Annotated in this window: 55 protein-coding genes and 2 pseudogenes (2 of these 57 running past the window's edge); 33 read left to right on the top strand and 24 right to left on the bottom strand. The window is 72.5% G+C overall.

From position 1 onward, the window contains the following. A protein-coding gene (locus tag AB0K52_RS16585; protein ID WP_363532511.1) for a DUF4132 domain-containing protein crosses the window boundary here: on the bottom strand, positions 1–2147 show its 5' portion. 1174 nt of this gene lie to the left of the window's left edge; 2147 of the gene's 3321 nt are visible here — the first part of the coding sequence; the start codon lies at positions 2145–2147; its stop codon lies off the left edge, out of view. A gap of 143 nt (positions 2148–2290) precedes the next feature. Here AB0K52_RS16585 and AB0K52_RS16580 point away from each other — a divergent pair, with 143 nt between their 5' ends. The 4 genes from AB0K52_RS16580 (at position 2291) to AB0K52_RS16565 (ending at position 4832) form a co-directional block, all read left to right on the top strand. Next, complete coding sequence (locus tag AB0K52_RS16580; RefSeq protein WP_363532508.1) at positions 2291–2470, top strand: hypothetical protein; 180 nt, start codon at positions 2291–2293, stop codon at positions 2468–2470. 106 nt (positions 2471–2576) lie between these two features. After that, positions 2577–2915: a hypothetical protein gene (locus AB0K52_RS16575; RefSeq protein WP_363532505.1), complete on the top strand. Its 339-nt coding sequence runs from the start codon at positions 2577–2579 to the stop codon at positions 2913–2915. Positions 2916–2969: 54 nt separating this feature from the next. Further along, positions 2970–4235, top strand: coding sequence for an MFS transporter (locus AB0K52_RS16570; RefSeq protein ID WP_363532502.1), 1266 nt, complete (start codon positions 2970–2972; stop codon positions 4233–4235). Between the two features lie 9 nt (positions 4236–4244). Beyond that, on the top strand, positions 4245–4832 hold the full coding sequence (locus AB0K52_RS16565) for a putative glycolipid-binding domain-containing protein (RefSeq protein ID WP_363532499.1): 588 nt from the start codon (positions 4245–4247) through the stop codon (positions 4830–4832). On the opposite strand, the gene AB0K52_RS16560 is transcribed toward AB0K52_RS16565, so the two are convergent. Continuing rightward, on the bottom strand, positions 4777–5316 hold the full coding sequence (locus AB0K52_RS16560; protein WP_363532496.1) for a GNAT family N-acetyltransferase: 540 nt from the start codon (positions 5314–5316) through the stop codon (positions 4777–4779). The genes AB0K52_RS16565 and AB0K52_RS16560 overlap by 56 nt on opposite strands. 242 nt (positions 5317–5558) lie before the next feature. Here AB0K52_RS16560 and rocD point away from each other — a divergent pair, with 242 nt between their 5' ends. Both rocD and AB0K52_RS16550 read left to right on the top strand, forming a co-directional pair. After that, a complete protein-coding gene (gene rocD / locus AB0K52_RS16555) occupies positions 5559–6758 on the top strand; it encodes an ornithine--oxo-acid transaminase (protein WP_363532493.1) in 1200 nt (399 codons plus the stop codon). A gap of 60 nt (positions 6759–6818) precedes the next feature. Further along, positions 6819–7403, top strand: a complete 585-nt coding sequence (locus tag AB0K52_RS16550; protein WP_363532490.1) for a sugar O-acetyltransferase — start codon at positions 6819–6821, stop codon at positions 7401–7403. 5 nt (positions 7404–7408) lie between these two features. Here the strand turns inward: AB0K52_RS16550 and AB0K52_RS16545 are convergent, their stop codons facing one another. Then, entirely contained in the window at positions 7409–7747 is a 339-nt protein-coding gene (locus AB0K52_RS16545; protein ID WP_363532487.1) for a LuxR family transcriptional regulator, read from the bottom strand. A 146-nt stretch (positions 7748–7893) separates the two neighbouring features. Here AB0K52_RS16545 and AB0K52_RS16540 point away from each other — a divergent pair, with 146 nt between their 5' ends. The 3 genes from AB0K52_RS16540 to AB0K52_RS16530 all read left to right on the top strand — a co-directional run bounded on the left by AB0K52_RS16540 (position 7894) and on the right by AB0K52_RS16530 (position 11262). Beyond that, positions 7894–9483 (top strand): NAD(P)/FAD-dependent oxidoreductase, encoded by a 1590-nt coding sequence (locus tag AB0K52_RS16540; protein WP_363532484.1) that lies wholly within the window; start codon positions 7894–7896, stop codon positions 9481–9483. Between the two features lie 106 nt (positions 9484–9589). Continuing rightward, entirely contained in the window at positions 9590–10063 is a 474-nt protein-coding gene (locus tag AB0K52_RS16535; protein WP_363532481.1) for an SRPBCC family protein, read from the top strand. An 80-nt stretch (positions 10064–10143) separates the two neighbouring features. Then, the gene (locus AB0K52_RS16530) at positions 10144–11262 is read left to right on the top strand and encodes an FUSC family protein (protein WP_363532478.1); all 1119 of its coding nucleotides are present in this window, start codon (positions 10144–10146) and stop codon (positions 11260–11262) included. Positions 11263–11275: 13 nt separating this feature from the next. Here the strand turns inward: AB0K52_RS16530 and AB0K52_RS16525 are convergent, their stop codons facing one another. Together AB0K52_RS16525 and AB0K52_RS16520 are read right to left on the bottom strand one after the other, a co-directional pair. Beyond that, positions 11276–11482, bottom strand: coding sequence for a hypothetical protein (locus AB0K52_RS16525; RefSeq protein WP_363532475.1), 207 nt, complete (start codon positions 11480–11482; stop codon positions 11276–11278). A gap of 13 nt (positions 11483–11495) precedes the next feature. Beyond that, positions 11496–12401, bottom strand: coding sequence for a type II CAAX endopeptidase family protein (locus AB0K52_RS16520; RefSeq protein WP_363532472.1), 906 nt, complete (start codon positions 12399–12401; stop codon positions 11496–11498). A 148-nt stretch (positions 12402–12549) separates the two neighbouring features. Here AB0K52_RS16520 and AB0K52_RS16515 point away from each other — a divergent pair, with 148 nt between their 5' ends. Continuing rightward, the gene (locus tag AB0K52_RS16515; protein WP_363532470.1) at positions 12550–13704 is read left to right on the top strand and encodes a histidine kinase; all 1155 of its coding nucleotides are present in this window, start codon (positions 12550–12552) and stop codon (positions 13702–13704) included. Beyond that, positions 13701–14348 (top strand): response regulator transcription factor, encoded by a 648-nt coding sequence (locus AB0K52_RS16510; RefSeq protein WP_363532467.1) that lies wholly within the window; start codon positions 13701–13703, stop codon positions 14346–14348. The genes AB0K52_RS16515 and AB0K52_RS16510 overlap by 4 nt, the downstream gene beginning before the upstream one ends. Here the strand turns inward: AB0K52_RS16510 and AB0K52_RS16505 are convergent. After that, positions 14345–14896: a glyoxalase superfamily protein gene (locus tag AB0K52_RS16505; protein ID WP_363532464.1), complete on the bottom strand. Its 552-nt coding sequence runs from the start codon at positions 14894–14896 to the stop codon at positions 14345–14347. The genes AB0K52_RS16510 and AB0K52_RS16505 overlap by 4 nt on opposite strands. Before the next feature lie 241 nt (positions 14897–15137). On the opposite strand from AB0K52_RS16505, the gene AB0K52_RS16500 reads away from it, so the two are divergent. Continuing rightward, positions 15138–15317 carry a hypothetical protein gene (locus AB0K52_RS16500; protein ID WP_363532461.1) on the top strand — a complete coding sequence of 60 codons (180 nt, stop codon included), beginning with the start codon at positions 15138–15140 and terminating at the stop codon, positions 15315–15317. On the opposite strand, the gene AB0K52_RS16495 is transcribed toward AB0K52_RS16500, so the two are convergent. Together AB0K52_RS16495 and AB0K52_RS16490 are read right to left on the bottom strand one after the other, a co-directional pair. After that, entirely contained in the window at positions 15314–15628 is a 315-nt protein-coding gene (locus tag AB0K52_RS16495) for a DUF6355 family natural product biosynthesis protein (protein WP_363532458.1), read from the bottom strand. The genes AB0K52_RS16500 and AB0K52_RS16495 overlap by 4 nt on opposite strands. 129 nt (positions 15629–15757) lie before the next feature. Beyond that, positions 15758–16555: an SDR family oxidoreductase gene (locus AB0K52_RS16490; RefSeq protein ID WP_363532455.1), complete on the bottom strand. Its 798-nt coding sequence runs from the start codon at positions 16553–16555 to the stop codon at positions 15758–15760. A 59-nt stretch (positions 16556–16614) separates the two neighbouring features. Here AB0K52_RS16490 and AB0K52_RS16485 point away from each other — a divergent pair, with 59 nt between their 5' ends. Together AB0K52_RS16485 and AB0K52_RS16480 are read left to right on the top strand one after the other, a co-directional pair. Further along, positions 16615–16986: a MerR family transcriptional regulator gene (locus AB0K52_RS16485; protein ID WP_363532598.1), complete on the top strand. Its 372-nt coding sequence runs from the start codon at positions 16615–16617 to the stop codon at positions 16984–16986. A 60-nt stretch (positions 16987–17046) separates the two neighbouring features. Continuing rightward, on the top strand, positions 17047–17877 hold the full coding sequence (locus AB0K52_RS16480; RefSeq protein ID WP_363532452.1) for an aminoglycoside phosphotransferase family protein: 831 nt from the start codon (positions 17047–17049) through the stop codon (positions 17875–17877). A 209-nt stretch (positions 17878–18086) separates the two neighbouring features. Here the strand turns inward: AB0K52_RS16480 and AB0K52_RS16475 are convergent. Continuing rightward, a pseudogene (locus tag AB0K52_RS16475) lies at positions 18087–18718 on the bottom strand (HAD family phosphatase). Positions 18719–18948: 230 nt separating this feature from the next. On the opposite strand from AB0K52_RS16475, the gene manD reads away from it, so the two are divergent. The 5 genes and pseudogenes from manD (at position 18949) to AB0K52_RS16450 (ending at position 23900) form a co-directional block, all read left to right on the top strand. Further along, positions 18949–20187: a D-mannonate dehydratase ManD gene (manD, locus tag AB0K52_RS16470; protein WP_363532449.1), complete on the top strand. Its 1239-nt coding sequence runs from the start codon at positions 18949–18951 to the stop codon at positions 20185–20187. 26 nt (positions 20188–20213) lie between these two features. Further along, positions 20214–20720, top strand: a complete 507-nt coding sequence (locus AB0K52_RS16465) for a gluconokinase (protein ID WP_363532596.1) — start codon at positions 20214–20216, stop codon at positions 20718–20720. Positions 20721–20752: 32 nt separating this feature from the next. Further along, a pseudogene (locus AB0K52_RS16460) lies at positions 20753–20896 on the top strand (IMP dehydrogenase); the annotation flags it as partial. A 111-nt stretch (positions 20897–21007) separates the two neighbouring features. Then, positions 21008–21709 carry a hypothetical protein gene (locus AB0K52_RS16455; protein ID WP_363532446.1) on the top strand — a complete coding sequence of 234 codons (702 nt, stop codon included), beginning with the start codon at positions 21008–21010 and terminating at the stop codon, positions 21707–21709. Positions 21710–21935: 226 nt separating this feature from the next. Then, positions 21936–23900 carry an AarF/UbiB family protein gene (locus AB0K52_RS16450; protein WP_363532443.1) on the top strand — a complete coding sequence of 655 codons (1965 nt, stop codon included), beginning with the start codon at positions 21936–21938 and terminating at the stop codon, positions 23898–23900. Between the two features lie 23 nt (positions 23901–23923). Here the strand turns inward: AB0K52_RS16450 and AB0K52_RS16445 are convergent, their stop codons facing one another. After that, positions 23924–24076 carry a hypothetical protein gene (locus tag AB0K52_RS16445; protein ID WP_363532441.1) on the bottom strand — a complete coding sequence of 51 codons (153 nt, stop codon included), beginning with the start codon at positions 24074–24076 and terminating at the stop codon, positions 23924–23926. A gap of 150 nt (positions 24077–24226) precedes the next feature. Here AB0K52_RS16445 and AB0K52_RS16440 point away from each other — a divergent pair, with 150 nt between their 5' ends. Further along, entirely contained in the window at positions 24227–24691 is a 465-nt protein-coding gene (locus AB0K52_RS16440; RefSeq protein ID WP_363532439.1) for an SRPBCC family protein, read from the top strand. A gap of 174 nt (positions 24692–24865) precedes the next feature. On the opposite strand, the gene AB0K52_RS16435 is transcribed toward AB0K52_RS16440, so the two are convergent. The 3 genes from AB0K52_RS16435 to AB0K52_RS16425 all read right to left on the bottom strand — a co-directional run bounded on the left by AB0K52_RS16435 (position 24866) and on the right by AB0K52_RS16425 (position 27621). Beyond that, the gene (locus AB0K52_RS16435) at positions 24866–25627 is read right to left on the bottom strand and encodes a GNAT family N-acetyltransferase (RefSeq protein WP_363532437.1); all 762 of its coding nucleotides are present in this window, start codon (positions 25625–25627) and stop codon (positions 24866–24868) included. Between the two features lie 90 nt (positions 25628–25717). Further along, on the bottom strand, positions 25718–26623 hold the full coding sequence (locus AB0K52_RS16430; protein ID WP_363532434.1) for a hypothetical protein: 906 nt from the start codon (positions 26621–26623) through the stop codon (positions 25718–25720). Continuing rightward, positions 26620–27621 carry an SPFH domain-containing protein gene (locus tag AB0K52_RS16425; RefSeq protein WP_363532431.1) on the bottom strand — a complete coding sequence of 334 codons (1002 nt, stop codon included), beginning with the start codon at positions 27619–27621 and terminating at the stop codon, positions 26620–26622. Before AB0K52_RS16425 ends, AB0K52_RS16430 begins: the two co-directional genes overlap by 4 nt. A gap of 69 nt (positions 27622–27690) precedes the next feature. Here AB0K52_RS16425 and AB0K52_RS16420 point away from each other — a divergent pair, with 69 nt between their 5' ends. After that, a complete protein-coding gene (locus tag AB0K52_RS16420) occupies positions 27691–28356 on the top strand; it encodes an NUDIX domain-containing protein (RefSeq protein ID WP_363532429.1) in 666 nt (221 codons plus the stop codon). Here the strand turns inward: AB0K52_RS16420 and AB0K52_RS16415 are convergent, their stop codons facing one another. Beyond that, positions 28357–29559 carry a sulfotransferase gene (locus AB0K52_RS16415; protein ID WP_363532427.1) on the bottom strand — a complete coding sequence of 401 codons (1203 nt, stop codon included), beginning with the start codon at positions 29557–29559 and terminating at the stop codon, positions 28357–28359. A gap of 100 nt (positions 29560–29659) precedes the next feature. On the opposite strand from AB0K52_RS16415, the gene AB0K52_RS16410 reads away from it, so the two are divergent. Then, the gene (locus tag AB0K52_RS16410) at positions 29660–30427 is read left to right on the top strand and encodes an NAD-dependent protein deacylase (RefSeq protein ID WP_363532424.1); all 768 of its coding nucleotides are present in this window, start codon (positions 29660–29662) and stop codon (positions 30425–30427) included. On the opposite strand, the gene AB0K52_RS16405 is transcribed toward AB0K52_RS16410, so the two are convergent. The 5 genes from AB0K52_RS16405 to AB0K52_RS16385 all read right to left on the bottom strand — a co-directional run bounded on the left by AB0K52_RS16405 (position 30419) and on the right by AB0K52_RS16385 (position 34469). Further along, positions 30419–30928 (bottom strand): DinB family protein, encoded by a 510-nt coding sequence (locus AB0K52_RS16405; RefSeq protein ID WP_363532593.1) that lies wholly within the window; start codon positions 30926–30928, stop codon positions 30419–30421. The genes AB0K52_RS16410 and AB0K52_RS16405 overlap by 9 nt on opposite strands. Before the next feature lie 50 nt (positions 30929–30978). Beyond that, positions 30979–31524 (bottom strand): hypothetical protein, encoded by a 546-nt coding sequence (locus tag AB0K52_RS16400; protein WP_363532422.1) that lies wholly within the window; start codon positions 31522–31524, stop codon positions 30979–30981. Positions 31525–31528: 4 nt separating this feature from the next. Further along, positions 31529–32416 carry an alpha/beta hydrolase gene (locus AB0K52_RS16395; protein ID WP_363532419.1) on the bottom strand — a complete coding sequence of 296 codons (888 nt, stop codon included), beginning with the start codon at positions 32414–32416 and terminating at the stop codon, positions 31529–31531. 14 nt (positions 32417–32430) lie between these two features. Next, on the bottom strand, positions 32431–33000 hold the full coding sequence (locus tag AB0K52_RS16390; RefSeq protein ID WP_363532416.1) for a TetR-like C-terminal domain-containing protein: 570 nt from the start codon (positions 32998–33000) through the stop codon (positions 32431–32433). A gap of 65 nt (positions 33001–33065) precedes the next feature. Further along, the gene (locus AB0K52_RS16385) at positions 33066–34469 is read right to left on the bottom strand and encodes a PLP-dependent aminotransferase family protein (protein WP_363532413.1); all 1404 of its coding nucleotides are present in this window, start codon (positions 34467–34469) and stop codon (positions 33066–33068) included. Here AB0K52_RS16385 and AB0K52_RS16380 point away from each other — a divergent pair. Next, a complete protein-coding gene (locus AB0K52_RS16380; protein ID WP_363532410.1) occupies positions 34468–35400 on the top strand; it encodes a DMT family transporter in 933 nt (310 codons plus the stop codon). The two genes, AB0K52_RS16385 and AB0K52_RS16380, sit on opposite strands and share 2 nt — an antisense overlap. A 133-nt stretch (positions 35401–35533) precedes the next feature. Here the strand turns inward: AB0K52_RS16380 and AB0K52_RS16375 are convergent, their stop codons facing one another. The 5 genes from AB0K52_RS16375 to AB0K52_RS16355 form a co-directional block, all read right to left on the bottom strand. After that, a complete protein-coding gene (locus AB0K52_RS16375; protein WP_363532407.1) occupies positions 35534–36952 on the bottom strand; it encodes an NAD(P)/FAD-dependent oxidoreductase in 1419 nt (472 codons plus the stop codon). Positions 36953–37198: 246 nt separating this feature from the next. Beyond that, the gene (locus AB0K52_RS16370; protein WP_363532404.1) at positions 37199–38776 is read right to left on the bottom strand and encodes a ricin-type beta-trefoil lectin domain protein; all 1578 of its coding nucleotides are present in this window, start codon (positions 38774–38776) and stop codon (positions 37199–37201) included. A gap of 102 nt (positions 38777–38878) precedes the next feature. After that, positions 38879–39973 carry a Gfo/Idh/MocA family oxidoreductase gene (locus tag AB0K52_RS16365; RefSeq protein WP_363532401.1) on the bottom strand — a complete coding sequence of 365 codons (1095 nt, stop codon included), beginning with the start codon at positions 39971–39973 and terminating at the stop codon, positions 38879–38881. Next, on the bottom strand, positions 39952–40653 hold the full coding sequence (locus AB0K52_RS16360; protein WP_363532398.1) for a ThuA domain-containing protein: 702 nt from the start codon (positions 40651–40653) through the stop codon (positions 39952–39954). The genes AB0K52_RS16365 and AB0K52_RS16360 overlap by 22 nt, the downstream gene beginning before the upstream one ends. Before the next feature lie 263 nt (positions 40654–40916). Beyond that, positions 40917–43067, bottom strand: a complete 2151-nt coding sequence (locus tag AB0K52_RS16355; RefSeq protein WP_363532395.1) for an alpha-galactosidase — start codon at positions 43065–43067, stop codon at positions 40917–40919. Positions 43068–43358: 291 nt separating this feature from the next. Here AB0K52_RS16355 and AB0K52_RS16350 point away from each other — a divergent pair, with 291 nt between their 5' ends. The 10 genes from AB0K52_RS16350 to AB0K52_RS16305 all read left to right on the top strand — a co-directional run. After that, on the top strand, positions 43359–45047 hold the full coding sequence (locus AB0K52_RS16350; RefSeq protein WP_363532392.1) for an ABC transporter substrate-binding protein: 1689 nt from the start codon (positions 43359–43361) through the stop codon (positions 45045–45047). 6 nt (positions 45048–45053) lie between these two features. After that, positions 45054–46019 (top strand): ABC transporter permease, encoded by a 966-nt coding sequence (locus tag AB0K52_RS16345; protein ID WP_363532389.1) that lies wholly within the window; start codon positions 45054–45056, stop codon positions 46017–46019. Further along, on the top strand, positions 46016–47014 hold the full coding sequence (locus AB0K52_RS16340) for an ABC transporter permease (RefSeq protein WP_363532386.1): 999 nt from the start codon (positions 46016–46018) through the stop codon (positions 47012–47014). Before AB0K52_RS16345 ends, AB0K52_RS16340 begins: the two co-directional genes overlap by 4 nt. Beyond that, positions 47011–47844 carry an ABC transporter ATP-binding protein gene (locus AB0K52_RS16335; RefSeq protein WP_363532384.1) on the top strand — a complete coding sequence of 278 codons (834 nt, stop codon included), beginning with the start codon at positions 47011–47013 and terminating at the stop codon, positions 47842–47844. The genes AB0K52_RS16340 and AB0K52_RS16335 overlap by 4 nt, the downstream gene beginning before the upstream one ends. Further along, a complete protein-coding gene (locus AB0K52_RS16330; RefSeq protein ID WP_363532381.1) occupies positions 47841–48698 on the top strand; it encodes an ATP-binding cassette domain-containing protein in 858 nt (285 codons plus the stop codon). The genes AB0K52_RS16335 and AB0K52_RS16330 overlap by 4 nt, the downstream gene beginning before the upstream one ends. Next, positions 48695–49987, top strand: coding sequence for an alpha/beta fold hydrolase (locus AB0K52_RS16325; protein ID WP_363532378.1), 1293 nt, complete (start codon positions 48695–48697; stop codon positions 49985–49987). The genes AB0K52_RS16330 and AB0K52_RS16325 overlap by 4 nt, the downstream gene beginning before the upstream one ends. Then, positions 49984–51414 (top strand): aminopeptidase P family protein, encoded by a 1431-nt coding sequence (locus AB0K52_RS16320; RefSeq protein ID WP_363532376.1) that lies wholly within the window; start codon positions 49984–49986, stop codon positions 51412–51414. The genes AB0K52_RS16325 and AB0K52_RS16320 overlap by 4 nt, the downstream gene beginning before the upstream one ends. After that, entirely contained in the window at positions 51411–53804 is a 2394-nt protein-coding gene (locus AB0K52_RS16315) for a beta-L-arabinofuranosidase domain-containing protein (protein WP_363532374.1), read from the top strand. Before AB0K52_RS16320 ends, AB0K52_RS16315 begins: the two co-directional genes overlap by 4 nt. Next, positions 53801–54466 (top strand): GntR family transcriptional regulator, encoded by a 666-nt coding sequence (locus AB0K52_RS16310; RefSeq protein ID WP_363532371.1) that lies wholly within the window; start codon positions 53801–53803, stop codon positions 54464–54466. The genes AB0K52_RS16315 and AB0K52_RS16310 overlap by 4 nt, the downstream gene beginning before the upstream one ends. 103 nt (positions 54467–54569) lie before the next feature. Continuing rightward, positions 54570–54925: the start of an NAD(P)H-binding protein gene (locus AB0K52_RS16305; RefSeq protein ID WP_363532368.1), read on the top strand. The gene runs 379 nt beyond the window's last position; only the first 356 of its 735 coding nucleotides appear in the window; its start codon is at positions 54570–54572; its stop codon lies beyond the right edge, outside the window.

Below are 54925 nucleotides of genomic sequence, written 5' to 3'. Positions count from 1 at the left end.
AAGTGGACGAGCTGCCGGAGCGCCCAGCCGTCCTTCGCGGGCGAACCGGACGCCAGCCACCGCTCGAACAGGGCGAGGCTGAAGCGGGTGAGGGATTCGGGATCGCAGGCCTCGGCCGCGACCTCGAGCCCCGGGTAGTGATAGTCGGGACTGGTCAGCGCGAGCACCGTGACCAGGTGCGGTACCGAGTCGGCGGGCAGCGCCCGGTCGCGTCCCTTGAGGAGGACCTGCGGCAGCGCGGACGGCACGGCCCACTTGCCGGGCTTGACCACCTTGACGCTCGGGGTCAGCGGATCGTCGCTGAGCTGCGCGCCGACGGCCCGGGCCGCTTCGGTTCCGAACGGTTCGGCAGCGGCCGTCACCGCCGCCTTGCCGTGCCGCACCGCCAGGTGGTCCAAGGCGGCCTCGGCGTACCGGCGGCGGTCCTTGTCCGTGTCGAGCGCGTCGGGCACCAGGTACGGGACCGCGGCCAGGCCGTGCTGGTCGAGCCAGCGCAGCGCATGCGGCCGGGCCGCCTTGACCCGCACGAGGCGTTGGGCGGTGATGCGCGCGGCTTCGAGGTTGAGGATGGGGCCCGGCAGCTCGTAGCAGAGGTCGTACTTCAGGTGCAGGCCCTGCACGCGGTCGAGGACGCGTTCGCCGAACCGGGCGAGGAGGCGCTGCAGGTCGGAGGGGTGGTCGGGCGCTCCGGTGCCGTCCCATTGCTCCAGGCGGGGTTCGGCGAGCGAGAGGTCGCCGTTCGCCAGGAACGTGGTCAGGCGCCAGCCGTACGCGTCGAGGTCGGGCAGGGTGCCGAAGTGCTCGAGCCAGAACTCGTTGTGGCGGTCCGGGTCGGGGATCGCGTTCCAGGTGTCCTGTTCGCCTGCGGCCCAGACCAGGTGCGTCTCCGTCGGGGGTTTCAGGCCTGGAACGGCGACGGTCTTGGGGCGCCTCCGCGTCCACGGCGGGGCGACGAGCAGCGGCGGCAGGTCCTCCGGCGCCGCCTCGGGGACGAACCCGGTGGTCGCGAACAGGTCGTCGAGGGCGGCCCGCTCGGTCGCGTCGAGATGGGCGCGGAGCGAGTGGTCGGGGAGGGCCGCGATGGGGACGAGGGCGGCGCGTTCCTTTGCGGACATCGCCGGCGCGAGGCGGGCCGCGGTGCGCAAGGTCCGCAACGGGAAGTTCGCGGCGGCCTTGGTGGCGAAGTCGAACGCGGACGAGCCCTTGAGGCGGGACAGGAGGTACGCCATCGCCTCGTCGCTGGGCAGCAGCGAGACCGCCTCCAGCACCTGCTCCTGGAACCTGGTGCGGAACATGCTCGTGCGGGTCATGCCGGTGAGGATGCCGAAGGCGTCCACGCCGAGGCCGGCGACCAGGGACACGAGGGCGTTGTACCCGATGGAGTGCTCGTCGGTCTCGAGGATGCCCACCGCCGCGATCTGCTCGGGGCTGCTCATCGAGAGCCACACGATGTCGTCGTTGTAGCTGTGCTCGCGCGCCTTCATGAAGTCCGCGCAGCCTTCGAGCACCCATTCGTGCTCGTCGGGGAGCAGGACCATGGCGGCGATCCGCGCGGCGGCGGTCGCACGGCGACCGGCGACGGCCGCGACGACCTCCGCGTACTCGTCGTCGCCCGCCCTGGCCAGCAGGGAGCGCACCGCGGCGATCCCGTCGTGGTCGAGTTCGCGGTCGAGCACCTCGACCTCCTCCGCGGAGCTCTCGACGAGGACTCGCCCCGCGATCGGCGGACGGTCCATATAGGTCTCGGTCTGCTCCTGGGCGGCGAGGAACTCCACCGCCGCGGCCACGGCGAACGCCAGGCCGTGGTCGGTGAACCAGGCGTCGAACGCGGGCCGCATCCACGACTTCCCGTACAGCTCCTTCGGCTCGACCAAGAGCGCCGCGACGGCGGCCGCCCCGCGCGGATCGGCGGCGCCGTCGAGGTACGCCCTGCCCGCGGCGGCCCAGGCCTCGTTCCCGACGAGGGCCAGCGCGGCCCGCAGGTCGTCGGCCTTTTCGGCCTGTTGCCGGGCGAACGCGGTGACGGCCTCCGGGCCGGCCAGCGCGATCGGCCTCTTGAACGGCGTGCCGCGACGCGGCAGCACGCGGTTCTTCCAAGACGCCGGAAGTTTGAGCTTGTCCTCTTGGGGCGCAACGGCTTTGGTCATCATCGTCCTTCGTGCGGCCGGGAATGTCGTCGCCGAGCATAGGAAGTCGGTGCGACATTCCCGTTCTGTCACAGGTTGCGCACTATGGGAGAGCGAGTCGAAATCCCTTCGGCGCGGGGCGGCGCGGCCGCTACCCTGGCCGCATGCTTGGAGAGTCGCCGGTCGCCCGCTTCTGCGACCAGCTCGCGGCCGACTACCACCTGTTCTACGCGGATTGGGACGTGAGCATGGGGCGGCAGGGTCGCGCTCTGGACGCGGTGATCCGGGCCGAGTCCAGCGAGGACACCGGTTTCTTCCAGCCCGTCCTCACCGCGCGGGCCTGACCGCATCGGCGCGCGAAGCGGCTTTCGGGCCACCGCCCGAGCGGACGGCCTTCACACTGGGGTGAGCGCCGATCGCCGGCGCGCCGGGGGAGCAGAGGAGCGAGGAATGATCGTCAATGTGGACCGTTCGAGCGTCGCGATGGGGGACGACACCTACCCGCATGCGCAGCAGGTGGAGATGTCGGAGGGGAGCACCATCGCCGAGGCCGTCGCGTACCTGCGAATCCACAAGTTCCTCGCGTACATCGCGGGCGGGCGCGCGACCTGGCTCCTCGAAGTGAACGGCCGGCCGGCGGCCGTGGTCGCGCAGCAGTGGGCCGAGCCGAAGTTCGCGATCGACCCTTCCACAGAACTCGGCTCGTTCGGTCCCGAAGTCTCGCTCATGTTCAGGTACCGGGCGCAGATCGACCCCGACGACCTCTACGACACCCTCGCCGGCGACTGAATGACTCGGCAATCGCGTTGAACTCCCGCCGCAAAATCGGATAGACCTGACACCATGCGCGCCAACGAGTCCGACACCGAACCGCTCGAGCGGGCGGCTCGTCCGCGAGTGCCGGGCCGCGTGCTCGTCGCGCTCTGCGCCACCCAGATCACGAGCTGGGGCGTCCTGTTCTACGCGCTCCCGGTGCTGCTCGCGGACATCACCGCGGACACGGGATGGTCGACCGCCGCTGTCATGGGCGCCTTCTCGCTCGGGCTCGCCACCTCGGCGCTCGCCGGGATCGGGGTCGGCCACCTCCTCGACCGGCGCGGCCCGCGACTCGTCATGACCGCGGGATCGGTCACCGCAGTGGTGGCGGTGGCCGGCGTCGCGACCGCGCCGAACCTGTGGTGGTTCACCGCCGCCTGGGTCCTCTCCGGGATCGCGCAGGCGGCGGTCCTCTACAAGCCCGCCTTCGCCGCGATCACCGTCTGGTACGGGCCCCGACGGGTCCGGGCGTTGACGATCCTGACCCTCGCCGGAGGCCTCGCCTCCACGGTCTACGCGCCGTTCACCGCGTTCCTGGCGGGACGCTTCGACTGGCGCGGCAGCTACCTCGTGCTCGCGGCGATCCTCGCCGTCCTGACGATCCCCGCCCATGCCGTCGCCCTGGACCCGCCCTGGCCCGGCCACCGGCCGCCCGACGCAACGGGGAAGGAGCGAACGACCCCGCTGGACCGCCGGGCGGTCATCGCCTCACCGGCGTTCATCGCGCTCGCCGCCGCCATCGCCCTGGGCGCGTTCGCGATGGGCACGTCGAACCTCTACCTCGTGCCGCTCATGACCGGCCGCGGCATGGACACGACCACGGCCGCCTGGGCACTGGGGCTCTGCGGCGCCGGTCAGCTCCTCGGCCGCGTCGCGTACGCCCCGATCGCCGCCCGGACCGGGCCGACCGCCCGCGCGGTCGCGATCATCGGCGCCGGGGCGGCGATGCTGCTCGCGACCGCGCTCATCGCGGGTCCCGTCGCGCTCGTCTTCGCCACGGTCATCGTCCTCGGCGCCACGCGCGGCGCGTTCACCCTCCTGGACGCCACCGTCATCACCGACCGGTGGGGACCGCACGGCTACGGCACCCTCCACGGGATCCTCACCGCCCCGGCCACCATCGCGGTCGCCCTGAGCCCCTGGGCCGGAGCCCAGCTCGCCGCCTTGACCGGCGGCAACGCCCCGATGTTCGCCCTCCTCGCCGGCCTCACCGCGGTCGCCGCCGTCATCGTCCTGGCAGAAGGGTCCGGCGCCCGCCGCAGACCGACGCCGCCAGTTGACCCGACCGCCTAACCTGTGACGATGACCGACGGTTTCCGAGTCCCAGATCAGCGCCCGCACCGGCGGATCATGTGGCAGGCACTGGAATGGCCCGGCTGCGAAGACCTCGACCTCGCGTTCGACGGCACCGGCGTCGTCGCCGACGGTCTCGTCATCGCCAGGGTCGACGGCCAGGCGGTCCGCATGGCCTACCGCGTCGAATGCGACGAGCACTGGCGCGCCCGCGAGGTGACCGTCGCACTCCACGGCGAGGCGGCCCGGACCTTCGCCGGCGACGGGGCGGGCACCTGGTTCGAGGACGGCCGCGAACGCACGGACCTGGCCGGCTGCATCGACGTCGACATCGCCTTGACGCCCTTCACCAACACGCTCCCGATCCGCCGCCTCGCCCTCGCCGAGGGGGCCGCCGCGGACCTGGACGTCGTCTACTTCCTGCCCGTCCCGCGGCTCGAGGTCAGCCGGGCCGCGCAGCGGTACCGCCGCACCGGCTCGGGCTACCGGTACGAATCGGGGGCTTTCGGCGCCGACCTGACCGTGGACGACGACGGCCTCGTCACCGACTATCCGGGCCTGTGGGCCATGGTCGACCGCGGCGAAGCTCGCGCGTGAGCCACACGATCTCACCGCGATCGTCGGTGGTGACGTGGTCGCGTTCGAAGCCGATCTTCTCGAGGACCCGGAACGACGCCGTGTTCCAGGTGCGCACGGTCGACCACAGCCGCTCGCGCCCGGTCATGGCCGCGGCTTCGAGGACGGCGGCGGCCGCTTCGGTGGCGTAGCCGTTGCCGTGCACGCGTTTGAAGAGCTCGTAGGCGATCTCGGGCTCGTCGAGCGTGGCCCGGCCGACGGTCAGTCCGCAGTAGCCGATGAAGTCGCCCTCCTCCCGGCGGCGGATCGGCAGCAGGGCGATCCCCGTCTCGGCGGCGGAGGCGAGTCCGCCCGCGATGATGTCGCGGGTCTCCTCCACCGTCGGCGTCCACCCGCCGCGTTCGGCGTGGAGGTCGCGGAGCGCTCCGGCATCCCCTTCGGCCCAGGGCTGCATGGTCAACCGGGCGGTCGCCAGGTGGAATGACATCGGCTCGTATCCAGGCATGGCCCAACTGTGCCCCACGCGCCCCCGCACTCGCAGCGCGCCCTCGCCGACCGCTGCGCGGCGCTGCCCCGCAAGCTCGGGCGAGCACGCTCGGCTGCGCCTGAGGTCACCGATCAGCCGGTGCCGCCGGGCCGACAGCGGATATCCGCTCCGCGAGGTCGGAATGCGCTTCAGCGCTGCGGCCGGGATGGTGTGGTGGACTTGGATCCGCATTGCAGCACCCGCCCACCGAGGGGAAGTCCATGAACCGCGCGAGCGACCTGACCGCACTCGAGCACCGCTACGGGGCGCACAACTATCACCCGCTGCCGGTGGTGCTGGCCGAGGGGGAGGGCGCGTGGGTCACCGACACCGAGGGCAACCGGTACCTCGACTGGCTCGCGGCGTTCTCGGCGGTGAACTTCGGGCACCGGCATCCGCGCCTGGTCGCGGCGGCGAAGGCGCAGCTCGACCGGCTCACGCTCGCCTCCCGGGCCTTTCACACGGACGCGCTCGGCCCGTTCCTGTCAGGGCTCGCCGAGCTGTGCGGCAAGGACGCCGTCCTGCCGATGAACACCGGCGCCGAGGCGGTGGAGACGGCGATCAAGGCCGCCCGCAAATGGGGGTACACGCGCAAGGGCGTCGCCGCCGGGAAGGCGCGGATCGTCGTGTTCGACGGGAACTTCCACGGGCGCACCACGACCATCGTCGGCTTCTCGTCCGATCCGGACGCCCGCGAGGGCTTCGGCCCCTTCGACGGCGGTTTCGACTCGGTCCCGTACGGCGACATCGACGCCCTGCGCGCGGCGATCGGCCCCGACACGGTCGCCGTCCTCATCGAACCCGTCCAAGGCGAGGCCGGCGTGGTCGTCCCGCCCCAGGGCTACCTGCGCGCGGTCCGCGAGGCCTGCGACCAGGGCGGCGTGCTCATGATCGCCGACGAGATCCAGTCCGGGCTCGCGCGCACCGGCCGCACCTTTGCCTGCGACCGCGAGGAGGTCGTGCCCGACGTCTACCTGCTCGGCAAGGCCTTGGGCGGCGGCATCGTCCCGCTCTCGGCGGTCGTCGCCGACCGCGAGGTCATGGACGTCTTCACTCCCGGCACCCACGGCTCCACGTTCGGCGGCAACCCCCTCGCGGCCGCCGTCGGCACCGAGGTCGTCGCCATGCTCGCCACCGGCGAGTGGCAGCGCCGCGCCGCCGCGCTCGGCGAGCACCTCGAAACCGCGCTCGCCGGGCTCGGCGGCGTCGACGCGGTGCGGGTCTGCGGCCTCTGGGCCGGCGTCGACCTCGCCGCCGGCGGCCCGACCGCCCGTGAGGTGTGCGAGCGCGCCGCCCGACTCGGGCTGCTGTGCAAGGAGACCCAGCGCAGGACCGTCCGCATCGCCCCGCCGCTGGTCATCGAACCCGCCGAGATCGACCGCGGCATCGCGATCCTCGCCAGCGCCATCGCCGGCGGCTGATCCGGAGCCGCGGGCCGCTGAGCGGTTGCGGCAGTTCACCGTTCGTGTACGGTCGTGCGCATGACCGACCACTTCTCGGGAGACGACCGGACGATGCGCGAGCGCATGCTCGCCGGTGACTTCTACCTCGCGGACGACCCCGAACTCGCGGGGATGATGCAGCGCGCCGCCGTGCTCTCGGAGCGGTACCGCGCCGCGTTCGCCGACGACTACGAGACCGCCCGCGCCCACCTCGTCGAACTGCTCGGCGAGGTCGGCGAGGGCGCGTTCGTCCGGCCGCCGCTCTATGTGGACTACGGGTCGAACCTGCGCATCGGCGCGCGCTCGTTCGCGAACTTCGGACTCGTGGCGCTCGACGTGGCCCCGATCGTGATCGGCGAGGACTGCCAGATCGGCCCGAACGTGCAACTGCTGACCCCCACCCACCCGCTCGAACCCGGCCCTCGACGCGACAAGCTCGAAGCCGCGCGGCCGATCACGTTGGGCGACAACGTGTGGCTCGGCGGCGGCGTCATCGTCTGCCCCGGTGTCACGATCGGCGACAACACCGTCGTCGGCGCGGGCGCGGTCGTCACCCGCGACCTCCCCGCGAACGTCCTCGCCGTCGGCAACCCCGCCAAGGTGGTCCGCACCCTGGAGCCGTGACCGGCTCAGTCGGACAGTCGGGCCACGGTGATGAGGACGACCGCGTCCTCGAGGACCTCGAGGTCGTAGTCGCCGACGTCGGGGACGGCGATGAGGTCGAAGGGGACGCCCGTGGTGGACTCGCCGTTCGCGGAGAGGCGGACGCGGCCGCGGATGACCAGGAAGGTCGTCTCGGCCGGATTGGGGTTGTCCTCGAGGGACGCCCCGCGGTTGAGGGCGATGAGGGTCTGGCCGAGAATCCGGCCGCTGCCGCCGTGCACGGTCCGCCCCGCCCGGCCCGAGGGCGAGGCCGAAGCGGCCTGCACGAGTTCTTCGACCACGGTTCCTGCTGCGCTTATCTGCATAGGCCGATGCTAAATCGCTAGCACGTTTCACGTTGCCGTAAGCGCAAATCGGCGACGGCAGTGCGCGAAACCCGCATGTCCGGCCCCCCGGCGGTACATCATCGAGGTCCGCCCGGGTACCCGAGCACGGACAGGAGGTGCCGAGGATGACGGAGACGTTCGACGCGGTGGTGGTCGGGGCGGGCCCCAACGGCCTGGTCGCCGCGAACCTGCTCGCCGACGCGGGCTGGGAGGTGCTCGTCCTCGAAGCCGCCCCCGAACCCGGCGGGGCCGTGCGCACCACCGAGATCGCCCCCGGGTTCCGCTCCGACCGGTGCAGCGCCTTCTACCCGCTCGCCGCCGTCTCACCGGTCGTGCGCGGCCTCGACCTCGAACGCCACGGCCTGCGCTGGCGGCGCGCACCGGAAGTCCTCGCGCACGTGCTCCCCGACGGCCGCGCCGCCGTGCTCTCCCGGGACCTCGACCGCACCGCCCGCTCCCTCGACGGCTTCGCGCCCGGCGACGGCGGCGCGTGGCGGAACGAGTTCGAACGCTGGCAACGGGTCCGCGAGCCCTTGATCGAGGCGATGCTTCGCCCCTTCCCGCCCGTCCGCGCCGGCGCCCGGCTCCTGCGGGCACTCGGCGCCGCCGGCGCGCTCCGCTTCGCCCGCGACCTCATGCTCCCCGCCCGCCGCTTCGGCGACGTGAGCTTCACCGGCGAAGGCGCGAAGCTCCTCATCGCGGGCAATGCCATGCACAGCGGCCTCGGCCCCGACCAGGCCGGGAGCGGCCTGTTCGGGTGGCTGCTCTCGATGGTCGGCCAAGACGTGGGCTTCCCCGTGCCCGAAGGCGGCGCGGGCCGGCTCACCGCGGCCCTGGTCGCCCGCCTCCACTCGCTCGGCGGCCGTCTCGACTGCGGCAGGCCCGCCGCGAAGATCCTGCACACCAGGGGCATCGCCGTCGGCGTCCGCGACGCCGAGGGCACCGACATCCGGGCCCGGCGGGCGGTGCTCGCCGACGTCGCCGCCCCGCACCTCTACCTCGACCTCGTCGGCGGCGACCACCTCCCCGCCCGCCTCTCGGCCGACCTCAAGGCGTTCGAATGGGACCCTGCCACGATCAAAGTGGACTGGGCGCTGAACGGCCCGGTCCCCTGGACCGCCGCCGGCGCCGCGAGCGCGGGCACCGTCCACTTGGGCGCCGACCTCGACGGCCTCTCCACGATGAGCGCCGACCTCGCCTCCGGCCGCGACCCGCAGGAACCCTTCCTGCTCATGGGCCAGATGACCACCACCGACCCGACGCGCTCGCCCGCCGGGACCGAGACCCTCTGGGCGTACACGCGGCTGCCCCGCGGCGGCTGGAACGCCGACCGCGTCCGCCGAAGCGTCGAACGCATCGAAGCGGCCATCGAGCGCCACGCCCCCGGCTTCAGAGACCGCGTCACCGCCCGGCTCGTCAGCGGCCCCCGCGACCTCGAAGGCCTCGATCGCAACCTCGACGAAGGCGCCATCAACGGCGGCACCGCGGCCGTGCACCAGCAGCTGTTCTTCCGGCCCGTGCCCGGCCTCGCCCGCGCCGACACCGTCCTGGACCGCCTCTTCCTCGCCAGCGCCTCCGCCCACCCCGGCGGCGCGGTCCACGGGGCCGCGGGCGCGAACGCCGCCCGCGCGGCCCTCGCCCGGAACGGCGCCGCGGGCGAGGCCTACCGCGCCGCGATCGCCTGCGCGCATCGCGTGCTCTATCGCGACGACTGACCGGCCCCACGCCCGTGACCAGGTTTTACGGACCGCCGCGGCGGGTACCTGCCATGCGCGGAGCACGCGGAGCCGCGTCCTCCGCACCAGACGAAGGCGGTGCACGATGAACCGTAAGACGGCGTCAGACGCGATGAGGCGAGGCGTCACCGCGCGCGTCTCGGCCACCCCGGAAGCCGTCTTCGCGGTGCTCGCGGACGGCTGGAACTACGCGTCCTGGGTCGTGGGCGCCTCCAACATCCGCGACGCCGACGATCGCTGGCCCGCCAAGGGCACCCGCATCCGCCACAGCATCGGACCCTGGCCGCTGGTCATCAAGGACTACACGACCGTCGCCGCCGCCGACCCGCCCCACCTGCTCGTCCTCGAGGCCCGCATGTGGCCGTTCGGGAAAGCCCGCGTGCGCTTCGACATCGCCGCCGACGACGAGGGCGCCACGATCAGGATGACCGAACTCGTCGTCAAGGGACCCGTCGCCGCCCTCCCGGACCCGTTCCAGGCCAAGCTGCTCGCGCCCCGGAACCGCGAGACCCTGCGCCGCCTCGCGCGCCTGGCCGAGGCCAAGGCGAAGTCCGGCTGACACGGCCTCCGGGCGGGGCCGGCCGTGACCGGCGCCGCAGAGGAGGCATAGCGGCCGCCGTTTCGGGGAAGGCGTGCCGGATGGAGCCGAACGCCATCCGCAGTGGCCTCAGGGGCGACCTGCGCGGCGCGTGGCGGTTCGCGAGGGCGACCGCGCGGCGCGACACGTGGGCGCGGGAGACGGCGCTGCAGGCGCTCAAGGCCGCGGTCGCCGCCGTGCTCGCGTGGTTCATCGCCTCGCAGGTGCTCGCGCTGCCGCAGCCGTACCTCGCGCCGTGGGCGGCGCTCATCGCGGTCAGGCCGACCGTGCACTGGTCGGCGCTCACCGGCCTGCGCCAGATGGCCGCGGTCGCCATGGGGGTCGTCGTGGCGGTCGCGGCCGTCGCCGTCACGCCCGGCAGGGAGCTGGCGCTCGCGGTCTGCGTGCCGGTCGCGCTGCTGCTGAGCCATTGGCCGCGCCTGGACGACCAGGGCCTCTACGTGCCGTTCACGGCGCTCTTCATGGTCGCCTTGGACAATGTTGACGGTCCGTACGTGCTGGCCCGCCTGGTGGAGACCGCGCTCGGCGCCGGGGTCGGGATCGGGTTGAACCTGCTGCTCGTGCCCCCGGGCCGGGTGCGCGCGGTCGGCACCCGCCTCCACCGCGAGGCCGCCGCGACCGCCGGCCTCCTGCGGGAGGTCGCCGCCGCGCTCCGCTCAGGCCGCGACCGCACCGAGGACGGCGACTGGTCGGCGCGCGCGAAGGCGCTCGAGACGCGCGGGGCCGACACGGCGGCGGCCCTCGACCGGGCTCGCAACAGCCTCCGGCTCAATCCGCAGTCCACCGCCGACGAGTACGCCGTCCTCGACCGCTGCCGGGCCGCGCTCGAACACCACCGGCGGGTCGGCAACGCCGCCAAGGCGCTCGCCGACCTCCTCGACGGCAGGACCCGCCGCGCGATGCCCGACACCGCACTCGACCCCGCCTGCCGGCGGGCCTGCGCGGCAGCCCTCGAAGCCGCCGCTGACGCCCACGAGCGGCAGGTCGCGCACCTGATCCAGCACCGCGGCGACGACGCGCCCCCTGCCCCCGCCGACGCCTCGCCACTGGAGGCGCTGGAATCACGGGCGCACGACGGGGCCGCCGGACCCGCGGTGAGCGAGCTCCGAGCGACCGTCCTCGCCGCCGTGCGCCGCCTCTTCCACGAACTCGCGGCCTGACCCGCGGCGGGCGCTACCGCCCGAGCGGCGGCGCCGGCTCGCCCGGGACCGGCTGATTCGGATCAGGGTCGGTCGGCTCCGGGTAAGGCGGTGTCGGGCTGGGATCGTTCGGGTCCGGATACGGCTGGATCGGGTCGGGCTGCGTCGGCCCGTCCGGCACCGGATCGCCCGGCCCGGGCTCCCGCCGCTCGTCGGTCTCGGTCGCGCGCCGTTCGGTCATGGCTCCCCCTTCGCTAGGACCCGTGGGGGTACCCGGCCGAGGAGCGCCCACGCATGCGCGGCGCCGCGACCGCCTCGGGCCGCCGGCCGAGGCGGCCGCGGGTCGCCGCGAGCAGGACGACGGCGAGGACCGTGAAGCCCGCGAGCTGCACGACCTCGTAGCGGAGGCTGTTGCCGATCCCGGGGAAGAGCACGGGCAGCAGCGTCACGTTGAAGAACGCGTGGGCCACGACCGCGATCGGGCCGCTGCCCTCGGTGCGGTTGTACAACCACGTGAACGGGTAGGCGATGGCGATCGTGAACCCGAGGAACACCAGGTACGGGACGACCGTGGCGGAGAGGTCGCGCCCCGCGTGGTTGTAGCCCTCGATCAGGAACAGCGGCAGGTGCCACAGCCCCCACATCACGCCGAGCACGAACGTGCCGAGCACCGGCCCGAACCGCTCCTGCAGGCGCGGGGTGGCGAAGTTGCGCCAACCGGGCTCCTCGCCGAGCGGGCCGCCGACGACGAGGACGATGACGAAGCCGACCATCCACTCGGGCACCGCGGCAGGGTCCGGCCGGAAGGCCGCCAGCGCGCCCGGCAGAGGAAGCACGCACAGCATGAGGAAGGCGGGCAGGCCGAGCGCGACGAGGACGTACCAGCGCGCGCCGACCCGCCAGTGCACGAGGTCGCGCAGCAGCGCCCGGGTGCCCGCGCGGCCGTCAGCGGCCGCCGTGACGACGAAGGCCGCCAGGAACGGCCCGATGAACGGCGCGGCGAACATCCACGGCACCAGAGGCAGCCGCAGCACGAGGATGCACACGAACTCGTACGCGAACGACGGCGCGAACGAGAGGACGAAGAAGCTCAGCAGGGGCCGGGCCGCGATCAGGCGGGCGAGCGGGCCGCGGCGCGGCGGGGACAGGGTCGGGTTCATGTCGATCTCCTCGGGGGAACAGCGGAACCCGTCCAGACTGCGTTTTCGGGGGCCCCGTCGTGCATCCGTCGTCGGAGGGATCGCGCGGACGGAAGATCCGTCTTTCGGCAGAGGTCGCGGCTCGCCGCCGCTGGGTACGGTTCCCGGCATGGTCAACAGGTCAGCAATGCGCCGCGCGCTCGGCGCCGGCGTCTCGGCAGCCGCGGCGGTCGGCGGCGCCGTCGCGTCGGCGCCGTGGACCGCGGTGCTCCCCGCGGTCGCCTCGACGGTCCTCCTCGCCGCCCCCGGCGCGCAAGCGAGCCGGTACCGGCGCACCGGCGTCGCCGCCGGCGCGGCCGCCGTGGTCTCGCTGCTGTGCACGGCCCTGCACCGCGGACCGGTCTCAGGGACGGCCGGTGCCTGGGTGCTGCTCGAACTCGCCGCGCTCGCCGCCTTGGCGGCGCTCGGGGTGCGGCACGCGCCCGCTTGGCCCGCGACCGGTGCCGCCGTGCTGGTCACGGCCGCACTCGCAGTGCAGCCGCTGCGGATGCTGCGCGACACCGACGCGACCTGGACCGAACACGTCTTCTTCACCGCCGCAGGGACTTGCACCGCCCTGGCCGCGATCGGGGCGGGCGCGGCCCGGCGGTTCGCGGTCCGGCGGCGGGAGCGGTCGCGCGCCGAGACGCGGCGGCGCGAGCGCCTGGCCCTGGCCGGGGACCTGCACGACCTGGTCGCGCACGACGTCACCGGGATCGTGCTCGAAGCGCAGGCGACGCGCGCCGAAGGCGACCCCGCGCAGGCCCCCGAAGCGCTCGAACGCATCGAACGCGCCGGCCTCGAAGCACTCGCCGCGATGGACCGGACCGTCGGGATGCTCAGGGGCGGCGAGGCGCCCGACGCCCGCACCTACGGCGTCGCCGACGTCCCCGAACTCGTCGACCGGTTCGCCGCCACCGCAAGGACGCCGGTCCGCTTCGACTTCGACCCGGACCTGGCCGAACGGGTCCCGCGCGAGGCCGCCGACGCGGTGTACCGGCTGGTCGCCGAGGCGCTGACGAACGTGCGCCGGCACGCCCCGCACGCGGGCGCGATCGAGGTCGCCCTCACCGCCGATCCGGCGGCGCTGGCGGTCCGCGTCGCCGATGCCGGTGCCCGCGAAGGGGTCCGGCACCGGCTCCCGCGCTTGAAGGGCCACGGTGGCACGGGCCTGGTCGCCCTCACCGCCCGGTTCGAAGCGCTCGGCGGCGAGCTGCGGGCCGGACCCCACAGTGGAGGGTGGCGCGTCGAGGCGACGCTGCCGCTGGCGCGGGAGGCCGTGTGACGATCCGGGTGCTCATCGCCGACGACCAGGACACGGTCCGCCGCGGCCTGCGCCGCCTCATCGACGCCCAGTCCGACATGGGCGTCGTCGCGGAGGCCGCGGACGGCGTCCAGGCGCTCGCCCTCGCCCGCTCCGTGCGCCCCGACGTGGCCCTGGTCGACATCCGGATGCCCCGTCTCGACGGACTGGACGTGACGCGCCTGCTGGCCGCCGACACCGGGCCGGCGGCGGTGCGGGTCGTCGTCGTCACGACCTTCGACCACGACGAGTACGTCCACGCCGCGTTGGAGGCCGGCGCGTGCGGGTTCATCCTCAAGCGCTCCGGTCCGGCGCTGCTCGCCGAGGCCGTCCGGGCCGCCGTGGCGGGCGAGTCCCTGATCAGCCCCGCCGTGACGGTCCGCCTGCTCAAGCACCTTGCCCCGCGCAGGACCGAAGGCGTGGAGTCGAACCCGCTCACGCCGCGGGAGACCGAGCTGGCCCGGCTCGTCTCGCGCGGGTTCTCGAACGCCGACATCGCCGCCGAGCTGTTCATCTCGGTCGGCACCGTGAAGACCCATGTGGCGAGCATCCAGGCCAAGCTCGGCACCGCGAACCGGGTCGGGATCGCGGCCTGGTGCTGGCGCACCGGCCGCGCCGACCCCTAGCGGTCCTGGTCGTACTCGTTGAACCGCAAGGTGTTCCCGAACGGGTCGACGAGGGTCATCTCCCGCGCGCCCCACGGCACCTCCTCGACGCCCGGGTTCAGGTACGGGTAGTCCTTGGCCGCGAGTTCCCGGTGGAAGGCGTCCAGCCCGGTCAGCGGCACGAAGACGGCGGCGCCGGGGGTGCCGTCGCCGTGGTGCTCGCTCAGGTGGAGCACGGTCCGGCCGCGTTCGACCTGCAGGTACAGCGGCGTGCCCGGCTCGAACCGGTGCTCCCAGGCGACCCGGAAGCCGAGGTAGTCGAGGTAGAACTCGCGGGCCTTCGCCTCGGAGAAGATCCGCAGGATCGGCACGGGCGAACCGAGGGCCGCCCCGCCGGGGCGGGCCGGTTCGGCGGAAAGCTTGGCGGCCAGGGTGTTCCAGTCGTCGAACCCGAACTGGCGGGCCACGATCTCGAGGCTGCGGCTGTGGGTGAGCCCGGTCGGCCCGTCCCGCTCCAGCTCGGCGCGCAGGGTCTTGGCCATGGTCTTGGCGTCGCGGAAATCGCGCATGAGGTCGTCCTTCTCGCAGCGAAGGTCATGTCCAGTGCCTGCGTTGCCGTCATGTTCGCCGCTGGGAAGGAGTGGAGGCCGAAGCGGATCGCGATGCGTTCACCATCCCCGGAGGGGTGCAGGCGGCCGGCCGCATCAGCCGCGGCCAGCATAGCGACGGCGGTCGGACCCGGTCAACCGCCGCGGGCGTCACTCGCCCAAGACGTGTTCCCCGCGACTGAAGGAGCGGGGCTGGGAGCCGGTGGGCGCCTGGACCACGATCATCAAGACCCGCCCGCCGGTCGAGACCCGGTCCTTCGGGGTGATCATGCCGTACCGGGACGTGGTCCAGGTGCGGCGGATCGCGGAGCCCGGCGAGGCCGCCGGCGGCTCGGAAGCCCGGGAGCGACCGACCGCGCCTCGCCGGATCCGCGACTGCTAGCGGTACCAGCCGTAGAAGCAGTTGGTGGGCCCGCCGGCGTAGTAGGCGTACGTGGTCCGCCAGGTGTTGTACGGCGAGTTGCCGGCGTTGATGTTGTTCATGCCGGGCTTGGCGCAGAAGTGGTCGTCGTCGCCGAAGACGTGCTCGACGGTCAGCATGACGTTGGTGTCGCCGCAGTGGTTGTAGTCCTGCGTGCCGTCGCCCTGCCAGCCGCAGGGCGCGGCGGACGCCGGGGCGGCCAGCGCCAGGCTGCCGGCGGTCGCCAGAGCGGCGGCGGCGAGCATGGTCGCGGCGGTCCGGTTGAACCTCATCGAGTTCCCCCTCGAGTCAATGTGGATGGTCGCGAGCAGGCTAGCACTGGGCGAATCAGGACGAGCGAGCACCAATGGGGCGTAACGACAAGGCGGCCCCGCGCACGCGAGGGGCCGCCGTCCGGTGCGTCAGTGGCCGAGGCCCTTGCCGAAGCCGCCGTCCACGGGCAGCTCGACGCCGGTGGTGAAGGTGGCGTCGACCGCGAGGTAGAGCGCGGCGGCGGCGATCTCCTCGACCGTGCCGCCCCGGCCCATCGGGGTGAAGGCGTTGCCCTGCTCGACGAAGTCGGCCCGTTCCTCGTCGGTCAGTTCGGCCACGCCCATGGTCGGGGTCAGGATGAACCCGGGGGCGACGGCGTTGACGCGGATGCGGCGGGGGAGGAGCTCGGCCGCGAGGACTTTGGCGAAGGCGGCGACGGCCTCCTTCGCACCGGAGTAGACGCTCAGGCCGGGGAAGATCTCGTCGTTCGAGACGGTGGTGAAGACGATCGACCCGCCTTCGGCGAGCAGCGGGGACAGGCGCTGGACGGTGAAGAACGCGCCCTTGGCGTTGACGTCGAAGAGGTGGTCCCAGGACTCCTCGGTGACCTCCTCGAGCGTCTGGAACTCCGCGATGCCCTGGTTGACGAAGAGGTGGTCGACGCCGCCGAGGATCGCCCGGGCCTGCGCCGCGAGGTCGGCGCGGTCGGCTTCGACGGTGGCGTCGGAGCGCACCGGGTGCGCGAGCGGCGTGCCCAGTGCCGCCTGCGCTGCGGTGAGCCGGGCTTCGCTGCGTCCGGTGTAGACGACTTCGGCGCCGCGGTCGGTGAGCGCCCGGACGATGGCCAGGCCCATGCCGGAGGTGGCGCCGGTGACGACGGCTCGCTTGCCGCGCAAGGCGTTCGGGTCGACGGAGGAGGCGGTCGGAAGGTGTTGCGTGGTTGTCATGCGGGCTACGCTAAACCTTGACGTTGACGTCAGAGTCAAACTTCTATGCGGGGAGTCACATGTTCATCGGCGAGCTGTCGCGCCGCACCGGTGTGAGCACCAGGGGCCTGCGCTACTACGAGGAGCAGGGCCTGCTGAGCCCGGTACGGCGCTCCAGCGGCTACCGCGAATACGACGAATCCGATGTGGACAAGGTGCGTCGCATCAGGCTGCTGCTGGCCGCGGGCCTGAACACCGAGCTGATCCGCAAGGTGGTCCCGTGCATGGCCGACGACGGCGAGATCCTGGCCCCGACCTGTGACGAGATGGCGCAGGGCCTCGAACGCGAACGCGAGCGCATGGCCCGCTCGATCGAAGAGCTCAAAGCCGCGCACGCCATGCTCGAGTCCATCATCCGCGCCGGCGAACCGACTGCGGCGCAAGCGGACTGAAAAACGGTGGGCCGCCGGGGCCGCAGCCGCTACCGTGTGAGGGGATCCTGGGGAGGCACCATGCGGACGCCAGAGCGGTTGCGCGCGATGCGAGCGGCGGCCTCGACCGCGGCCGGGCTCGGCCTCGCCGCCGACGACGCGGTCGTCCTGCACGACTCGAACAAGCTCGCGCTGCGGCTGCTGCCCGGCGACGTCCTCGCCCGGGTCGCACCCGCCTCCTACGGCGACGCGGCCTTCGAACTCGACATCGCCCAGCGCCTCGCCGCGGCCGACTGCCCGGTGGCGGTCCCGGACCCGCGCGTGCCCGCGCGCGTCTACGCGGGGGACGGCCTCGACATCACCTTCTGGCAGTACTACGAGGCCGCGGGACCCGGGGCGATGCCGTCGGCCGAGTACGCCGGGGCGCTGGCGCGGCTCCACGCGGGCATGCGCGAGGTCGACGTCCCGACACCGCACTTCACCGACCGGGTCGAGGAGGCGCAGCGGCTCGTCGCCGACCCCGAGCGGTCGCCCGGACTGGGAGCGGCCGACCGCCGCCTCCTTTCGGACACCTTGCGGGACATGCGGGACGCCGTCGCCGGGCGCGGCGCCGACCAGCTCCTGCACGGCGAGCCCCACCCGGGCAACCTCATCGCCGCCGCGGGCGGCCCGCGGTTCATCGACTTCGAGACCTGCTGCCGGGGTCCCGTCGAGTTCGACCTCGCCCACGCCCCCGACGCGGTCGGCGACCACTACCCCGGCGCCGACCAGGAGCTGCTGCGCCACTGCCGCCTGCTCATGCTCGCGATGATCACGGCCTGGCGGTGGGACCGCACCGACGAGTTCCCCGACGGCCGCCGCCTCGGCATCGAATGGCTCGACCAGATCCGCGCCGCGAGAGCCCGCGACTAGGCGGGACCGGCTGCGCTGCAAGTGTCCGGCGCGGCGCATCGCCCGGTGCAGCGCCGCGTCCGTGGGCAGGTCGGGGAGTGAGTCCGGGCCGGGCCTCGAGCGACTGCAGGATCGGCGCGACGACGCACCGCCGCGCGTCCGGCGCGCTACCCCAGTGGCGTTGGCGACCCCGCGTTCGCCGTGAAGACGAGCGAGGGCACCCGCCGGACTTATAGGACGATGGCCTCCAGCTCGGCCAGCGAGCCGATGCGGTGGCTCGCCCCCGAGAAGTCCTGGCCGCCGGTGAAGGCGTTGTGGACCACGGCGCAGTCGATGCCGGCCGCCACGGCCGAGCGCAGGCCCCGGGCCGAGTCCTCGACGACGAGGGCGTCCGCTTTCGCGGCGCCGAAGCGCCCCAAGGCGGTCAGGTAGGGCTCGGGTGCGGTTTGGAGCGCTCGTAGTCGTCGCGGACGAGCACGAACTCCATGAAGTCCCTGATGCGGCGGTGCTCGTGGATGAGGTCGAAGTCCGCGCGCTTCGCCGTCGTCACGATCGCCATGCGCACGTGCTTCGACAGCGCCGCGAGGGCTTCCATGACCCCTTCGATCTCGATGGCCTCGGTCCGCAGGTACTCCTGGTAGTACCGGTCGCGGACGCGGCGCAGCCGGTCGACGGTCGCCTCGTCGACGCCCGCCGCCCTGGCCTGGGCCCAGATGCCGACGCCCTGGCCCATGTCGCGCAGGTACTGATCGCGGTCCGGGGCGAACCCGACCTCGGCCAGCGCGCGCTCCCCGGCCCGGAAGTACCAGCCCTCGGTGTCCACCAGGACGCCGTCGTGGTCGAAGAGGACGAACTGCTTCACCCGCTGCCTCGCTTCGGTCGGCCTGCGCGGGAAGTCTATCCGGGCATCGGCGGCGGCCCCGCCGCCGATGCCCGGCGGGGTTCGCCAGCGGCTCCGGCGCTACCGGGTTGACGGGGAAGGGAAGGACGTGTTCACTCGCGGAAGGCCGAAGTCGGCGGGGGTGCGCGCTGCGCCGTCGCCGGACCGGCCTCGACGGGCGCGCGCCCGGCCGACCCGCTTAGGAGCACGCTTTGATCATCGACAGAGCCGAAGTCATCGTCACCAGCCCCGACCGGAACTTCGTCACCCTCAAGCTCACCACGGACGAGGGCCATACGGGCCTGGGCGACGCGACGCTGAACGGCCGCGAACTCGCGGTCGTCGCCTATCTGCAGGACCATGTGGTGCCCCTGCTGCTGGGCCGGGACGCCCACCGCGTCGAGGACACCTGGCAGTTCCTGTACCGCTCCGCGTACTGGCGGCGCGGCCCCGTCACCATGGCCGCGATAGCCGCGGTCGACACGGCGCTGTGGGACATCAAGGGCAAGGCCGCCGGGATGCCCGTCTACCAGCTGCTCGGCGGCGCCTGCCGCAGCGGACTCCTCGCGTACGGCCACGCCTCGGGCAAGGACAACGAGGAGCTGTTCGACTCCATCCGCTCCCACCAGGAGCAGGGCTACAAGGCGATCCGCGTCCAGACCGGCGTCCCGGGCCTGAAGTCCATCTACGGGATCGCCTCCAACGCCACGTATGAAGCGATGGAAGGCGTCCGGTACGACCACGAGCCCGCCCAGCGCGGCGCGCTGCCCAATGAGGAGGACTGGGACACCCGCTCCTACCTGCGGCACGTGCCCACCGTGTTCGAGGCGGTCAGGAACGAGTTCGGGCCCGAGCTGCCGCTGCTGCACGACGCCCACCACCGGCTCACCCCGATCCAGGCCGCGAAGCTCGGCAAGTCCCTGGAGCCGTTCGACCTGTTCTGGCTCGAGGACGTCTCCCCGGCCGAGAACCAGGAGGCCCTGCGGCTGGTCCGACAGCACACGACCACGCCGCTCGCGATCGGCGAGATCTTCAACACCGTCTGGGACTACCAGCAGATCATCCGCGAGCAGCTCATCGACTACGTCCGCTCGGCGGTGACGCACACCGGCGGCATCTCGCACTTGAAGAAGGTCCTCGACTACGCCTCGCAGTACCAGATCAAGTCGGGCATGCACGGCCCCACGGACATCTCGCCGGTCGGCATGGCCGCCGCGATGCACCTCGGCCTGAGCATCCACAACTTCGGCATCCAGGAGTACATGCAGCACGGCGCGAAGACCGACCAGGTCTTCCAGCAGTCCTTCACCTGGGAAGGCGGGTACCTCCACCCCGGCGACCGGCCGGGCCTGGGCGTCGAGCTCGACACCGACGAGGCGGGGAAGTACCCGTACGTGCAGGCCTACCTGCCGTACAACCGCCTCGCCGACGGAACGGTCCACGACTGGTGAGCGGGAACGGGATCGCGGTGGTGGTCATGGGCGTGGCCGGCTCCGGGAAGACCACGGTCGCGAACCTCCTCGCCGAACGCCTCGGGGCCGACATGGTCGACGCCGACGACCTGCACCCCGCCGCGAACGTCGCGAAGATGGCCTCGGGCACGCCGCTCACCGACGAGGACCGCTGGCCCTGGCTCGAAGCGGTCGGCCGGGCCGTCCGCGATCGCCTCGCCGCCGGGCGGTCCGTCGTGGTCGCCTGCTCGGCGCTGCGCCGCGCCTACCGCGAGGCCATCGCCGCGAGTGCCGAAGCGCCCGTGCGGTTCGCGCACCTCGACGGCTCTCGCGAGCTCATCGCCGCGCGCATGGCCGCCCGTGCCGGGCACTTCATGCCCACCGGGCTCCTCGACTCGCAGTTCGCCGTCCTCGAACCGCTCGAGGCCGACGAGCCGGGCTTCACCGTCGCCATCGACGGCACGCCCGGGCAGGTCGCGGACGCCATCGCACTCCGCCTGCGCCGCAACGGCGCTCCTGCGACCCGCGCGTGACCCCGGCCAGTGGCGGCCGGCCGGCGCCGGACCTGCCCGAGCCCATCCGGCTCATCTGGGACCGCGAGGTCGAGCCCGGCAAGGCCGTCGACCCGACCCTGCCCGTCGCCGACCACGCCGAGGGCCGCAAGGCCATGGAGGAGCGCCGCGCGATCAAGGTCCTCCGCCGGCCGTAGGTCGGCAGTCGCGGTTTCGCCCCGCCCGACTCGCGTTCGCGCCATCGCGGATTGACGCCACTCCACGGACGGGGAGTCGCGGTGCGGCTCGATTTCGGGTTGGATGCCTTCATGGGCTTGCACTCCTTCCACCTCGCGCGGGTACCGCTGGGCCGCGCGCTCGGGGCGCTGCTGCGCGCGCCCGCCGCACCCGGGCTCGTCCATGTCGAAGTGCTCGCGGGGATGCAGCTGGGCGCACCGGTGGTGTCCCCGCGCCGGATGCAGGCGCGCAACCTCGCCGTGTTCGCCGAATGGGCCGACGAGGCCGCGCTCGAAGCGTTCCTCGCCGAACACCCGCTCGGGCGGGCGCTCGGCAGCGGCTGGCATGCGCGCCTCGCCTACCTGCGCCGCTGGGGCGAGGTCCGCGAACTCGCGCACCTCCCCGCCGAGACCGGCCGCACCGACCCCGCCGAACCGGTCGTCGCCGTCACCCTCGCCCGGGTGCGGCTGCCCGAACTGCCGCGGTTCATCCGCTGGGGGCGGCCCGTCGAACGCCAAGTGCGCGACCACCCCGAGACGACCCTCGCGCTCGCCGCCATGCGGCCGCCGCGGACTGTCGCCACGTTCTCGGTCTGGACCAGCTCCCGCGCCATGACCGGCATGGTCTTCGGCCGCGACCGCGGCGACACCGCCCGCCGCCACCACGAGGCCATGGCCGAGCGGGACCGGCGCGACTTCCACCGCGAGTTCACCACCCTGCGGTTCCGTCCCCTCTCCGAACACGGCTCGTGGCAAGGGAAGTCGCACTTCATCCCGCGCCGCCCGGACGCGTAGCCCCGGACCGGGGCGGCCGCGCGTCGGCTCCGCACCTGATCGGCCGCCGCGATGCAACGAGATCCCATGTGCGGGACCCACAGTCAGACGCATCTTCACGCTCGCACGACGAGCTCGGCCGGTTCGGCGCGGACTGCGCGGCGGCACGGGCCACAGTGCGGTGCCGATGGTCCGGTCGGCGTAGCGTGTGCGGGCGAGCGCAGTCCCGTCCCCTGAGAGGCCTTCCATGACCGAGCTGATCCTGTCGGTGTTCGGCATCGCCGTGAACACGGCCGCCGTCGCGTACGTGGCGACGAAGCTGCTCGACGTGCGGTACACGGTGTGGCGGCTGATCGTGGTGAGCGTGTGCGGCTACAGCGTCATGCAGTACGGACTGCTCGCGGCCCTCATGGAGCCGTTCCGGTACCGGGAGCCCACCTCGGAGGAGATGCCGGGCGCGTTCGCCTTGTGGGGCCTGGTCTTCGTGACCGCGCCGGTGATCGCGATGATCATGCTGGTGGTGTGGGAGGCGGTGGTCCCGACCGGGGCGGTGCCGCCGGTCCGCACCTGGTTCAAAGGCCTGCGGACGCGGTCGCGGCGCACCCGCCGGTACGTGCAGATCCTCGGGATCGCGGCGCGGCACGGCCTCACCGGGCTGCTGCGCGGCCGCCGCCAGGCCGAGCAGGACGCCGAGATGGCGCGGGCACTGCGCCGGGCGCTCGACGACGCCGGGGTGACGTTCGTGAAGCTCGGGCAGATCCTGTCCACGCGCCGCGATCTCCTTCCCGCCGTGTACATCGCGGAGCTCGCGAAGCTGCAGGACCAGGCCGCTCCGGTCCCGGGCGCGGGCATGGTGCCGCTGGTCGAGGCCGCGGCGGGCGCGCCGATCGGCGAGGTGTTCGCGAGCTTCGACCTCGAACCCGTGGCGGCCGCGTCGATCGCGCAGGTCCACACCGCCGTCCTCCGCGGCGGCGAGGCCGTTGTCGTGAAGGTGCGCCGCCCCGGCGCCGAGCAGGCGGTCGAGCGCGACCTCGACATCATCCGCCGCCTCGCGCGCAGCCTCGACCGCCACACCTCCTGGGGCCGTTCGATGAACGTCCTCGGACTGGCGGACGGCTTCGCCGAGGCGCTGCGGGAGGAGGTCGACTTCACCGTGGAGGCGCGGAACCTCGCGCAGGTCGCGGCGGCGCACGACCGCCGCAGCGCCGAGGTCCGGGTGCCTCGGCCGCACGCGGACCTCTCGGACGAGCAGGTGCTGGTGATGGAGCGGCTGCCGGGCGTCCCGCTCGGCTCGGCCCGCCTCGCCGACCGCGGCGTCGACGGCCGCGAACTCGCCGCGGCGCTGCTGCGCGAGATGTTCGACGAGATCATGGTCGACGGCATCTTCCACGCCGACCCGCACCCGGGGAACCTCATGCTCCTCGACGACGGCCGCGTCGGCCTCATCGACTACGGCTCGGTCGGCAGGCTCGACCGCGAGCTGCGGTCCTCGTTCGAGGCGATCCTCCAGGCGGTCGACCGGCAGGACGGCCCGGCGCTCGCGGACGCGCTGATCAGCGTCTCGAGCCGCCCGGACGAGCTCGACCAGACGGGGTTCGAGCGCGCGCTGGGCTCGTTCATGGCCCGCCACCTCGTGCCGGGCGCGAACCCGGGACTGCGGATGTTCACCGAGCTGTTCCGCATCATCGCCAAGTACCGCATCGTGATCCCGCCCGAGCTCGCGGCCGTGTTCCGCAGCCTCGCCACGCTCGAGGGCTGCCTCACCGCGATCGACCCGGGCTTCGACCTCATCGCCGAGGCCCGCGACATCGGCCAGCGCTACGCCGAGCGGCGGCTGCGCCCGGCGGCCGTGCAGGACCTGGTGGTCGAGGAGGTCCACGACCTGCTGCCGGTGCTGCGCAAGCTGCCGCGCCGGCTCGAGCGCCTCCTCGCCTCGGTCGAGGCGGGCCAGGTCTCGGTGAACTTCCGGCTCTTCGCGAAGGCGGAGGACCGGCGCACGGTGACCGCGTGGCTGCACCAGACGCTGCTGACGGTGCTGGCCGCCGCGGCGGGCGTGATGGCGGTGATGCTGCTGGGCAACGACAACGGCCCGGCGCTGACCGCGGACTTCACGCTCTACCAGTTCTTCGGGCTGTCGCTGCTGCTGATCGCCTCGGTGATGGCCCTGCGGGTGCTCGCGGACATCTTCACGAGGCGCTCGCGCCAGGACTGATCAGTCGCCGAGACCGACCTGCATCAGCCCGTCCGCGGGGCGTCCTCTCCGGCGAGCGCACCGGCCGGTGCCGCGTCGGCGGCGACCAGCTGCTGGTCCGGGCGGACGGCACGAGTGACATCAGCCTCGAAGACCTGGCCGTGGCCGCCGTCGACGAGGCCGAGACCGCCCGCCACGTGCAGCGACGCTTCACGGTGGGCTGCTGAAGGCGGCGCGGGCGGCCCTCCACCCGCGCCGTCCCATGTGTCAGGTCCGGGCCGAAGGGGTAGCCGACCGGCTGCAGGCGATGCGGTTCCCGCACGCCGCGACCGAAGGAGGAAGACGCCTTGAGCACGATCACCGAATCAGTGGACGTCGAGGTCCCGCTCTCGCGGGCCTACAACCAGTGGACGCAGTTCGAGACGTTCCCCGCGTTCATGGACGGGGTCGAGCTGGTCCGCCAGCTCGACGACACCCACACGCACTGGGTGACGAAGTTCGGCGGGGCCACCCGCGAGTTCGACGCGACCATCACCGAGCAGCGCCCTGACGAGCGGATCGCCTGGCGCTCCATCAACGGCCCGACGCACGCCGGCGTGGTCACCTTCCACCGGCTCGACGAGGCCACGACCAGGGTCACCGCCCAGATGGACATCGACCCCGAGGGGTTCGCGGAGGAGACCGCCGACAAGTTCGGCCTCCTCGACCGCCGGGTGAAGGGCGACATGCGCCGCTTCAAGGAGTTCATCGAGGAGCGCGGTGTGGAGACCGGCGGCTGGCGCGGCGACGTCGACCCGCCCGGCATGCCCTGACCTCAACGCGCACGTCACGGTCGCCCGGCACCGCCGGGCGACCGCGCTCGCAAGGGCCAGCCCGCATCCCCAGCGCGGCCGCTGAGGCCGCCGCGAAAGGTGCTTCCATGAAGGGGCGCAAGGTGATCGCCGATCCGGACCCGATGCCCTGGCGACCCGGCCGAAGACCGCGCCTCACGCCCGGTTCGAGGACCACCAGGTGGCCGGGGCGGCCGCGGCGAAGCCCAGCTTCTCGTAGAGCGGGACGCCGAGCTTCGAGGCGGTGAGGGTGACCGGGACCTGCGCGAGGGGCGCGAGCGAGCCGAGCATGACGGCGCGGCCGATGCCCTTGGAGCGCGCGGCTGCGGTGGTGCCGACCCAATAGTGGCTCGCGAAGCCGTTGGCCGCCACCGTGACACAGGCCCCGGCGACTTCGCCGTCCACACGGGCGGTGAAGAGCGCCACGCCCGGTTCGTCCAAGAGCGCCTGGGGGAACAGCTCGCCGGGCCGGTACGGCTCGAAGCGCCCCAGGCCGAAGCTCTCGATGACGGCCCGCTCGGCCCCGCGGAGGTCCGCGTCGTCCGCCACCGGTGCGACCGCGATCGCGGGGGCCTCGACCGGCGCGGGGAGGCGCAGCATCACCGGCATCTGCCACGAGCCCATGCGCAGATGCGCGAGGTCCGTGGCGCTGAACGGGTCCTCCATGTCGACCGGCCCGGCCGCCGCGGCGGCGAGGCCGGCGATCTCGGCCAGCTCCTCGGCGGTGAGCTCCGGCTCCTGGATGAGGACCCGCAGGCCCGCGCGCTCGTCACCGGCGACGGCGAGGAAGCCGCGCCGCCGGATCACCTCGTGGCCGCGCGAGCGGCCGGTCGCGGCCCAGAACGCGGCCGAGTTGCGGGCCTGGAGGCGCGGCGTGTTCGCCAGCGTCGCATCGAGCGCGGGGAGCGGGATCGTCATGCCCGCAACGATTCCCTATCCGCCGCGAAACCGCCACCCCGGGCACGACCCGCCGCTCCGCAGGACGCTCCTGCGGCGCGGCGGCCCGCGCTACCCCGGCACGACCAGCCGCAGGCGGTGGTCCGCCAGCCCGATCGTGATCTGCTGACCCCACGTCACGGTCAGGTGGTCCGACTCGACACCGTCCGCGAACACGACGAGCCGCTCGCTCTCGCACACCAGCCGCAGCTCCTCGCCGCGCTGCAGCATGCCCGCCGTCAAGGTCGCGCCCGTCGCCGGCGACGGCCACGCCTCCCGCACGAACCACGACAGCGACGGCGACTCCGGCTCCGGCAGCGCCGCCTTCCAGCCCCGGTCGGCCGCGATCGACGCCGTCCACCCCGTCGCGCCCGTGCCCGTGCCGACCAGCACCCCGGACGAGGACTGGCGCTCGCCCCGCCCGTCCGCCCCGATCAGCCGGTACCGCGCCGACTGGTGCGTGCCGTGCCCCGCGTACACCTCGTTGAGCCCGGCCAGCACCTGACCGTCGTCGAGCCGCGCGGCCACCATCGTCAACGGCCGCACCGCCGCCGACCGCGCCGCCACCGCCCGCAGCGCCGCGCCGACCGCGCTCGCGCCGAACCGGACCAGCACCCCCGCGTTGAGCCCCGGCTCCGGATCCACCCCGAGGACCGGCTGGCCCGCAAGGTACTTCGCGAGATTCGCCACGAGCCCGTCCTGCCCGACCGCGACCACGATGTCCTCGGGCCCGAACAGGAAGCGCGGCAGGTCGTCCCGGTCCACCCGGCCCCGCCGCCAGTCGGCCGGGACCGCCGCGTCCACTGCGGTCAATGCCGCTTCCAGCGCCTCGTGCCGCGCCGCCACCTCGTCGAGGTCGCGGCCTCGCCGGCGCAGGAAGTGGTCGGCCGCCGCGCGGGTGCCGTGCCGGACGAGGAGTTCGTCCAGCTCGCTGCGGCGGCTGACGACCACCACGCGCGGCGCGAGCGTCGCGCTCATCGCGGACCCTCGGCGAGCCGCGAGAGCGTGCCGGTCAGCAGGTCGGGCGTGATCGTGATCTGCCCGATCTCCGGTAGCTGACCCGCGAGTTCGCGCAGCGCCAGCGCCTGCAGGACCGAGGGCGGCAGGTCGCGGTAGGCGGACAGGCGGGCGGCCTCCGACTCGGCCTCGGCCGCGCCCACGGCCCGCACCTTGTCCGCCTGCGCCGCCGCGAGCGTCCGTTCGCGCTCGGCCTCGCCTTGGGCCGCAGCGAGACTCGCGGCCGCCGTGAGTTCGGCCTGCCGCTGCGCGTTGGCGCCGCGCTGCTCCACCAGCTGCTGTTCGCGCCGGGCCAGCTCGATCTTGTTCTGCAGCTCGTTCTCGGCGATGGCCCGCTCCTGCTCGACGGCCTGGGCCCGCCGCGAGTACGTGGCCTTGTCCGCGTCCTGCTGCACCGCTTCGCGGGTCGGGGTCTGGAGCGAGCGCTCCAGCTCCGGCTCGGGCCGGACGGCGACGACGCGGGCGCTGACGACGGCGACGCCGATGTCGGCCAGGCGGGCGTCCTCGGCGAGGGCGGCGGCCACGTCCTCGCGCAGCTGCGGGACGGCGCTGGTGAGCGCCTCGGCGAGGGGGAGGCGGGCGAGGAGGTCGATCGCGGGCTGCTGCGCGAGCTCGGTGAGCAGGGTGGCGACCTGGTCGAGCGGGCGGGCGCGCGCCTGTCCCTTGTAGGGGTCGACGGAGAAATCGAGGCGGGTGGCGGCGAGGGCGGGGTCGGCGATCCGGTAGGTGACGGTGGCCTGCACGGTGACGTCGGCGAAGTCGGCGGTGCGGGCGTGGAACATCAGGGGCAGTTCGCGGTCGTCGACGGGCACTTCGGAGAGCACGGCGACGAGCGGGCGGTACCAGAACGACTGGCTGGTGCCCTCGCGGGCGGTGCGGCCGCGCTTCTGGCACCGGACCCAGACGGTGGGGGTGCCGCGCAGGTGGCGCAGGAACAGCAGCTTGGTGACATCGGCCATGGGGAGGGCCTCCTTTTCTCGTCAATCTGACGATAATCGATGTGCTAGGTTATCGTCAAGGTGGTGATAATGAGTTATCCGGTGTTCGCCGTCACGGTCGACCTCGTGGTCCTGACCGTCCGCGACGGAGCATTGCACGTGCTGCTGGTGCAGCGCGGCTGCGAGCCTTACCTCGGCCAGTGGGCGCTGCCGGGCGGCTTCGTGCACGAGGACGAGGACCTGACGACCGCGGCCCGCCGCGAACTGGGGGAGGAGACCGGGCTCGACGGCCCGGCCGGCCATCTCGAGCAGCTCGGCAGCTACGGCGACCCGGACCGCGACCCGCGCGGCCGCGTCGTCACCGTCGCCTACCTGGCGCTCCTGCCCGACCTGCCTTCGCCCACGGCCGGCACGGACGCGGCGGCCGCCGAATGGGCGCCGATCGGCCGGCGCGGCCTCGCGTTCGACCACGACCGCATCCTCGCCGACGGCGTCGAACGGGCCCGGTCCAAACTGGAGTACACGCCGCTCGCGGCCGCGTTCTGCCCGCCCGAGTTCACCATCGGCGCGCTGCGCGGCGTATACGAGGCGGTCTGGGGCGGGCCGCTCGACCCGCGCAACTTCCACCGCAAGGCGACGACCACGCCGGGCTTCGTGGAGCCGACGGGCCGCTCGACCGAGGGGGAGCCGGGCCGCCCCGCGCGCCTCTACAAGCGCGGCAAGGCGACCCGTCTCAATCCGCCGATGTCGCGGTAGCTACTCCATGCGCAGCTTCTCGACCATGCGCGGGTAGTCGCCGAACGCCTCCTCGACCTGCTGCGGGTTGAGGCCGTAGCGGGCGAGCTCGTACTCGTGCTGCCGCCCGATGCCGGGGCGGGCGAGCACGGAGTCGAGGGTGCGCGCGTCGGCGTCGGTCCACTCGGCGCCGAGGCGCTCGTAGAGCAGCGGCACCTTCTGGTGCGGCTCGGCCGCGAGCCACGGGTAGGGGACGTCGATGAACGCGGCGCGGGGCCAGTCGACGCGGGCCTTGCGGGCGCGGTCGATCGCGGTCGACTGGATTCGCAGCCAGGTCGCCCCGATCGCGTGCAGATCCGGGTTGCGCTCGTGCATGACCTGCGAGGACTCCACGAGCGAGCACAGGGAGCCGAGCACCGTGATCGGGTCGCGGTGCGTCCACACGATCTGGGCGTCGGGGAACACCTTCCGGATCTCGGGCAGGTGGTCGAGGTGCATGGGGGACTTGAGGATCCACCGCTTGCGCTCGCGCCCGTACTGGAGCACCTGGAGGGCGAGCCTCAGGTACTCGTAGTCGGGCAGCACGTCGTGCTGCTCGATCCACTGGTAGTACTTCGGCATGTGGACGCGCGCGAGGTGCTGGTGCCCGTGCGGCAGCAGGTAGTTGCACTCGTCGGGCTTCCGCGCGTCGAGCGGGTGGATGACCTTGAACGCCGGGGCCAGCCGCATGAAGGTGCCGACCAGGCGTTCGGTCTGCCGGATGCGGCGGTGCCGGGCTTCCTCGCCCCGGTCGATGTCGGTGAACATCCACTCCCACAGGGCCGGGCCGCGGTGGGCGGGGGACTTGGCGATGATGTTGTGCGCCAACGTGGTCGCGGTGCGGGGCAGGCCCACGATGAACACGGGCCGCTCGATCGGCTCGGCCGCGATCTCGGGGTGCTCGGCGACGAGGCGCTCCACCCGCAGGCGGTTCTCGATGCGCAGGCGCAGGTCGCCCTGCACGCTCTGCCAGCCCATCGGGCTCAGGCGCGGGCTCGCGGCGAAGCATCGCGTCAGGTACCGCATGCCGTCGAGGAAGTCGGGCACCGCGGCGCGGTCGCCGCCGGTGGCGCGCTTGGCCTTCGCGACGATGCCGTCGAAGATCTTGTCGGGGTCGCGGCGGCCGCCCATCGTCGGCTGCAGCAGCACGTTGAGGACGCTGGTGGTCATGGACTTGCGGCGCATAGGGGTTGCTTCCCGTCCGTAGGGGTCTGCACGGGCGCCATTCTCGCAGGGCCGCCGTGCCGTGTCCAGTGTCGAGCCGGGCTGCGGTACGTTCGCTCAGATGAGCACGACTTCCGTCGCCGAGGCGGCCGACTGGTTCGCCGAGGCCGCCTCGATCACCGTCCTCACCGGCGCGGGCGTCTCCACGGACTCGGGCATCCCCGACTTCCGCGGTCCCCAAGGGGTCTGGACCAAGAACCCCGCCGCCGAGAAGCTGTTCACCATCGACAACTACCTCGCCGACCCCGAGGTCCGCCGCCAGGCCTGGGCCGCGCGCCGCACCAGTCCCCTCTGGACGGCGGAACCGAACGCCGCGCACCGCGCCCTCGCCGACTTCGAGCGCACCGGGCGGCTGCGCGCCGTCGTCACCCAGAACACCGACGGGCTCCACCAGGCCGCCGGGTCCGGGCGCGTCATCGAACTCCACGGCACCGCCCGCGACGCCGCGTGCCTTGACTGCGGCGCCCGGATGCCGATGACCGAGGTGCTGCCGAGACTCGAGGCGGGCGAAGCGGATCCGCCGTGCCCCGAATGCGGCGGCATCCTCAAGTCGGCCACGGTCTCCTTCGGCCAGCAGCTCGACGGCGACGTCCTCGACGCGGCCGCCGAGGCCGCGCGCGACGCCGACCTGTTCGCCGCCATCGGCACCTCGCTCGGCGTCTACCCGGCCGCGGGCCTGTGCGACTACGCGGTGGCGCACGGCGCGCGCCTGGTCGTGGTCAACGCCGAGCCGACGCCTTACGACGACGTCGCGGACGCGGTACTGCGCGAGCCGATCGGCGACGTGCTCCCGCGCCTCCTCGGCGTGGAGCAGCGGGGCTCAGAATGATTCGAACAGCCCGCGGATGTACGCGGCTTGACCGGTGTGCTGCTGGTTGTCGTTCGCGACGCTGACGAGGCGCACCCCGAGGGTGACGGCCGGGTCCCAGTTCGTGTCCACGATCCGGTCGAGGTCGGCGGGGACGAGGGTCGCGACGTACGCGAGCGTGGCGCGGTGCACGGCGTCGTAGTACCCCTGCAGGTCGGTCGCCGTGACGCCCTTGACCTCAGCCGCCTGATCGCTCGTGTGCCCGTACCCGGTCGCGTCCGCCGCGAGCGGCAGCCCGAAGCGCTCGTGCCACCCTTCGGCGGTCCAGGTCTGCTCGCGCCCCGCCACCTCCGCGACATGGTCGTCCTGCACCCGCGCGATGTGCCACACGAGCCACGCGATCGAGTTCGCCCCCGGACCGGGCCGCGCGTCCAGGTGCACCTGCGAGATGCCGTCGAGCACCGCGTGCACCTCCTCCTGCACCCGCGAGAACGCATCCGCGAAAACGGCGCTCACTTCCATCGCCACTCCTGACTCGGTCATCCGCCATCGATGTCAGCCCCATCCTCGCATCAGCCCCGCCGGAGCACCGCGTATCCGGTGACCCACAACGCGAGCGCGGAACCGAACCCGGCCACCGCCCCCGCGGTCACGACGCCGCCCATGCCGGCGGCGACGCCCGCGGCGCCCGCGAGGATCATCGCGTACCCCGTCCACCGGTACTTCGGCTCGTCGAACGCCGGTGCCAGCGGGATGAAGTGCGCGCCGACGATCGCCGCGATCGTGCCCGGCAGGAACGCCGTGAGGTCGAGGCCATTCAGCGCGAGGACGGCGGCGGCGATGAGCACGACCTCGAACCCGATCCAGATCCCGTACCGCCGCGCCCAGTCCTTCGGCAGCTCGCGCGGCCGTTCCCGCCGCGAGGCGACGCGCGGCACCGCGGCGACGAGCCCCACGCTCACGGCGGCCGCGAGCGCGAGCCCGATCCAGTACGCGGCGCCGTCACCGAGCAGCCCGGCGCCGCCGATGAACCAGCCGAGTCCGAAGAACGCGCAGATCGTGACGCCGTTGCGGCGCATGTTGCGGCTCATGGTGTCAGGGGCGGTAAAGGTTTCCACAGTCCTATTGTGGCGGAACGAGACCAGCGCTCGCATCGAGGAGCGCCTTGAGCGCTCCGGCGAACCGGGTCGGGCGCTCGACCGGCCCGAGGTGGCCGCCGGGGAACTCGGTGAGCGGCAGGCCGAGCCGGGCGGCGAGGGCCGCCGCGGTCTGGAACGGGAGGTCGCGGCCGGAGTCGGCGCCCACCGCGAGGACCAGCCGTTCGGCGTGCGCCGCAAGGGCGGTCAGGTCCGGGTCGTAACCGGTGAACTGCACGAGCATGTGCTCCAGGAACAGCGGTTGCAGGTCGCCGAGGCGGCCGAAGAGCTCCAGCAGCTCCGGGGTCGGCGGTTCGGGTGCGGTGTCGGCGTACCCCTCGGGCCAGTCGCCGAAGCGCCGCAGCGCGGGGACCGGGAACCTGATGTCGGTGTCGATCATCGACTCGGTCATCAGTTTCCCGGCGGCCGCGAACTCCCCGGCGCGCGCCGACTCCCGCACCTCGGCGAGGACCGACCGCAGCTGCGCCGCCTCCGGCAACAGGTTCACCAGCGGCGGTTCGTGGACCACGGCGAGGCGCACCCGCTCGGGGTGGCGGGCGAGCAGGTCCAGGGCGGTGATCGCGCCGGCGCTGAACCCGAGCACCACTGGCGCTTCGTCGAAGAGCGCGTCGATCACGGCGGCCGCGTCGTCCGAGTGGACCTTCGGATGCTGGTCGCCCAATGCGGTGCCGGGCCGCCGCGTCGAGGCGACGCGGGTGCTCACGACCGCGACGCCGTAGTCCGTGGCGAGCCGGTCGGCGAGGCGTTCGAGGACGCCGCCGTGGCCCGATCCGCCGGGGACGAGCAGCAGCGGTGGACCCTCGCCGCGGCGGTAGTAGTCCACTGTGGTTTCTTCGAGGTCGAGGTGCGGCATGTGGTCTGCTCCTGTCAGCGATGCGGCCAGTCGGTGAGGGTGTGGTGGAGCGCGTCGACCGCGCGCCGCCATGACGCGTCCAGGGAGCGCTCGGCGGTGAACCCGCCGGTCGCCTCCAGGTCGCTGAACCCGTGGAAGGTGCTGCGCAGCAACCGGACCGCGTCGGTGGCGTCCGGTTCGGGCAGGTCGTAGCCGCGCAGCAGCGCGTAGCAAGCCTCGATGATGCGGGCGACGCCCTGGGACGCCGCGAGCCGGTCCGGCGCGATCGGGTACCGGGTCGCGGCGTACCGGCCCGGATGGCCGGTCGCGAAGGCACGGTACGCGTCGGCGAACGCGGTGAGAGCGGCATGCCCGGAGCGCCCCGCCACGGCCCGGCCCAGCACCTCGGCCCACTCCTCGTGCGCGAGCAGCGCCACGCCTTCCATGAGGTCCGAAAGCCCCCGCACGTGGGCGTACAGGCTCGCGTCGCGCACGCCGAACCGCTTGGCCAGCAACGCGAGCGTCAAGTGCTCGAACCCGATCTCGTCGGCGGCGTCCGCGGCGGCGGCGACCAAAGCATCACGGGTCAGTCCCACACGGGGCATGGTTTCCTAACCTCCCTAGGTTTCAACCTAAGATACCTAGGAAAGCTCGCGGCGCCAACCGCGTTTCAGCGCTGCTCGTCCAAGGCCGCCTGGAAGAGGCGGGCCGCTTCGGGGAAGCGGTCCGGGGCCGGGCCGGCGAAGTTGACGCGGGCGTAGGGTCCGGGCGGCTCGGCCGGGAACCATTCGGTGCCCGGGGCGATGAGGAGGCCCCGGGACTCGCAGTCGCGCACCAGCCGCTCGGCGTCGACGCCGTCGGGCAGGCGCAGCCACAGGTTCAGGCCGCCCGCCGGGACGCGCTCGAGCTGCGCGTCCGGCGCGTGCTCGCGAAGCGCGTCCACGAGGAGGTCGCGGCGGATCCGCACCTGGTTCCGGAAGGCGCGCAAGTGGTGCCGCCAGCCCGGCTGCGTCACCACGTCGAACGCCGCCGCCTGCAGGACCCCGCTGACGTACATCGCCTCGGCCCCCTGGTCGGCCGCGATCCGGTCGCGCACCGGCCCGCGCGCCACCACCGCCCCCACGCGCAGCGCGGGGGACACGCTCTTCGTCAGCGACCGCAGGTACACCACGTGCCCGCCGTCGTCCTGCGCCGCAAGGGGAGCGGGATCGGCGTCGATCGCCAGGTCGTGCGCCCAGTCGTCCTCGATGAGGAACGCCCCGTGCGCGCGCACCACCTCCAGCAGCTCCCGCCCGCGGCGCGGCGACCACTGCACGCCCGTCGGGTTCGCGAACGTCGGCTGCGCGTAGAACGCCCGCGCTCCCGTCCGCCGGAACGCCCGGTCCACCTCCTCCGGGTCGGGACCCTCAGGGCCGCTGGGGACCGGCACCAGCGCGAGCCCGGCCTGCTCCGCGCCGAGGATCGCGCCCCAGTACGTCGGCGACTCGATCAGGAGTGGCCGGCCGGAGCCGACGACCGAGCGGAAGACCGAGCCGAGGCCGCTCTGGCTGCCCGACACGATCATCACGTCACGGGCCGTCGGCGGCGCCACTCCGGCGGACCCGCCCAGCTCGGCCGCGAACCACGCCTGCAGTTCAGGCAGGCCCCGCACCGGCGAACGCGTCAGCGCCGCTTCGGACTTCGCCGCCCGCGCAAGAGCGGCCCGCACCATCCGCTCCGGCAGCAGCTCCCGGTCCGGATAGCCCGAGTGCAGGCTGATGGCGTCCGGAGCGGCCGAGCGCTGGGTTGAGGAGACCTTCGGCAACCGCGAATGCGGCGAGCCGAGCGCGGCCGTCTGCCAGCCGAAGTCCACCGCCCGAGGCGCCCGCACCGCGCGCGTGAACGTCCCCACCCCGGGCCGGGTCTCGATGAGCCCCAAGGCGTTCAGGGCGTGCATGGCCTTCTGGACGGTGACCGGGCTCGCCCCGTGCTCGGCCATCAGTTCGCGGTTCGTCGGGAGCTTCGCGCCCGGCGGGGCGGCCGCGATCCACGCGCGCAGGCCGTCCACGATCCGCTGAGTGCTACCATTCGACATGAGTATAGAGAGTAGCACTATCGTCGCTGCGCCCCCGGCGCTATCGCAGCGGTCGGGCCTGTGGTGGGGCTTCCTCGGCGTCCTGGCCTTCTCGTTCACCCTCCCGCTCACCCGCATCGCGGTCGAAGGGCTCTCGCCCCTGTTCATCGGCTCCGGCCGCGCCGTCATCGCCGCCGCGCTCGCGGGGCTCGCGCTGGCCGCCACCCGCCAGCGTCCTCCCACGGCGGCCCAATGGGGTCGGCTCGCGCTCGTCGCGGGCGGCGTCGTGGTCGGGTTCCCGTTCCTCACCTCCTACGCGCTCACCACGTCCTCCGCCGGACACGGCGCGGTCGTGGTGGCGCTGCTCCCGGCGGCGACGGCGATCATGGCCGTGCTGCGGGTGAAGGAGCGCCCGGCGGCCTCGTTCTGGGCGTTCGCCGGGCTCGGCGCGGCCGCCGCGGTGTGCTTCGCGGCCCTGCGGGGCGGCGGGATCGGGTCGCTCGGCGGCGCGGACCTGCTGTTCTTCGGCGCGGTGCTGGCCGCCGCCGTTGGGTACGCCGAGGGCGGCCTGCTGGCGCGCGAACTCGGTTCCTGGCAGACGGTCTCGTGGGCGCTCGTGCTCGCCGCCCCGGCCATGCTCGCCCTGACCGCCGTCGCGGTCGCGCAGGAGCCGCCGACGGCGACGCCGGTGCAGTGGCTCGCGTTCGCCTACCTCGCGGCCGTGAGCATGTACCTCGGCTTCTTCGCCTGGTACCGCGGGCTCGCGATCGGGCCGATGGCGCAGGTGAGCCAAGTGCAGCTGACCCAGCCGGTCATGACGATCGCATGGGCGGCGCTCCTCCTGGGCGAACCGCTCACCTGGACCACGGTGGGCGGCGGGCTGGCGGTGATCGCCTGCGCGGGCCTCGCCGTGCGCGCCCGCCTCGGGGGCGTCGCGCTCAGGGGCCACTGAGCATTCAGGGCGGCCGTTTTCGGGCCCGTCTGCCCGATCGCCGCGTTGTCGGCCCCCCGATACCGCCCTGGTATCGGGAGGGCCTTCAGCCTTGCGAGGGGCGAACGGACTCGCCCGGGATGCGCAGGCACCCCTAGTCCGGTCGCCCGTACCCTTCGAGGAGCCGCAGCCAGATCTCACTGACCGTGGGGTAGGCCGGGACGGCGTGCCAGAGTCGGTCGAGCGGCACTTCGCCGACGATCGCCGTGGTCGCGGCCTGCACGAGCTCGGCCACCTCGGGGCCGACGAAGGTCGCCCCGATCATGACGCCGCGGTCCTCGTCCACGATCATCCGGGCCGCGCCCCGGTAGTCGTCGCGGGCGATGCTCGATCCGGCGACCCAGCCGAGGTCGTAGTCGACGACGCGGATCCGCTTCCCTTGCGCCCGTGCCTGGTCGGCGGTCGGGCCGACGGCCGCCACCTCCGGATCGGTGAAGACGACCTGCGGGACCGCACCGTGGTCGGCGGTGGCGACGTGCGCGCCCCACGGCGCGTCGTCGACCGGCCGGCCCTTCGCGCGGGCGGCGATCACGTCGCCCGCCGCGCGCGCCTGGTACTTGCCCTGGTGTGTCAGCAGTGCCCGCCCGTTGACGTCGCCCACCGCGTACAGCCAGTCGAAGCCGTCGACGAGCAGCGTGTCGTCGACGGCGAGCCGGTCGGCCGGGTCGAGGCCGATCGACTCGAGGCCGAGGTCGGCGGTGTTGGGGCGGCGGCCGGTGGCCACGAGGAGTTCGGTGGCGGCGACCGTGCCTTTGTCGGTCTCGAGCAGGACGTCGCCTTCGGTGCGTTCGACGCGCGTCGTCGTTGCGTGCGTGAGGATCTCGACGCCGTGTGCCCGCAGCGACGCGGTGACCCGCTCGGCCGCGAACGGTTCGACGGTGCCGAGGAGGCCCTCTTTGGCGATGACGGTGACCGCGGCGCCGAGCGTCCGGAACGCGGTCGCCATCTCCACGGCGATCACGCCGCCGCCGAGGATCGCGAGGGATTTCGGCACCGACTTCGCGCTGGTGGCCTCGCGGCTGGTCCACGGTTTCGCTTCGCGCAGACCGGGAATGTCCGGGATGACCGGGGTCGACCCGGTGACCAGGGCGACGGCGTGGCGGGCGCGCAGGACCGAGGTGCCGCCGTCCGCGGCGGTCACGGTGACCTCCCGTTCGCCGCTCAGCCGCCCGTGCCCGCGCACGAGGCCGATCCCGGCGCTGTCGAGCCAGTCGACCTGGCTCTGGTCGTTCCAGTCGTGGGTGATCGCGTCCCGCCTGCGCAGGACCGCGGGCACGTCGAGGCCGCCGCCGACGCTCACGCCGGGGAGCGCCTGTGCGGCGCTGAGGACCTGGACCGGGCGCAGGAGCGCCTTGGACGGCATGCACGCCCAGTACGAGCATTCGCCGCCGACGAGTTCGCCTTCGACGATCACGGTCTCGAGCCCGCCTTGGACGGCCCGGTCGGCGACGTTCTCGCCCACCGCTCCGGCCCCGATCACGACCAGGTCGACCTCGCGTACTTCGGCTGTCATCCGCCTGCCCCTTCCGATGCGTCCCAGAGAGGAAGCCTACGCGCGTCGCGAGGCGGCCGTCAGCGTTCGGGGTGTTGCGTTGCGGCGCACAGGGAACCGGGCCGGGGACGCCCCGGCCCGGTCAGGGCCGCCAGGCCGCGTTCAAGAATGCGGGGTGCGGTAAAACCGGATCCCGCACGGAGATCAACCCGCGGAAACGGACGTGTGCAGGGGGAGGCAGGGGAAATCCGACTTCGCAAACGCTGCCTAGTAGACGCTCGCTCCGATCCAGTCGTCGTGGCCGTAGCCGGCCGGGTCGGCATAGTCGCGGTCGGCGAGACCGAACGCGCTGCCGGTGGTGCCGCACTGGGCGAGCACCAGCGGAGCGCCGGTGCCGGTCCCGTTGAGGTCCAGGCAGAGGTTCGAGTGCCCGGCAGGGTGGATGCCGGTGCCGTCCACCGTGAACCGCTGGTTGAGGCCGCCGTGGCAGTCCCACAGGAGCAGCGCGGACCCGGCCTGCACGCGGCCGCCCTGGACGTCGACGCAGCGGTCGTGGCTGAGCTCGACGTGCAGCGAGCCGCGCTCAGGGTCGAGCCAGAAGCCCTGGTTGCGGGCGCCGTTGCAGGTCCAGGCGATGAGGTCGGTGCCATTGCGGGAGTCGTAGCCCTCCGCGTCGGCGCACAGGCCGGTCGTCCGGTGCTTGAGGTCCTGGAACTCGAGGAGTCCTTCGTAGAGGACCGCGCCGCCGGTGCTGGCGGGGTCGACGCAGGTCGAGGTCGCCCAGTCGGGGTGGTCGTAGAACGCGGTGATGCACTGCGCGAAGGCGCCGTGCCCGAGGAAGTTGGGGTGCAGGGACTGCCGGAACGCATGCTCGGAGGGCAGTTCGCCCACTTCGACGTAGACGCCCCTCGCCCACGGCTGCTGCTCGCACACGCCGTGGCCGTCGAAGAGGCGCTGCGCGTCGAGGTAGCGGGCGCCTTTGCCCAGGGCCGCTTCGCGGATGCCGGCCTCGAACAGGGGCACGGCCTTGTTGCGGGCGAAGGCCGCGTCGGCGAGGTAGAGGAGGCAGCCGCCGGCGTACCAGCCGGGGAAGTCGGGGTTGTCCTCGACGTCGGGGCCGCCGGGGCTGGGGTAGGACATGACGACGAGGTCGTAGTCGGCGGCGAGGTACCCGGCCTCGGTCATGGTGCGGCGCACGCCGTCGATGGCGTTCTCGACGCCGTCCCGGCTGACCTCGACGCGGGCCTCCCAGTCGTCGGTGTGGTTCGGCCAGCAGGGGCCGAGGAAGAGGATCCGGTTGGTGGCGCACTCGGTGGCGACGGGGCCGAACTCGATGCCGCCTTCGTCATTGGCGCCCACCACGATCCACACGAGTTTCACGTTGGTGTTGCGGGCCTTGACGGCGAGCTGGTCGCCCTGGTTGAGCTCGTTCCACTGCTGCTGGCCGGTGCTCTGGATCAGATGCGGCGACGCGGCGCCGGAGCACGCGAGGTTGTACTGGACGTCGCTCTCGATGCCGGTGCGGAAGAGCGCCTGGTCGAGCGAGCGGTCGCACCAGTTGCCGTCCTCGTGCGTGCCGGGCTCGTAGTTGCCGACGCCTTCGCCGGATATCTCGCTGTCGCCCATGGAGACCAGCGAGGTCGAGCGCTGCTCGAGGGGGCGGATGCCGGGGCTGCCGTAGAGCGCGGTGGCTTCGGCGGCGCGCACGGCTTCGAGGTGGTCGGGCAGCGGGACGGGGTCGGGCCGTTCCGCCGCCTGGGCCGAGGAGGCCATTGTGGACAATGTGAGGGTGGTGAGCACCGCTGCTGCCAGCGCAGCGGTGATCCTGTTCCGGGGAGTGGACATGGCAGTCTCCTGTTCGGAAACATCGCTGTCGACGGATCGTAGTAGGGAGACTACCGTTACTCCGCGGTAATGTGAAGATTGTCGGATTGATCAATTTCGATATTATTGAGGGGTGGTCCACTCGGCGTGAGCGGTCAGCGGCACCAGCTCCGGACGCTCCACCGTGGTCAGCACGTCCAGGCGGCCGCCCGTCTCGGCCGCGCGCAGCAGCGAGGTCATCACCTCGAGCACGTGCAGTGCCAGCGCGCCGCTCGCCCGCGGGACCCCTTGCGCCCGAGCCATGTCCACGATCCCGACGCCCCGGCCCGACTCGGCGTACCCGGCGCTGGGCGCGAGCACCTCCCTGTCGCCGCCGATGCGGTGGAGGGCGACGTCGCCCGCGAAGTGGTTCGGGTCGGGCACGCCGATCGAGCCCTCGGTGCCGTGGACCTCGATGTTCGGGGCCTGCGTCGCGTGCCCGTCGAAGCTCATCACCACGGTGCTCAGAGCCCCGCCCGCGTGCTGCAGGATGCCCGTGACGTGCGAGTCGATGGAGACCGGGATCAGTTCGCCCGCACGGGGACCGGAGCCGATGACCCGCTGGTCGCGCGAGCGGCTGGACGCGCCCGTCACCGATACGACCGGGCCGAGCAGGTGCACGAGCGAGGTCACGTAGTAAGGCCCCATGTCGAGCAGCGGCCCGCCGCCCTCGGTGTAGTAGAAGTCCGGGTTCGGGTGCCAGCGCTCGTGGCCCGAGGCGATCATCGTGGCCGTCGCGAAGGTCGGCGTCCCGATGTCGCCCTTGTCGATCGCGGCCCGCGCGGTCTGGACGCCGGTGCCCAGCACCGTGTCCGGCGCGCACCCGACCCGCACGCCCGCCGCGTCTCCGGCCTCGACCACCCGCTGCGCGTCGGCGAACGTCGCGGCGAGCGGCTTCTCGCCGTACACGTCCTTGCCCGCCGCGATGGCCCGCAGCGCGATGTCCGCGTGGGCGGCGGGGATGGTGAGGTTGAGGACCGTGTCCACTTCGGGGTGCGCCACGAGCTCGTCGACGCCGAGCGCGACGGCCCCGGTCGCCTCGGCGACCTCGGCCGCGCGGGCCTCGTTCAGGTCCGCCACCGCCGCGATCCGGATGCCCGGGCACGCCTCGAAGGTGTTGAGGTACTGGCCGGAGATGGCCCCCAGGCCGACGATGCCTACGCCGTGCGGGTCGCCCACAGCATGCCCCTTTCGATGATGGTGCGCACGTTCTCGTCCTTGAGGACGTCGACGCTGTGGCCGGGGGTCGCGACGAAGACCCTGCCCTCGCCCCACAGGCGGGTCCACACGGCCGGGGAGGTGATCGGCCGGTGCCACGGGTGCCACGGCTGCACCGGATGCGTGGTCGTGGCGAGCACGTCGATGAGGTCGTCGTGCAGCACCCAGTACTGCTCGGTGTCGAGCTCGAAGTCCGCCATGCCCGCGGTAACCGGGTGCTCGCGGCCGAGGTCGGTGAACTCGACGGTGTACTTGAGGTAGTTGTCCTCCTGCGAGCCCTTGCACTGGCCCGGCTCCTTGGAGGGGTGGGTCGCGAACTGGCCGCCGATGAGCTGCAGGTAGTCCGATGAGTTGCGGTACGAGTCGGCGATGCCGCCGTGCCAGCCCGCCATGCCCGTGCCCGCGGCGACGGCCGCGCGCAGGCCCTTGAGCTGGTCGTGGCTGATCTCCGACATGGTCATGCTCTGCACGATGAGGTCGGTGGCCGCGAGCGCGTCCGCGTCCGCGTACACCTCCGGGGACTCCTCGATCCGCACCTCGAAGCCCTGCTCCCGCAGGAAGGGCAGAAACAGTTCAGTAGCCTCGACCGGCGCGTGCCCCTCCCATCCGCCTCGGACGATCAGCGCTGTTCGCTCGCTCATATGGTTCCTTCACCGGTGCTCTGACACCGCTTGTTGTCGTCGTTTTCGGGTCGCGGCTCCGACCGTAGCCCATGGCGCGGACGACCGCAACGGGCTTCCCCGTCGATGGACGATCGAATAGAGATAGAAACAGTTTCAGTAGTGTGAGGCGGCGATCGATCTGCACATGCCGCAGAGCGGTCTGCACGACGCGGGTCCGGGAAGCCTCCGGGGCCGCCCGCGCCTGCGGACGACCCCTCGCTCGATCGCGCTGCGGCGCTAGGTCATTCGGCAGTCAGGTGGAGCATGACCGCCTGCGCCGGCCACAGGCCCGGCAGCTGCAGGCCGACGTCGCAGAGGACGCGGCCGGGCGCGGTGACGGCGTCCTTGCCCAGCCACGGCGGGGTCGTCCAGCCGTGTTCCGCCGCGCCGATCTCGTCTCGCACCCGCAGCGTGTAGCGGCGCTCGGGGTCGAGGCCGTCGAGCCGGACCCGTTCGGGCAGTGCGTCTTCGAGCGAGGCGACCGTGGCGAGGGTGAAGACCGCTTCGGAGCGGTCGGCCGCGACGACGCCGCGCACGCGCAGCGCCGGATCCACCGTGTCCGGGTGCACCACGGTGCCGGTGTGCAGCAGGCCGCGCAGTTCCTTGTACAGCGCGCCGAACGCCTTGATCTGCTCGGTCTCCTCCTCGGTGCAGGAGAGGATGTCCCATTCGAAGCCCGCCGAGCCCTGCAGCGAGGTCGCGATCCGGTAGGCGAGCGGCGTGGCCCGCCCGGAGGAGTGCGCGGGGGAGGGGCCGACGTGCGCGCCGATCATCTCGGGCGGCAGCACCAGCTCGGTCCAGCGCTGGATGTCCTGGCGCTCGACGGGGTCGTTGGAGTCCGAGGCCCACACCCGGTCGGTGCGGGCGAGGATGCCGAGGTCGGTGCGGGCGCCGCCGGAGGAGCACGACTCGATCTCCAGGCCCGGGTGGTCGGCCTTGAGCCGGTCGATGAGCCGGTAGGTGGCGAGGGTCTGCAGGTGCGTGCCCGGCCGCCCCTCGTGGACGGCCTCGACGAGGTCGCGGTTGTGGTCCCACTTGATGAAGGCGATGCCCAGACGCTCCACCAGGGTCGACATCTGCGACCGGAGGTGCTCCCACGCGTCCGGGTTCGCCAGGTCCAGCACGTACTGCGTGCGCCACGACAGGCCCTCGGGCGACGGCACGGACGCGGGGTTGGCGAGCAGCCAGTCGGGGTGGCTGCGCGCGAGGTCGGAGTCGAGGTTGACCATCTCGGGCTCGAACCACAGCCCGAACTGCATGCCGAGGGAGCGCACGAGCCCGGCGAGCGGTTCGAGGCCCTCGGGCCACGCGGCCGGGTCGACCTGCCAGTCGCCGAGCCCGGCGCGGTCGTGGCGGCGGGCCATGAACCAGCCGTCGTCGAGCACGAACCGCTCGACGCCGATCGCGGCCGCCTTGCGCGCCAAGGCCTCCACCCGGGCCGGCTCGTGGTCGAAGTACACGGCCTCCCAAGTGTTGAGCACGAGCGGACGGGCGGTCTTCGGGCGCTGCGGGCGGGCGCGCATCCACGTGTGGAACCGGTCGGCGATGCCGTCGAGTCCGGTGTCCGACCAGGAGAAGTACGCGGTCGGCGCGTGGTACGACTCGCCGGGTGCGAGCCGGATCTCGTTGGGGCGCAGGAGCTCGCCGGCCCCGAGCAGCGTCACGTGGTCGGTGTGGCGGTCGGTGCGGTGGCGCACGTCGGCGCTCCAGCCCAGGTGCACGGCCCACACGTGGCCGGTGCGGTTGCGCGGCATCCCGTTGGAGGCGAAGGTGACCCACGGCGAGTCGTGGCCCCCGCGCCCGCGTCGCGATTCGCGCACCGTGGAGCCGCGGGGGATCGCGCTCGTCGCCGGGGCCTTCTCACGGGCCCAGCGGCCCGTGAAGGAGGTGAGATGGTCGGCGGTCTTCGGCACGGGAAGGGCCGCCTCCAGCCATGCCACCTCGAACGGCTCCCCGTCGGCGTTGTCGATGCCGGAGTTCTCGAGTTCGAGGTCGACCAGCACGAGCCCGCCCGCCTCGATGGCGATTCGGGTCGTGAGCGCCAGACCGGTGACCTCGTCGATCGCGATGAACCGCGCGTCCGCTTCCTCGATGCGCACCGAAGTCTCCGACCAGCGCGGGAAGACGGGGCGCCCGCCCTGGGTGACCAGGAGGCCCGGGCGTCCCGCCCAACCGTCGGATTCCTGCGGCGCCAAGGGAACCCGCCACGCGGCGTCGAGCGTGCCGGGGGCGGTCTGGCGGCCGGTGAGGCGGTCGAGCCCGTCGAGGTCCGCGGCCGTGAGCGGGCCGAGGTCGGCGCCCCAGTGCAGCACGGCCGGGAGCCCCGCGTCCGGGGCGCTGAGGATGAGGGCCACGCCGTCGCGGCGCAGGAGGATCGGGGTTCCGTGGTTCACGTTGCTCCTTCGGGTGCGGACAGTGCTTGCGGCGCTTGCAGCGTGGTCGGCAGCAGCGCCGCCGCGCGTTTCGCGCGGTGGAAAGCGGCGCGGAAAGGCGCGGTCCAGGGGCACGCTACATGGCTTAACCGGGTTAACGAAACCGTATTCTCAGCCCGTTCCAATGATATGTGATATGTGATATGTTACTGCGAATCCGACGGCGTGAGGCAGCACGCAAAGGGTTCTACGGCACGCACCCTCCCGCGCACCCCCCGCATGCCAGCGCGAACTAGCGATTGGAAACCCCCCATGATCAGAAGAGCAACCCGCGCGGCGGCGGCGCTCGCGGCGGTGGCGCTGCTGCTCACCGCGTGTTCCGGCGGCGAGAGCGGTTCGGGCGGCGACGGCCCCGGCGGCCAGCCGCAACAGGGCGGCACCGTCCACATGCTTCAGAACGCCGACTTCTCCTACCTCGACCCGGCCCGCGGCTGGGACGGCGGCGTCAACGCCTTCTACCGCCTCATCTACCGCGGCCTCACCATGCAGGCCGCGGGCGACGCCGAGGACCCGAACGCCGTCGTCCCCGACATGGCCGAAAGCCTCGGCACCGCTTCGGAAGACGGCCTCACCTGGACCTACACCCTCAAAGAGGGGCTGAAGTTCGACAACGGCGACCCCATCACCTCTGCTGAGCTGAAGTTCGGCATCTCCCGGGCCTGGGACCCGGAGATCGGCATCGGCTCGCCCTGGCTCCGGAACACCATCGAGGCCCCCGCGGACTACCAGGGGCCGTACCAGTCCGGCGAGCACCCGGGGATCGAGACCCCCGACGAGCGCACGATCGTCTTCCACCTCAAGGCCCCGTTCCCCGAGTTCGACAACGTGGTGGCGCAGGTGAACGCCGTCCCGTTCCCGATCGGCACCGGCGCGGGCGACGAGTTCATCAAGGACGTCATCGCCTCCGGGCCCTACACGCTCGAGTCGTACACGCCCGGCAGCTCGATCAAGCTGGTGCGCAACGAGCACTGGGACCAGGCCACCGACGACGTGCGCAAGGCCTACCCGGACGCGTGGGACTTCGAGATCGGCCTCGAAGGGGCCACGATCGACGAACGCCTCCTCGCCGGGCAGGGCTCGGACGTGAACGCCATCTCCGGCAAGGTCCAGCCCGCGACCCTGGCCCGCCTCCAGTCCCCGGAGCTCCAGGACCGCGTCGTCAGCGCCGAGGCCTACTGCGTTACCTACATGGGCATGGACACCACCCAGGCCCCGTTCGACAAGCTCGAGGTGCGCCAGGCGATGAACTACGCCGTCGACCGCACCTCGCTGCAGACCGCCTCGGGCGGCACGCAGCTCGCGCTCCCGGCGACCACGATCATCCCGGACGCGGTCAACGGCCACAAGGACTTCGACCTCTACCCGAGCGAAGGCGACAGCGGCGACCCCGAGAAGGCCAAGGAACTGCTCGAGTCGGTCGGGCTGGGCGGCGGCTTCTCGTTCGTCCTCGACATCCGCTCGAACCCGATCATGCAGGCGCAGGCCGAGTCGATCCAGCAGGCCCTCGCCGAGATCGATGTGGAGGTCGAGCTCAACGTCATCGACACCTCCACCTTCTACGAGACCATCGGCACCCCGTCGCAGATGCACGACGCGGCGATCACCGGCTGGTGCCCGGACTGGGCCTCCAGCTCCAGCACCATGGTCCCGCCGCTCGTCGACGGCCGCGTCATCACCGAGAAGGGCAACACCAACATCGCCCAGATCGACGACCCCGGCATCAACGCCCGCATCGACGAGATCCGGGCGATGACCGACCTCGAGGCGGCGAACGTCGAGTGGGGCGAGTTCGACGAGGAGGTCATGGCGCTGGCGCCGATCGTCCCGCTGCTGCAGGAGCCGAGCGTGTTCCTGCCGGGCGAGAACATCGCCGGGTACATCCCGAACACGAGCATGACCGACCTGACCATCATCGGCCTGAGCGACCCGTCGCGAGGCTGAACTCCGATGACCTTCACTCCGAGTGAGCTCGAAGTCGAAGGCGCCGCGGGCGGCGAGGCGGTGCGTGAGGGCGCCGCCGCGCCGCCCGCCCGCGGGGGGAACCTCGTCCGCGCCTTCCTCCGCGACCGCGCGGCCGTGGCCTGCAGCGTCTACATCCTCCTCATCGTCCTCATGGCACTGGCCGCGCCGCTGCTGGTGAAGCTCAGCGGCTACGGGCCGCTGGAGTTCGACCAGGACGCCGTCGACCCGAACCTGGGCGGCATCCCGCTCGGGACCGCGGGCGGCATGGGCGCCGACCACTGGTTCGGCGTCGAGCCGGGGAACGGGCGCGACATCTTCGCGCGGATCGTCTACGGCGCCAGGGTCTCGATGCTCATCGCGATCTCGGCGACGGTGCTGACGGGCGTCCTCGGCGTCGTCTTCGGCCTCGTCGCCGGCTACTTCGGCGGGCGCGTCGACATGGTGGTCTCGCGCGTCATGGAGTTCCTGATGGCGTTCCCGGCGCTCATCTTCATGATCGCCGTCCTCTCGGCACTGCCCGCCGAGAACCGCCAGGTCCTGCTGGTGCTGGTGATCTCGTTCTTCGGCTGGCCGTACCTGGCTCGCATCGTTCGCGGGCAGACCATGTCGCTCAAGGAAAGGGAGTTCGTGGAAGCCGCGAAGGCCTCCGGGGCGACGAGCGCCCAGATCATCTTCAAGGAGATCCTGCCGAACCTGACCTCGACGATCATCGTCATGACCACCCTGGCGGTGCCCGGCTACGTCGGCACCGAGGCGGGCCTGTCCTTCCTCGGCGTGGGCGTCGTCCCGCCGACGCCGTCCTGGGGCCAGATGATCGCGAGCTCGGTGGCCTGGTACGCGGTCGACCCCGCGTACTTCCTCATCCCGGGAGCCTTCCTGTTCCTGCTCGTGCTCTCCTTCACCGTCCTCGGCGACCGCATCCGCAGACTCCTGGGGGAGGGGACCGCATGATCCGCTTCGCCGCCAACCGCGTGCTCGGCATGCTCGTGGTGCTGTTCCTGGTGTGCCTGTTCACGTTCGTGATCTTCTTCGTGCTCTCGCCCGACCCGGCCGTGCAGATCTGCGGCAAGAACTGCACCCCCGAGGCGATCGACCGGATCCGCGCGAACCTCGGCGTCGACCGCCCGTTCTGGACCCAGTTCGGGACGTTCCTCGCCGGGCTCTTCGCGGGTCGCACGTACGGGACGGGCCCGAACGCGATCGACTGCGCCGCACCGTGCCTGGGCTACTCCTTCCAGTCGAGCCAGGCCGTGACGGACATGATCGTCCAGCGCCTCCCGGTCTCGGCCACCGTGGCGGTCGGCGCCGCCGCGCTGTGGCTCCTCGCCGGCGTCGCCGGGGGCCTGCTCAGCGCCGTGCGAGAAGGGAAGTTCGCGGACCGGTTCATCGCGGGCCTGACCCTCACCGGCATGTCGATCCCGAACTACGTGCTGGCGCTCTCGCTCCAGTTCGTGCTCGTGGTGACACTCGGCTGGCTGCCGTTCCCGCAGGCCGTGCCGTTCTCCGAAGACCCGCTGCAGTGGTTCCAGAACTTCCTCATGCCCTGGATCGTGCTCGCGATCGGCATGGCCGCGGTCTACACCAGGCTCACCCGCGCGAACGTCATCGAGACCTTGCAGGAGAACTACGTGCGCACCGCCCGCGCCAAAGGGCTCAGCCCCGGCCTGGTGTGGCGGCGGCACGCGCTGCGGCCCGCGCTCACTCCGATCGTCACGATCTTCGGCATGGACTTCGCCGGCCTGCTCGGCGGCGCCCTCATCACCGAGACCGTGTTCGGGCTGGGCGGCATCGGGAAGATGGCCGCCGACTCGATCACCAAGAACGACCAGCCGGTCATCATGGGCGTCACGCTGCTCGCGGCCTTCCTGGTCGTCGTCGGCAACATGGTCGTCGACCTGCTGTACACCGCCATCGACCCGCGAGTGCGAGTGGGGAGCACGGCATGAGCGACACACTGCTGCGCGTACGGGGACTCACGGTCGCCTTCCCCGACGCCAACGGCCCGGGCGAGGTCGTCAAGGCCCTCGACTTCGACCTGGCGCGCGGCGGCGCGCTCGGCATCGTCGGCGAGTCGGGCTCCGGCAAGTCCATGACGAGCCTCGCCATCATGGGCCTGCTCCCCAAGGGCGCCGAGCGGACCGGCTCCATCGAGTTCGACGGCGCCGAACTGACGGCGCTGCCCGAACGCGCCATGCGCTCCTACCGGGGCGACCGGATCGCGATGATCTTCCAGGACCCGCTCTCGTCCCTCAACCCGTACTACACGGTCGGGACGCAGATCGCCGAGGCCTACCGCTCGCACCGCGCCGGCGTGACCCGCCGCCAGGCCCGGGCCGTCGCCATCGAAGCCATGGAACGCGTCCACATCGCCGACGCCGCAACGCGAGTGGACCACTACCCGCACCAGTTCTCCGGCGGCATGCGCCAGCGCGTCATGATCGCGATGACCCTCAGCATGGAGCCCGAGCTCATCATCGCCGACGAGCCCACCACCGCCCTCGATGTCACCGTCCAGGCCCAGATCCTCGACCTCCTGGCCGAGATCCGCGCCGACACCGGGGCCGGGCTCATCCTCATCACCCACGACCTCGCCGTCGTCAGCGAGGTCGCCGACCACATCGTCGTCATGCGCGACGGCGACCTCGTCGAGCAGGGCACGGCCGAGCGGATCTTCACCGATCCGCAGGCGCCCTACACCCGGATGCTTCTCGACGCCGTGCCGCGCATCGACGACGAGATCGGCCTGCTGCGCACCCTGACCGAGGAGGCCCGATGACCGACACCCTGCTGCGCGCCCGGAACCTGGTCAAGGAGTTCACCGTCTCCGGCGGCGGCCTCCTCGGCCGCTCCGGGACGTTCCGGGCCGTGGACGACGTCTCACTGGAAGTCCGGCGCGGCGAGACCCTCGCGCTCGTCGGCGAATCGGGCTCGGGCAAGTCCACCACCGCCCGCCTCATCGCCCGGCTCATCGACACCACCGGCGGCACCATCGAGTTCGACGGCCGCGAGGTCCACGCGCTCACCGGGAACGCCCTCCACGCCTTCCGCTCCGAAGTGCAGATGGTGTTCCAGGATCCGTACTCGTCCCTGAACCCGAAGCACACCGTGGAGCGGATCGTCACCGCGCCGCTCGTCTACCAGCGCCGCCCGATCCCCGGCGGCGCGCGAGCCTTCGCCGGCGCGCTCATGGAACGCGTCGGCCTCGACCCCGACCACGCCACCCGCTTCCCCGCCCAGTTCTCCGGCGGGCAGGCCCAGCGCATCGGCATCGCCCGCGCGCTCGCAGTCTCGCCCAAGCTCATCATCGCCGACGAAGCGGTCTCCGCCCTCGACGTCTCGGTCCAGGCGCAGGTCGTCAACCTCCTGCGGCAACTCCAGGACGAAGAGGGGTTCAGCTACCTCTTCATCGCCCACGACCTCGCCGTGGTCCGGCAGGTCGCCACCCGCGTGGCGGTCATGAACGGCGGCCGCATCGTCGAGACCGGCGACCGCGACACCGTCTTCGACGCCCCGCAGGACCCGTACACGCGCAGGCTCCTCGCCGCCGTCCCGCGCATCCGACCCGAATGGGACGCTGCCCGGAGGCGGAACGAGCAGGCCCGCCGCGAACGAGAGGAAGCCGAACTGTGAAGGACCCCAAGGCGGAATACCAGCTGCCCGGCATCTGGGTGCGGGAGCGCCACACGACCGTCCCGCTCGACTGGTGGCGCCCCGAGGCCGGCGCCATCGACGTCTTCGTGCGCGAGCTCGTCGACCCCGACAAGCGCCGCGACGACCTGCCGCTCCTCACCTACCTGCAGGGCGGCCCCGGCGGGGCCAACCCGCGTCCGCTCGAACCCGGCGGCTGGATCAAAGAGGCCCTACAGCACTACCGGATCGTCCTGGTCGACCAGCGCGGCACCGGCCGCAGCACCCCGCTCGACGCCCAGATCCTCTCCGCCATGGACGCCGAGACCGGCGCGGACCACCTCGCGCGCTTCCGGGCCGACTCCATCGTCCGCGACCTCGAGCACGTGCGCACCCACCTCTACGAAGGGCGCGAATGGGCGACGCTCGCGCAGAGCTACGGCGGCTGGCTCACCCTCGCCTACCTCTCCCACGCGCCCGAGGCGCTGGCCGCCGCGTACGTGTGCGGCGGCATCCCCGGCAACCCGATGAGCGCCGACGAGGTCTACCGCCGCACCTTCGACCGCGTCGCGGCCAAGACCGCCGAGTACTACCGCCGCTACCCGCACGACGTGGAGGCCGTCGCGCGGATCGCCGACCGGCTCGCGGCCGAACCGGTCCTGCTCCCCGACGGCGACGTGCTCACCGTGCGCCGCTTCCAGTCCCTCGGCATCGACTTCGGCATGAAGCCCGGCTTCGAGCGCATGCACTGGCTCGTCGAGGACGCCTTCGTCGCCGGCGACCGCCTCTCCGAGGGGTTCCTCGCGGGCGTCCTCGCCCGCACCTCCTCCGCCGGGAACCCGCTCTTCTGGACCCTCCAGGAGTCCATCTACGGCGACGGCCCCAACGGCCCCACCGCGTGGGCCGCCCAGCGCGAACGCGACCGACGCCCCGAGTTCGGCGAGGCCGTCCGGCCGCTGCCGTTCACCGGCGAGATGGCGTTCCCGTGGATGTTCGAGGAGGTCCGGCTCCTGCGCGGCTTCGGCCCCGCCGTCCACGCCCTCGCCGCCCGCGAGGAATGGAGCCCGATCCTCGACCCCGCACGCCTGGCCGCCAACGAGGTCCCCGTCGCGGCCGCCGTCTACTTCGACGACATGTTCGTCGACTCCGGACTGCAACTCGACACCCTGCGCGGCATCGGCAGCGCCCAAGCGTGGGTCACCAACGAATACGAGCACGACGGCATCGGAGCCGAGCGGGTCTTCGCCCGCCTGCGCGACCTGGTGCGCGACCGAGGAGGAGAACGGCGATGACCGGCCAGAGGCCGCCCTACGCGGGCACCCGCTACCCGAAGATCAAGGACAGCAAGGGGTTCACCGACTTCATCGCCACCGGATGGGGCACCGACCCCGTCCCCGCGGCGCCCGTCGCCGGCGCCGCCGAAGCGGCCGCCGACCACCGCCGCCGGCTCAGCGAGCGCCTGCCCGGCGAGACGCTCGTCGTCGCCTCCGGCTCCGCCCCGACCCGCAACGACGACAACGTCTACCCGTTCCGACCCGACAGCGACTTCGTGTGGCTCACCGGCTGCCAGGCCGAGGACGCCGTCCTCGTCATGACCCCGCGCCCCGGCGGCCACGACGCCCGCCTCTACCTCCCCCCGCCCTTCCGCCCCGGCGAGACCGGCTTCTTCGGCGACGCGAACCACGGCGAACTCTGGGTCGGCGCCTCCCCGGGCCTCGCCGAATGGGCCGACGCCCTCGCCGTCGACGTCGCACCCGTCGAACACCTCGATGAACTGGACATCAAGGGCGCGTTGACGATCCGAACCGCCGACGCGGCCCTCACCGCCGAGCACGGCCTCGAACCCTCCGCGCTCCTCGACCGGCACCTCTCCGTCCTGCGCATGGTCAAGGACGCCTGGGAGATCGCGCAGATGCGCCTCGCCGTCGACGCCACCGTGGACGGCTTCGCCGCCGTCGCCCGCGAGATCCCGCGCGCCGTCGGCGAAGGCCTCGGCGAGCGCTGGCTCCAGGGCACCTTCGACCGGCACGCCCGCACCCACGGCAACGGCGTCGGCTACACCACCATCGTCGGCTCCGGCCCCAACGCGCCCGTCCTCCACTGGACCCGCTGCGACGGACCCGTCCTCCCCGACGCCGCCCTCCTGCTCGACATGGGCGTGGAGGCGAACAGCCTCTACACCGCCGACGTCACCCGCACCCTCCCCGCGAGCGGCGCCTTCAACCCGCAGCAGCGCGAGGTCCACGACCTCGTCGAGAAGGCCCACCGCGCCGGCATGGCCCAGGTCCGCCCCGGCGTCCCGTACCTCGACTTCCACTTCGCCGCCATGGAGGTCGTCGCCCAGGGCCTCCACGACTGGGGCCTGCTCGCCGTCTCCGTGGACGAGGCGCTCTCCCCGCAGGGCCAGCAGCATCGCCGCTACCTCGCCTGCGGCATCGGCCACCACCTCGGCCTCGACGTGCACGACTGCGGCCACGCCGAATACGAGGAGTACATGGGAGCCGACCTCGAACCCGGCGTCGTCATGACCGTCGAACCCGGGCTCTACTTCCACGCCCACGACCGCACCGTCCCTCCGGAACTGCGCGGCATCGGCGTGCGACTCGAAGACGATCTCCTCGTCACCGAGGACGGCGCCGAAATCCTCTCCGCCGCCCTCCCCATCGACGCCGCCGGCGTCGAAGCCTGGACCCAGGCCCGCCTCAAGGAAGCCCCGTGACCGCACCCTCCCTGCGGCCCTTCCCGCTCGGCGCGGTCCGCATCGCCGACACCAGCGTCTTCGCCCGCGCCCGCGACGAGATGCTGCACCTCGCCCGCGTCTACCCCGTCGACCGCCTGCTCGCCGTCTTCCGCCGCAACGCCGGACTCGACACGCGCGGGGCGCTCCCGCCCGGCAACTGGGAGGACTTCGGCCACCCCGACGAACGCCCGTGGAGCGAGGCCGACTACCCCGGCCGCGAGCACGCCCCCACCGCGAACCTCCTCCGCGGCCACTACGCCGGCCACTTCCTCTCCATGCTCGCCCACGCGGCGGCGGGGGAGCGCGACCCCGCCCTGCACGCCAAAGTGGACGAGTTCGTGACCGGCCTCGGCGAGGTCCGGGACGCGCTGGCCGCCACGGGCCGCTATTCCCACTACGGCTTCCTCGCGGCCTACGGCGAATGGCAGTTCTCCCGCCTGGAGGACTTCGCCCCGTACGGCGAGATCTGGGCGCCCTACTACACCTGCCACAAGCTCATGGCCGGGCTACTCGACGCGTACGAGCTCGCCGGCAACGAACAGGCGCTCGGCCTCGCCAACGCCATGGGCCGCTGGGTGCACGGCCGCCTCTCCCGTCTCGAACCCGAACGCCGCCAGCGCATGTGGTCGCTCTACATCGCGGGCGAGTTCGGCGGCATGAACGAGGCCCTGGTCCGCCTCAGCGCGGCCGCGGGGGAGCCTCGGTTCCTCGAGACGGCCGCGTACTTCGACCAGGAGAACGTCCTCGAAGCGGGCGCGAGCGGCACGGACATCCTCACGGACATGCACGCGAACCAGCATCTGCCCCAGCTCATCGGCTATGTCGATGCGTTCGAACAGACCGGCGATGTGCGCTATCTGAAAGCGGCGCAAGGCATCTGGGCCCAGATCGTGCCCAGTCGCATGTACGCCCACGGCGGGACCGGCGAGAGCGAACTGTGGGGTCCGCCAGGCGCCGTGGCCGCGGACGTGGGCCACCGCAACGCCGAGACGTGCGCGGCCTACAACCTGCTGAAGCTCGCTCGCCGCCTCTTCGCGCACGCCCTCGATCCGGCCTATATGGACTACTACGAGCGCACGGTCCTCAACCACATCCTCGGCTCGCGCCGCGCGGTGCGCTCTGACACCGGTCCCGAGGTCACCTACATGTTCCCGGTCCACCCCGGCGCGTTCCGCGAGTACGGAAACACCGGGACCTGCTGCGGCGGCACCGGCCTGGAGAACCACGTCAAGTACCAGGACACGGTCTATCTCCACGGGGCCGAGGGGCTGTACGTGAACCTCCCGATCGACTCCGAACTCGACTGGGAGGAGGCAGGGCTCCGGGTCCGGCTGCGCTCCGGCTACCCGCTCGGCGAGGGCGTCACGCTCGCCTTCGAGGGCGACACCGCCGTGGAGCGCACCGTGCACCTGCGCGTCCCGGCATGGGCCGCAGGCGATCTCGAACTGCGCCTCAACGGGGCGCCCACTGGCGCGAGCCTGGTCCCCGGTCAGTACGCGGCCGTCACCCGCGCCTGGAAGTCAGGCGACGAACTGCACCTCGCCACGCCGGCGCGGCTGCGCTCCGAACCGGCTATCGACGACGAGCGCCAGTGCGCGCTGTTCCTCGGTCCGACGCTGCTGCTGGCCCGCTCGGAGCTGACCACGCCGCTGCCGTTCCCGCTCGCGGCCCGCCGCGACGAGCACGGCCTCCCGGACGGCGCCGAACTGCTCGCCGAGCTCGCCGTCGCCGGCGTCGTCACGCTCGACGACATCGAGTTCGAGCCGTGCTGGTCGGGGCTGGACACGAAGTACCACATGTACGTCCGCTCCCACGAGGCCGAGATCGCCTTCGACGGCGTCGGCTCCGGCATGCCTGGGGTGGCCATCGAGATCCTGACCGAACCGGCCCCTTCAGGCTGGTACACGACCGCGCCCGCGGTCCGCCTCCACGCGCTCGAATCCGAGACGGCCGAGGCGGTGAGCCTGGAATGGCGGCTCGGCGAAGGCGACTGGCGGCCCTACACCGCGCCGTTCACCGTCGAGACCCAAGGCGCGCACCGCATCGAGGCCCGGGTGCGCGACAGCGAGGGTCGCACCGCGGCCACCGCTCGCGAGATCAGCGTGGACACCGCGCCGCCCGTCTCCCGCGCCACCGTGAAGGAACTCGGGTCGAGCTGGGAGATCACACTCCACGCCGATGACGACGTGTCCGGTGTGGAGCGGATCCAGTGGGAGGGGCCGGGCACGTTCTGGGGGACCTTCCAGGAGGCGTTCGTGCGCGCGATCGGCCCCGAACCGCAGGTGATCGAGTACGCGGCGACCGACCGGGCGGGCAACGAGGAGCCGCGGCGGCGGCTCGTGATCCCCGGGACCGGCGGCGCGCGATGAGCGACCGCCGCCTCGAGCCCGGCGAGAGCCTGCGGGTGCGCGTGGGCCGGATGCTCTCGCTCGCGATCATCTCCGGCGAGCTCGCCCCCGGCACGCTCATGACCGTGCCGCGGGTCGCCGAGCAGTTCGCGGTCTCGGCGACCCCGGTCCGCGAGGCGATGCTCGACCTCGAGAAGCGCGGGTTCGTGGAGACGGTGCGCAACAAGGGATTCCGGGTCACCGCGGTGAGCGACGAACTGCTCCAGGACATCGTGGAGATCCGGCTGCTGCTCGAACCGCCCGCGATGGCCCGCGCGGCCCGGGACTTCCCGGCAGACCGCCTCGCCGACTTTCGGGCCCAGGCCGACGCGATCGTCGCCGGGGCCCGCGCGGGCGACCTCCCGGCCTATCTCCTCGCCGACCAGCGCTTCCACCTCGAACTCACCGCGCTCCTCGGCAACGGCGTGCTCGTGGAGACCATCGCGGACCTGCGGGAGCGCACCCGCCTCGTCGGGCTCGTCTCCCTAGTCGAGTCGAGCCGCCTCCACGTCTCGGCCGACGAGCACCACCGCCTCCTCGACCACCTCGCCGCGGGCGACGCCGACGCCGCCGAAGCCCTCATGCGCCAGCACATCCGCCACGCGACCGGCTGGTGGGCGGGCAAAGCCGAAGACCGCGCCTGACCCCGGCCGAAGATTCTCGCGACTTCCCGTCACAAAACGCGGGCCCGCGCTGTCCTAGCTCGTATCGGGGCGGCGAACCGCCCCAGCGAAGAGGAGGAAGTCAATGAAGATCGCTGTCATCGGCGGGACCGGGCGCATCGGATCGCAGGTCGTGGACCTTTTGAACGACCGCGGGCACGAGGCCGTGCCGCATGCGCCGTCGACCGGGCTCGACGTGCTGAGCGGGCAGGGGATGCCCGAGGCGCTGCAGGGTGTCGACGTCGTGGTCAACCTGACGAACTCGCCGACCTTCGACGAGGCGTCGTTCGAGTTCTTCCAGAAGAGCATGGACAACATGCTGCGGGCCGCCGACGCCGCCGGGGTCGGCCACGCCGTGATCCTCTCGATCGTGGGCGTGGACCTGGTGCCCGAGCTCGACTACTACCGGGCGAAGACGCTGCAGGAGGACCTGCTCAAGGC

Origin of the sequence: Glycomyces sp. NPDC049804 (assembly GCF_040674615.1) — a bacterium.
GTDB lineage: Bacteria > Actinomycetota > Actinomycetes > Mycobacteriales > Micromonosporaceae > Glycomyces > Glycomyces niveus.
The sequence above is the reverse complement of the archived record's forward strand: the minus strand, read 5'-3'. Positions and strand labels throughout refer to the sequence as shown.

Coding starts and splice junctions, on each gene's coding strand:
- AB0K52_RS16515 (WP_363532470.1), top strand. CDS start 12,550: ATGGTCAACAGGTCAGCAATGCGCCGCGCGCTCGGCGCCGGCGTCTCG.
- AB0K52_RS16530 (WP_363532478.1), top strand. CDS start 10,144: ATGGAGCCGAACGCCATCCGCAGTGGCCTCAGGGGCGACCTGCGCGGC.
- AB0K52_RS16360 (WP_363532398.1), bottom strand. CDS start 40,653: ATGAGCGAGCGAACAGCGCTGATCGTCCGAGGCGGATGGGAGGGGCAC.
- AB0K52_RS16350 (WP_363532392.1), top strand. CDS start 43,359: ATGATCAGAAGAGCAACCCGCGCGGCGGCGGCGCTCGCGGCGGTGGCG.
- AB0K52_RS16575 (WP_363532505.1), top strand. CDS start 2,577: ATGATCGTCAATGTGGACCGTTCGAGCGTCGCGATGGGGGACGACACC.
- AB0K52_RS16540 (WP_363532484.1), top strand. CDS start 7,894: ATGACGGAGACGTTCGACGCGGTGGTGGTCGGGGCGGGCCCCAACGGC.
- AB0K52_RS16410 (WP_363532424.1), top strand. CDS start 29,660: ATGAGCACGACTTCCGTCGCCGAGGCGGCCGACTGGTTCGCCGAGGCC.
- AB0K52_RS16320 (WP_363532376.1), top strand. CDS start 49,984: ATGACCGGCCAGAGGCCGCCCTACGCGGGCACCCGCTACCCGAAGATC.
- AB0K52_RS16435 (WP_363532437.1), bottom strand. CDS start 25,627: ATGACGATCCCGCTCCCCGCGCTCGATGCGACGCTGGCGAACACGCCG.
- AB0K52_RS16560 (WP_363532496.1), bottom strand. CDS start 5,316: ATGCCTGGATACGAGCCGATGTCATTCCACCTGGCGACCGCCCGGTTG.
- AB0K52_RS16495 (WP_363532458.1), bottom strand. CDS start 15,628: ATGAGGTTCAACCGGACCGCCGCGACCATGCTCGCCGCCGCCGCTCTG.
- AB0K52_RS16535 (WP_363532481.1), top strand. CDS start 9,590: ATGAACCGTAAGACGGCGTCAGACGCGATGAGGCGAGGCGTCACCGCG.
- AB0K52_RS16550 (WP_363532490.1), top strand. CDS start 6,819: ATGACCGACCACTTCTCGGGAGACGACCGGACGATGCGCGAGCGCATG.
- AB0K52_RS16465 (WP_363532596.1), top strand. CDS start 20,214: ATGGGCGTGGCCGGCTCCGGGAAGACCACGGTCGCGAACCTCCTCGCC.
- AB0K52_RS16505 (WP_363532464.1), bottom strand. CDS start 14,896: ATGCGCGATTTCCGCGACGCCAAGACCATGGCCAAGACCCTGCGCGCC.
- AB0K52_RS16395 (WP_363532419.1), bottom strand. CDS start 32,416: ATGCCGCACCTCGACCTCGAAGAAACCACAGTGGACTACTACCGCCGC.
- AB0K52_RS16425 (WP_363532431.1), bottom strand. CDS start 27,621: ATGGCCGATGTCACCAAGCTGCTGTTCCTGCGCCACCTGCGCGGCACC.
- AB0K52_RS16310 (WP_363532371.1), top strand. CDS start 53,801: ATGAGCGACCGCCGCCTCGAGCCCGGCGAGAGCCTGCGGGTGCGCGTG.
- AB0K52_RS16480 (WP_363532452.1), top strand. CDS start 17,047: ATGCGGACGCCAGAGCGGTTGCGCGCGATGCGAGCGGCGGCCTCGACC.
- AB0K52_RS16430 (WP_363532434.1), bottom strand. CDS start 26,623: ATGAGCGCGACGCTCGCGCCGCGCGTGGTGGTCGTCAGCCGCCGCAGC.
- AB0K52_RS16455 (WP_363532446.1), top strand. CDS start 21,008: ATGGGCTTGCACTCCTTCCACCTCGCGCGGGTACCGCTGGGCCGCGCG.
- AB0K52_RS16580 (WP_363532508.1), top strand. CDS start 2,291: ATGCTTGGAGAGTCGCCGGTCGCCCGCTTCTGCGACCAGCTCGCGGCC.
- AB0K52_RS16485 (WP_363532598.1), top strand. CDS start 16,615: ATGTTCATCGGCGAGCTGTCGCGCCGCACCGGTGTGAGCACCAGGGGC.
- AB0K52_RS16375 (WP_363532407.1), bottom strand. CDS start 36,952: ATGACAGCCGAAGTACGCGAGGTCGACCTGGTCGTGATCGGGGCCGGA.
- AB0K52_RS16545 (WP_363532487.1), bottom strand. CDS start 7,747: ATGCAGATAAGCGCAGCAGGAACCGTGGTCGAAGAACTCGTGCAGGCC.
- rocD (WP_363532493.1), top strand. CDS start 5,559: ATGAACCGCGCGAGCGACCTGACCGCACTCGAGCACCGCTACGGGGCG.
- AB0K52_RS16450 (WP_363532443.1), top strand. CDS start 21,936: ATGACCGAGCTGATCCTGTCGGTGTTCGGCATCGCCGTGAACACGGCC.
- AB0K52_RS16565 (WP_363532499.1), top strand. CDS start 4,245: ATGACCGACGGTTTCCGAGTCCCAGATCAGCGCCCGCACCGGCGGATC.
- AB0K52_RS16385 (WP_363532413.1), bottom strand. CDS start 34,469: ATGTCGAATGGTAGCACTCAGCGGATCGTGGACGGCCTGCGCGCGTGG.
- AB0K52_RS16335 (WP_363532384.1), top strand. CDS start 47,011: ATGAGCGACACACTGCTGCGCGTACGGGGACTCACGGTCGCCTTCCCC.
- AB0K52_RS16490 (WP_363532455.1), bottom strand. CDS start 16,555: ATGACAACCACGCAACACCTTCCGACCGCCTCCTCCGTCGACCCGAAC.
- AB0K52_RS16570 (WP_363532502.1), top strand. CDS start 2,970: ATGCGCGCCAACGAGTCCGACACCGAACCGCTCGAGCGGGCGGCTCGT.
- AB0K52_RS16340 (WP_363532386.1), top strand. CDS start 46,016: ATGATCCGCTTCGCCGCCAACCGCGTGCTCGGCATGCTCGTGGTGCTG.
- AB0K52_RS16405 (WP_363532593.1), bottom strand. CDS start 30,928: ATGGAAGTGAGCGCCGTTTTCGCGGATGCGTTCTCGCGGGTGCAGGAG.
- AB0K52_RS16520 (WP_363532472.1), bottom strand. CDS start 12,401: ATGAACCCGACCCTGTCCCCGCCGCGCCGCGGCCCGCTCGCCCGCCTG.
- AB0K52_RS16380 (WP_363532410.1), top strand. CDS start 34,468: ATGAGTATAGAGAGTAGCACTATCGTCGCTGCGCCCCCGGCGCTATCG.
- AB0K52_RS16390 (WP_363532416.1), bottom strand. CDS start 33,000: ATGCCCCGTGTGGGACTGACCCGTGATGCTTTGGTCGCCGCCGCCGCG.
- AB0K52_RS16415 (WP_363532427.1), bottom strand. CDS start 29,559: ATGCGCCGCAAGTCCATGACCACCAGCGTCCTCAACGTGCTGCTGCAG.
- AB0K52_RS16525 (WP_363532475.1), bottom strand. CDS start 11,482: ATGACCGAACGGCGCGCGACCGAGACCGACGAGCGGCGGGAGCCCGGG.
- AB0K52_RS16345 (WP_363532389.1), top strand. CDS start 45,054: ATGACCTTCACTCCGAGTGAGCTCGAAGTCGAAGGCGCCGCGGGCGGC.
- AB0K52_RS16370 (WP_363532404.1), bottom strand. CDS start 38,776: ATGTCCACTCCCCGGAACAGGATCACCGCTGCGCTGGCAGCAGCGGTG.
- AB0K52_RS16420 (WP_363532429.1), top strand. CDS start 27,691: ATGAGTTATCCGGTGTTCGCCGTCACGGTCGACCTCGTGGTCCTGACC.
- AB0K52_RS16330 (WP_363532381.1), top strand. CDS start 47,841: ATGACCGACACCCTGCTGCGCGCCCGGAACCTGGTCAAGGAGTTCACC.